The sequence below is a fragment of the Abyssibacter sp. genome, assembly GCF_964229365.1.
Lineage (GTDB): Bacteria > Pseudomonadota > Gammaproteobacteria > Nevskiales > OUC007 > Abyssibacter.
Genome location: NZ_CAXRDQ010000018.1, coordinates 1 through 44,588, shown reverse-complemented (window position 1 = coordinate 44,588; position 44,588 = coordinate 1). Strand labels below are relative to the sequence as shown.

General features: G+C 61.7%; 41 protein-coding genes and 2 tRNA genes. 21 read left to right on the top strand and 22 right to left on the bottom strand.

Annotated features, from left to right (window positions below; genetic code table 11):
• Positions 1 to 201 precede the first annotated feature (201 nt).
• Together ACE1EY_RS02660 and ACE1EY_RS02655 are read left to right on the top strand one after the other, a co-directional pair.
• The gene (locus ACE1EY_RS02660) at positions 202 to 1,050 is read left to right on the top strand and encodes a hypothetical protein (RefSeq protein ID WP_370299400.1); all 849 of its coding nucleotides are present in this window, start codon (positions 202 to 204) and stop codon (positions 1,048 to 1,050) included.
• 69 nt (positions 1,051 to 1,119) lie between these two features.
• Entirely contained in the window at positions 1,120 to 1,287 is a 168-nt protein-coding gene (locus ACE1EY_RS02655) for a hypothetical protein (protein ID WP_370299399.1), read from the top strand.
• A 16-nt stretch (positions 1,288 to 1,303) separates the two neighbouring features.
• Here the strand turns inward: ACE1EY_RS02655 and ACE1EY_RS02650 are convergent, their stop codons facing one another.
• Positions 1,304 to 1,741 (bottom strand): beta-lactamase hydrolase domain-containing protein, encoded by a 438-nt coding sequence (locus ACE1EY_RS02650; RefSeq protein ID WP_370299398.1) that lies wholly within the window; start codon positions 1,739 to 1,741, stop codon positions 1,304 to 1,306.
• A 170-nt stretch (positions 1,742 to 1,911) separates the two neighbouring features.
• On the opposite strand from ACE1EY_RS02650, the gene ACE1EY_RS02645 reads away from it, so the two are divergent.
• Positions 1,912 to 2,730 (top strand): formate/nitrite transporter family protein, encoded by an 819-nt coding sequence (locus ACE1EY_RS02645; protein ID WP_370299397.1) that lies wholly within the window; start codon positions 1,912 to 1,914, stop codon positions 2,728 to 2,730.
• Positions 2,731 to 2,899: 169 nt separating this feature from the next.
• Complete coding sequence (locus tag ACE1EY_RS02640; protein ID WP_370299396.1) at positions 2,900 to 3,298, top strand: ExbD/TolR family protein; 399 nt, start codon at positions 2,900 to 2,902, stop codon at positions 3,296 to 3,298.
• 77 nt (positions 3,299 to 3,375) lie between these two features.
• Here the strand turns inward: ACE1EY_RS02640 and hisI are convergent, their stop codons facing one another.
• Positions 3,376 to 3,840, bottom strand: coding sequence for a phosphoribosyl-AMP cyclohydrolase (gene hisI / locus ACE1EY_RS02635; RefSeq protein WP_291515261.1), 465 nt, complete (start codon positions 3,838 to 3,840; stop codon positions 3,376 to 3,378).
• 8 nt (positions 3,841 to 3,848) lie between these two features.
• On the bottom strand, positions 3,849 to 4,460 hold the full coding sequence (gene folE / locus ACE1EY_RS02630) for a GTP cyclohydrolase I FolE (protein ID WP_370299395.1): 612 nt from the start codon (positions 4,458 to 4,460) through the stop codon (positions 3,849 to 3,851).
• Between the two features lie 182 nt (positions 4,461 to 4,642).
• On the opposite strand from folE, the gene cysS reads away from it, so the two are divergent.
• Entirely contained in the window at positions 4,643 to 6,007 is a 1,365-nt protein-coding gene (gene cysS, locus ACE1EY_RS02625; protein ID WP_291515259.1) for a cysteine--tRNA ligase, read from the top strand.
• A 14-nt stretch (positions 6,008 to 6,021) separates the two neighbouring features.
• Here the strand turns inward: cysS and ACE1EY_RS02620 are convergent, their stop codons facing one another.
• Positions 6,022 to 7,359: a dihydroorotase gene (locus tag ACE1EY_RS02620; RefSeq protein WP_291515258.1), complete on the bottom strand. Its 1,338-nt coding sequence runs from the start codon at positions 7,357 to 7,359 to the stop codon at positions 6,022 to 6,024.
• A 209-nt stretch (positions 7,360 to 7,568) separates the two neighbouring features.
• Here ACE1EY_RS02620 and thrS point away from each other — a divergent pair, with 209 nt between their 5' ends.
• Positions 7,569 to 9,521: a threonine--tRNA ligase gene (thrS, locus tag ACE1EY_RS02615; RefSeq protein ID WP_370299394.1), complete on the top strand. Its 1,953-nt coding sequence runs from the start codon at positions 7,569 to 7,571 to the stop codon at positions 9,519 to 9,521.
• 21 nt (positions 9,522 to 9,542) lie between these two features.
• Here thrS and ACE1EY_RS02610 read toward each other — a convergent pair whose 3' ends face one another.
• The 5 genes from ACE1EY_RS02610 to ACE1EY_RS02590 form a co-directional block, all read right to left on the bottom strand.
• A complete protein-coding gene (locus ACE1EY_RS02610; protein WP_370299393.1) occupies positions 9,543 to 11,327 on the bottom strand; it encodes a permease in 1,785 nt (594 codons plus the stop codon).
• Positions 11,328 to 11,426: 99 nt separating this feature from the next.
• Positions 11,427 to 11,879, bottom strand: coding sequence for a copper chaperone PCu(A)C (locus ACE1EY_RS02605; RefSeq protein ID WP_291513542.1), 453 nt, complete (start codon positions 11,877 to 11,879; stop codon positions 11,427 to 11,429).
• Between the two features lie 138 nt (positions 11,880 to 12,017).
• A complete protein-coding gene (locus ACE1EY_RS02600; protein WP_291513541.1) occupies positions 12,018 to 12,971 on the bottom strand; it encodes an alpha-L-glutamate ligase-like protein in 954 nt (317 codons plus the stop codon).
• A complete protein-coding gene (locus ACE1EY_RS02595) occupies positions 12,971 to 14,506 on the bottom strand; it encodes an inactive transglutaminase family protein (RefSeq protein WP_291513540.1) in 1,536 nt (511 codons plus the stop codon). The genes ACE1EY_RS02600 and ACE1EY_RS02595 overlap by 1 nt, the downstream gene beginning before the upstream one ends.
• A 141-nt stretch (positions 14,507 to 14,647) precedes the next feature.
• A complete protein-coding gene (locus ACE1EY_RS02590; RefSeq protein WP_370299392.1) occupies positions 14,648 to 15,157 on the bottom strand; it encodes an ATP-dependent zinc protease in 510 nt (169 codons plus the stop codon).
• Between the two features lie 125 nt (positions 15,158 to 15,282).
• On the opposite strand from ACE1EY_RS02590, the gene ACE1EY_RS02585 reads away from it, so the two are divergent.
• The 4 genes from ACE1EY_RS02585 to ACE1EY_RS02570 all read left to right on the top strand — a co-directional run bounded on the left by ACE1EY_RS02585 (position 15,283) and on the right by ACE1EY_RS02570 (position 20,223).
• Positions 15,283 to 16,755: a succinylglutamate desuccinylase/aspartoacylase family protein gene (locus ACE1EY_RS02585; protein ID WP_370299391.1), complete on the top strand. Its 1,473-nt coding sequence runs from the start codon at positions 15,283 to 15,285 to the stop codon at positions 16,753 to 16,755.
• Between the two features lie 165 nt (positions 16,756 to 16,920).
• The gene (locus ACE1EY_RS02580) at positions 16,921 to 18,573 is read left to right on the top strand and encodes an acetolactate synthase large subunit (RefSeq protein WP_291513537.1); all 1,653 of its coding nucleotides are present in this window, start codon (positions 16,921 to 16,923) and stop codon (positions 18,571 to 18,573) included.
• Between the two features lie 61 nt (positions 18,574 to 18,634).
• The gene (locus ACE1EY_RS02575; protein ID WP_370299390.1) at positions 18,635 to 20,065 is read left to right on the top strand and encodes an aldehyde dehydrogenase family protein; all 1,431 of its coding nucleotides are present in this window, start codon (positions 18,635 to 18,637) and stop codon (positions 20,063 to 20,065) included.
• An 81-nt stretch (positions 20,066 to 20,146) separates the two neighbouring features.
• Positions 20,147 to 20,223, top strand: a tRNA-Pro gene (locus ACE1EY_RS02570).
• Positions 20,224 to 20,301: 78 nt separating this feature from the next.
• Here ACE1EY_RS02570 and ACE1EY_RS02565 read toward each other — a convergent pair.
• On the bottom strand, positions 20,302 to 21,270 hold the full coding sequence (locus ACE1EY_RS02565; protein WP_291513535.1) for a polyprenyl synthetase family protein: 969 nt from the start codon (positions 21,268 to 21,270) through the stop codon (positions 20,302 to 20,304).
• Between the two features lie 270 nt (positions 21,271 to 21,540).
• Here ACE1EY_RS02565 and rplU point away from each other — a divergent pair, with 270 nt between their 5' ends.
• The 4 genes from rplU (at position 21,541) to proB (ending at position 24,396) form a co-directional block, all read left to right on the top strand.
• Entirely contained in the window at positions 21,541 to 21,852 is a 312-nt protein-coding gene (rplU, locus tag ACE1EY_RS02560; RefSeq protein ID WP_291513534.1) for a 50S ribosomal protein L21, read from the top strand.
• Positions 21,853 to 21,863: 11 nt separating this feature from the next.
• A complete protein-coding gene (gene rpmA / locus ACE1EY_RS02555) occupies positions 21,864 to 22,130 on the top strand; it encodes a 50S ribosomal protein L27 (protein ID WP_291513533.1) in 267 nt (88 codons plus the stop codon).
• Positions 22,131 to 22,240: 110 nt separating this feature from the next.
• On the top strand, positions 22,241 to 23,287 hold the full coding sequence (gene cgtA, locus ACE1EY_RS02550; protein ID WP_291513532.1) for an Obg family GTPase CgtA: 1,047 nt from the start codon (positions 22,241 to 22,243) through the stop codon (positions 23,285 to 23,287).
• A complete protein-coding gene (gene proB / locus ACE1EY_RS02545; protein WP_370299389.1) occupies positions 23,284 to 24,396 on the top strand; it encodes a glutamate 5-kinase in 1,113 nt (370 codons plus the stop codon). Before cgtA ends, proB begins: the two co-directional genes overlap by 4 nt.
• A 61-nt stretch (positions 24,397 to 24,457) precedes the next feature.
• Here proB and rpsT read toward each other — a convergent pair whose 3' ends face one another.
• Positions 24,458 to 24,718, bottom strand: a complete 261-nt coding sequence (gene rpsT, locus ACE1EY_RS02540) for a 30S ribosomal protein S20 (RefSeq protein WP_291513530.1) — start codon at positions 24,716 to 24,718, stop codon at positions 24,458 to 24,460.
• A gap of 139 nt (positions 24,719 to 24,857) precedes the next feature.
• Here rpsT and murJ point away from each other — a divergent pair, with 139 nt between their 5' ends.
• The 4 genes from murJ to ispH are packed head-to-tail and all read left to right on the top strand — an operon-like array spanning position 24,858 to position 28,820.
• On the top strand, positions 24,858 to 26,441 hold the full coding sequence (murJ, locus tag ACE1EY_RS02535; protein ID WP_370299388.1) for a murein biosynthesis integral membrane protein MurJ: 1,584 nt from the start codon (positions 24,858 to 24,860) through the stop codon (positions 26,439 to 26,441).
• On the top strand, positions 26,398 to 27,375 hold the full coding sequence (gene ribF / locus ACE1EY_RS02530; RefSeq protein WP_370299387.1) for a bifunctional riboflavin kinase/FAD synthetase: 978 nt from the start codon (positions 26,398 to 26,400) through the stop codon (positions 27,373 to 27,375). The genes murJ and ribF overlap by 44 nt, the downstream gene beginning before the upstream one ends.
• Before the next feature lie 4 nt (positions 27,376 to 27,379).
• Positions 27,380 to 27,871 carry a signal peptidase II gene (lspA, locus tag ACE1EY_RS02525; RefSeq protein ID WP_291513527.1) on the top strand — a complete coding sequence of 164 codons (492 nt, stop codon included), beginning with the start codon at positions 27,380 to 27,382 and terminating at the stop codon, positions 27,869 to 27,871.
• 10 nt (positions 27,872 to 27,881) lie between these two features.
• The gene (gene ispH / locus ACE1EY_RS02520; RefSeq protein WP_291513526.1) at positions 27,882 to 28,820 is read left to right on the top strand and encodes a 4-hydroxy-3-methylbut-2-enyl diphosphate reductase; all 939 of its coding nucleotides are present in this window, start codon (positions 27,882 to 27,884) and stop codon (positions 28,818 to 28,820) included.
• Here ispH and ACE1EY_RS02515 read toward each other — a convergent pair.
• Positions 28,817 to 29,329, bottom strand: coding sequence for a type IV pilin protein (locus tag ACE1EY_RS02515; RefSeq protein ID WP_370299385.1), 513 nt, complete (start codon positions 29,327 to 29,329; stop codon positions 28,817 to 28,819). The genes ispH and ACE1EY_RS02515 overlap by 4 nt on opposite strands.
• Before the next feature lie 30 nt (positions 29,330 to 29,359).
• On the opposite strand from ACE1EY_RS02515, the gene ACE1EY_RS02510 reads away from it, so the two are divergent.
• The gene (locus tag ACE1EY_RS02510) at positions 29,360 to 30,379 is read left to right on the top strand and encodes an NAD(P)/FAD-dependent oxidoreductase (RefSeq protein WP_370299384.1); all 1,020 of its coding nucleotides are present in this window, start codon (positions 29,360 to 29,362) and stop codon (positions 30,377 to 30,379) included.
• Here the strand turns inward: ACE1EY_RS02510 and ACE1EY_RS02505 are convergent.
• The 6 genes from ACE1EY_RS02505 to ACE1EY_RS02480 all read right to left on the bottom strand — a co-directional run bounded on the left by ACE1EY_RS02505 (position 30,369) and on the right by ACE1EY_RS02480 (position 38,581).
• Positions 30,369 to 30,851, bottom strand: coding sequence for a type IV pilin protein (locus ACE1EY_RS02505; RefSeq protein WP_370299383.1), 483 nt, complete (start codon positions 30,849 to 30,851; stop codon positions 30,369 to 30,371). The genes ACE1EY_RS02510 and ACE1EY_RS02505 overlap by 11 nt on opposite strands.
• Positions 30,842 to 35,725, bottom strand: a complete 4,884-nt coding sequence (locus tag ACE1EY_RS02500; protein WP_370299382.1) for a pilus assembly protein — start codon at positions 35,723 to 35,725, stop codon at positions 30,842 to 30,844. Before ACE1EY_RS02500 ends, ACE1EY_RS02505 begins: the two co-directional genes overlap by 10 nt.
• Positions 35,726 to 35,857: 132 nt before the next feature.
• Complete coding sequence (locus ACE1EY_RS02495; protein WP_370299381.1) at positions 35,858 to 36,523, bottom strand: PilX N-terminal domain-containing pilus assembly protein; 666 nt, start codon at positions 36,521 to 36,523, stop codon at positions 35,858 to 35,860.
• Positions 36,524 to 36,525: 2 nt separating this feature from the next.
• On the bottom strand, positions 36,526 to 37,530 hold the full coding sequence (locus ACE1EY_RS02490) for a PilW family protein (protein ID WP_370299380.1): 1,005 nt from the start codon (positions 37,528 to 37,530) through the stop codon (positions 36,526 to 36,528).
• Positions 37,527 to 38,075, bottom strand: a complete 549-nt coding sequence (pilV, locus tag ACE1EY_RS02485) for a type IV pilus modification protein PilV (protein ID WP_370299379.1) — start codon at positions 38,073 to 38,075, stop codon at positions 37,527 to 37,529. The genes ACE1EY_RS02490 and pilV overlap by 4 nt, the downstream gene beginning before the upstream one ends.
• Positions 38,072 to 38,581 (bottom strand): GspH/FimT family pseudopilin, encoded by a 510-nt coding sequence (locus ACE1EY_RS02480; RefSeq protein WP_370299378.1) that lies wholly within the window; start codon positions 38,579 to 38,581, stop codon positions 38,072 to 38,074. The genes pilV and ACE1EY_RS02480 overlap by 4 nt, the downstream gene beginning before the upstream one ends.
• A gap of 231 nt (positions 38,582 to 38,812) precedes the next feature.
• Here ACE1EY_RS02480 and ACE1EY_RS02475 point away from each other — a divergent pair.
• A tRNA-Thr gene (locus tag ACE1EY_RS02475) sits at positions 38,813 to 38,888 on the top strand.
• Between the two features lie 22 nt (positions 38,889 to 38,910).
• Positions 38,911 to 40,140, top strand: coding sequence for an aspartate aminotransferase family protein (locus ACE1EY_RS02470; protein WP_291513517.1), 1,230 nt, complete (start codon positions 38,911 to 38,913; stop codon positions 40,138 to 40,140).
• 19 nt (positions 40,141 to 40,159) lie between these two features.
• Here ACE1EY_RS02470 and ACE1EY_RS02465 read toward each other — a convergent pair whose 3' ends face one another.
• The 4 genes from ACE1EY_RS02465 to astA are packed head-to-tail and all read right to left on the bottom strand — an operon-like array spanning position 40,160 to position 44,479.
• Positions 40,160 to 40,615, bottom strand: a complete 456-nt coding sequence (locus tag ACE1EY_RS02465; protein ID WP_370299377.1) for a GNAT family N-acetyltransferase — start codon at positions 40,613 to 40,615, stop codon at positions 40,160 to 40,162.
• A complete protein-coding gene (astB, locus tag ACE1EY_RS02460; RefSeq protein ID WP_370299376.1) occupies positions 40,612 to 41,940 on the bottom strand; it encodes an N-succinylarginine dihydrolase in 1,329 nt (442 codons plus the stop codon). The genes ACE1EY_RS02465 and astB overlap by 4 nt, the downstream gene beginning before the upstream one ends.
• A 2-nt stretch (positions 41,941 to 41,942) precedes the next feature.
• A complete protein-coding gene (gene astD / locus ACE1EY_RS02455) occupies positions 41,943 to 43,421 on the bottom strand; it encodes a succinylglutamate-semialdehyde dehydrogenase (protein WP_370299375.1) in 1,479 nt (492 codons plus the stop codon).
• A gap of 32 nt (positions 43,422 to 43,453) precedes the next feature.
• Complete coding sequence (astA, locus tag ACE1EY_RS02450; protein ID WP_291513513.1) at positions 43,454 to 44,479, bottom strand: arginine N-succinyltransferase; 1,026 nt, start codon at positions 44,477 to 44,479, stop codon at positions 43,454 to 43,456.
• Positions 44,480 to 44,588 lie beyond the last annotated feature (109 nt).

The window sequence follows — 44,588 nt, the reverse complement described above, 5'->3', positions numbered from 1 at the left end:
GTAGATTGCATGTTCGGACTCCTTCTGTCGGTGTAGCTCGTGATTCAGAAACACCAGCTTGGCACACAGATGCCGGTAAAACGGCGGGAGGAGTCCATTCCATCACTGCAGGTGACGTTTGACCCGCCACGCACTTTTGCTTTCGCAAAAGCACGCGTCGCCTCAAACGCACCTGAGCTCAGGCGTTATGCCTAAAAAGCAATGATTGATGATATTTCGAAAGCACTGCGCGGCGACTTTGAGGAAAGGTTGTTTGCTGCCGCATTGAGAAACCTTGAAGACAGTTCGAATCCGTTGAGATTGAACAATTTCGCATATGCAATGCGTGAGCTCACCAGGCATTTGTTGCACAGGCTCGCTCCTGATGAATCAGTGAATCGCTGCCCTTGGTACAAGAACGAAACGCGAAAAGAAAACGGCATCACCAGAAAGCAGAGAGCAATCTATGCCACGCAGGGTGGTCTTAGCGATGCTTACGTACGGGATATTCTTCAACTTGAAGTTGAAGATATCCATGCCGATCTGGTGAAGGCAATTAGCGGGTTGAGCAAATTGACACATATCGAGCGAAGTGTTTTCGATCTTCCAGCGCAACAGGTTGATTCATTGGCAGATGAAGCGATCGTGGCAGTGTACGATTTTGTTCGTACCATCTTTGCCTGCCGAAATACGATCATTGATCAACTATGGGAGCAGATCGACTCCGCAGTAATCGATGAAACGTTGCGAGAAACCATCGTTGCTATTGATGAGTTGGCATCACATTCGTACATCGATGCTGTATATACAGAGCGTGTGGATATCGTTGCAATCGATCACGAGTCAATCAATTTCTCAGCACAAGGCACGATTGAATGCGAATTACAATGGGGCTCGAATTCAGATCTTAGGCGCGGCGATGGCGCAGTATTGCCTGAGTCATTTCCCTTCCAATGTGAGCTATTCAGTCCAATAGGGGCGCCGGGGGACGTTGTGCTGAGAGAGGATTCGTTCGGCGTCGATACTGGGTCGTGGTCGGATGTCAGATATGGCCAAGATGAACAAGCATAACAAGACGTATATGGACTCCTCCCGCAACCGAGCGGTTGAAGACGCATAGATCAAGGCAATAGAGGTGCGGTGCCATCTCGCCATGGCAGCGGTCGCACCTGGGTTGATGATTTCGAGATCGCGCCCGCTCAACCCGGCGCCGTGGTCACCGCTGGACCAAGCCCTTACGGCTACTACAACGAGCCGGTTTACGAACAGCCGCCGATGGACCCCGAAAACCTGGATTTCGAGCTGTAGGGCGGCGGCGGCCTATCTACAGGCCGAGCATCTGCCGCACTACGGGTTCCAGCCCCTTCAGGCCCGCAGCCTGACCGTGCGTCAGGGCTGCGGTCGGTGTGGCGCCGTCGACCAGATGGGCTTTCAACGCGAACAAGGCGCCCACGCGGTTGCTGCTGGCGCAATGCACCAAGGTTGGCTTGGGTGATGAGTCCAGCGCGGTGGCCAGGGCCTGGGCGTTGCCGGGGCTAAGGTCCGTGGCCGCACCCACCGGAATGCAGGTGTAGGGCAGGTCGAGATCGGCGACGCGCGCCTGCTCGTCCCATCCACATTCGCCGGCCGGGCACAGGTTGATGATGCTCTTGAGACCGGCCGCCTTGGCCTGTTCCAGCTGTTCTGGGGTCGGCTGTCCGCCGGTCCAGGTGGTCTCGTCAAGCTGGGTGAGGTACGGAATGCCGGTGGATTCGAGGGTCATGGTGGCGTCCTTGAACAAGTGGTTGGCGGCGGAAAATTCACGCTGATGCGCATGGTACGGAATCCGCCGCCGGATGCGAGCCGGCGAACACGATCCCCGAAACTGTTGTCCGAAGGTTTACTGGCGTGGTCATCGGACCGTGCGCCCGATCACCAACCAAGGATGGTTGCATGGCCGAATCGGAACAGCAGCTTGACCAGCATGAGGGGCGTGATGCCCGTCGACGTGTGTCGCCCCGGGCGGCGGTCGTATTCGAGGCGATCCGGAAAGAGGGTGAATCAGAACTTGCGCGAAAGTCGATGGCGCTGTTCTGGTCGGGGCTGGCCGCGGGCTTGTCCATGGGTTTCTCCTTTGTGGCCGAAACGCTGCTCAGCTACCACCTGCCAGCGAATGCCGACTGGACGCAGCTCATCACCAAGCTGGGGTACAGCGTCGGCTTCTTGATTGTGGTGCTGGGCCGCCAGCAGCTGTTCACCGAAAACACGCTCACGCCGATGCTGGAGGTGTTCAACCGGCTGTCGCGCCACGGTCTCACCCAGCTGGCGCGCCTGTGGAGCGTTGTGCTGGGCGCGAATATGCTCGGCGCGCTGCTGTTCGCCATGGCAGTTTGCTACGGCGATGCGTTTTCCGCGGAGCGGTTGGCGCATTTCGAAAAAGTCGCTCTCAAGGGCATCAGTGAGGACTGGTGGACCACCTTCGCCGGCGCCATTTTTGCCGGCTGGCTCATCGCCCTGATGGTCTGGCTGATGCCGTTCGCCGAGACCGGCCGCATCTGGATCATCATCATCGTGACCTACATGGTTGGCCTGGGTGGCTTCGGTCACATCATCGCCGGTTCGGTCGAAACGCTTTATCTCGTCGTCGGCGGCAAACTGGGTGTCGGCGCTTGGCTGGGCAGTTTCTTCGTGCCGGTGCTGCTGGGTAACGTCATTGGCGGCGTGAGCCTGGTGGCGGCGGTGAACTCGGCGCAGGTGAAGGTCGAGGCTTAGGGGTGATGGACGGACCGGTCGCGCAAGCGCTGACCACCTAGTCTGGTCTGCAAGCCCACGCATGCCGTATGGCGTTCGGGCTTTGTGGTCTGAAGCGTATCGGAGGCAGGGGGTTCGTGGTTAAGATGCTCGCCACGGTCTGGGTTAGATAGATACAGGGTGACGCCGGATGATGGAATGGGAACACACGCGCCGCGTTGCGCTGACAGATGATCACCTGCTGCCGTTGATCAACGTGGTGTTCCTGCTGCTGATTTTCTTCATGCTGGTGGGCGCGATCGCCGTGCCGGAGCGGCTGGATGTGTTGCCGCCGTCGTCGGTTTCCGCATTCCGCCCCAATGAGGTCGGGATGGATATCGTGATCGATCAGAACGGCGATGTGCTGCTGGACGATGAGATCGTCACGATGGAGCGGCTGGTTTCAACGCTATCGGGTGAAGAAGCGCCCGATCGGATTCGACTGAAAGCCGATGCCAATCTGGAAGCCAACGGGATTCTTGATGTGCTGGATATCCTGCGGGATGCCGGCGTGGCGCATGTGCAGTTGGTGACGGTCTCCAAGCGCTAACAACCAAGATATGGTTTCTGAACGCAACAGGCCGGCAGATGCCGGCCTGTTGCGTATACCAAAGTCGCTGCTGCGAATCAGAGAATCGTCGGATTCGGCGCGTCGCCGTATACGGCTTTCGGGTCGAAGCTTTTCTCCGACTCCTCGAACTTCAGATCACCGCTGCCCTGACCAATCGGGATGGACCGGTAGAAGCAGGAGCGGTAGCCAACGTGGCAAGAGGCGTCGCCCGGAATCGTGACGCGCAGCCAGACGGCATCCTGATCATCATCAATGCGGATCTCGGTGACGGTCTGGACTAGGCCGCTGGTTGCACCCTTGTGCCACAACACCTGACGCGAACGGCTCCAGTAATGTGCCTCGCCGGTCTCGATGGTCTTGCGCAGTGCTTCAGCGTTCATGTAGCCGAGCATTAGCACCTCGCCGGATTCGTGCGCGGTGGTGATGCAGGGGATCAGTCCATCCGCGTCGAATTTGGGGGCCAGTTCCTGGCCTTCCTCGACCTGTTCGATGGTCTTGCGTTCAGAGAATTCGATGCTCATGCGTCGCTTTACATGTCGTTCGGAGTAGGGCGGATCATCTGCATGAAGCGATCATGCAGGCGCGAGTCTTCCTTGAAGCGGCCGGTGAAGCGCGAGGTGATCGTGAACACGCCTGGCTTACGGATGCCCCGCGTGGTCATGCACTGGTGGGCGGCATCGACCAGCACGGCGACGCCGGCCGGCTTGAGCACCTCTTCCAGCACGTTGGAGATCTGTGCCGTCATCGTCTCTTGCGTCTGCAGGCGGCGGGCGTAGATTTCGATGACGCGGGCCAGCTTGCTAATGCCCACGACCCGGTTCACCGGCAGGTAGGCAATGTGCACACGGCCGATGATCGGCACCATGTGGTGTTCGCAATGCGATTCGAGGCGAATGTCGCGGAGCATGACCATGTCGTCATAGCCGTCGACCTCTTCGAAGGTGCGCGACAGGATTTCGCGCGGGTCTTCCTTGTACCCGGCGTAGAATTCTTCGTAGGCGCGGACCACACGGCCGGGCGTATCGAGCAGCCCCTCACGCGTTGGATCATCGCCGGTCCAGGCAATCAGGGTGCGAACCGCAGCTTCGGCTTCTTCGCGTGTCGGACGCGCAATGGCGTCGTTCTTGGTCTCAACTGCCACGTTGGCAGGAGTAGCACTGGCATCCATCAAGATTCTCCGCAGGGCGGGAAGGGCGGCATCGGCCCCCGCTGATATGCGTAACCAAGTAGTGGGTTACGAACCAATAATTATGTCATAGGACGGGTATTCAAGGCCCAAGTGGTTACAATCGCGAGCCGCAAACCCCGTAATTTCATAAGGTCATGCAGATCCACAATTCGCTCACGCGGCAGAAAGAGCCGTTCGAGCCGCTGAATCCCGAGCACGTCACGATCTATGTCTGCGGGCCCACGGTGTACAGCTACGCGCACATCGGCAACGCGCGTCCAGCCGTGGTGTTCGATGTGCTCGCGCGGCTGTTGCGGGTGCTCTACAAGCGCGTGACCTTTGTCCGCAACATCACTGATATCGACGACAAGATCAACGCTGCCGCCGCCGAGGCCGGTGTCGAGATCGGCGTGATCACATCGCAGTACGAACAGGCGTATCTGGACGACCTCGCCGCGCTGGGTGTCCGGCCCGCCGATCGCACGCCGCGCGTCACCGAACATGTCGATGACATCATTGGCGCGGTCCGGGATCTCATCCGCAGCGGCCATGCCTACGAGGCAGAGGGCCATGTGCTGTTCGATGTGAGCAGCTACCCGGAGTACGGCCGCCTGTCCGGCCGAGATCGCCGCGAAATGATCGCGGGTGCCAGGGTCGAGATTGCGCCCTATAAGCGGGACCCGGCGGATTTCGTGTTGTGGAAGCCGTCCACCGACGAGCAGCCCGGCTGGAATAGTCCCTGGGGCCGTGGCCGCCCCGGCTGGCATATCGAGTGCTCGGCCATGGCGTCCTGCCACCTGGGCGAGACCATCGATATCCACGCCGGCGGCATGGACTTGCAGTTCCCTCATCATGAAAACGAAATCGCACAATCGGTGTGCTGGCATGGCGGCAAGGAATACGCCCGCTACTGGATGCACAACGGTCTGCTGAATCTTGATGGCCAGAAGATGGCGAAGTCGGTTGGCAACGTCGTGCGGATTCGTGACGTGCTGGCTCAGGTGCCGGGCGAGGTCGCCCGTTATGTCTTGCTGTCGGCCCACTATCGTCAGCCGCTGGACTGGACCGACGATGTGCTGGCCCAGGCCCGATCCACGCTGGATCGTGTCTACCGTGCGCTGGCGAGCCTGTCGGACATCGAAGCCACCGACTTCGAACCCACCGTCGAGTTCATGGACGCGCTGGAAGATGATCTGAACACCCCGCGTGCCTTGGCCGAGGTGGCAGAACTGGTTCGTGCGGCGAACAAGGCTGAATCGGACAAGGACAAGGGCGCGATCAAGGGGCAACTACTGGCTTGCGGTGAGCTGCTGGGCCTGTTCCAGACCGATCCGGCAGCCTGGTTTGGCGCCGGCGAAGACGGCGAGGCGGACGAGATCGACGCGCTGGTGGCCGAGCGCCAGGCTGCTCGAGCCCGCAAGGATTACGGCGAGGCAGACCGCATTCGCGATCAGCTCACCGAACGGGGCATCGTGATCGAAGACAGCGCCGATGGCGTGCGCTGGCGGCGCACCGGCTGACCCGGCGCCCGCGATCAGGCAGCGGCGAACCGTAGCCGCTGTCCGCCATCCGGGCGGATCACGGTCTGGCCGTCAAACGCCAGCGCTCCATTCACCCAGGTCGAGTCGATGCGCCCGCGGAATGTCGTGCCCGTGTACGGTGACCAGCCGCAGTGGTACAGGATGGATTCCGGAGTGACGGTCGTCGTCGCATCGGGATTCGCCAGGGTCAGGTCGGCGTAGTAGCCCTCGCGTAGATAGCCACGCTCCTGCACGCCGTAGCAAAGCGCCGGTGCGTGGCAGGCCTTGTGGACCATGGTCGTCAGCGGTAGCCAGCCGGCGTTCACGTGATCCAGCAGCGAGACCAGCGAGGTCTGCACCAGCGGCAACCCCGCAGGCGCCTTGGGGTACGGCTGTGCCTTTTCTTCCCGCGTATGCGGTGCGTGGTCGGTGGCGATCACGTCCAGGCGATCATCCAGCAGGGCTTGGCGCAGCGCGGCGCGGTCGGTGCCGGACTTGATCGCCGGGTTGCACTTGATCAGGTTGCCCAGCGCCGGGTAGTCGGCGTCCGAGAACCACAGATGATGGACGCAGGCTTCGGCGGTGATGCGCTTGGATTCCACCGGCCCGCGATCGAACAGCTCCATCTCGCGCGCGGTGGTCAGGTGCAGCACATGCAGGCGCGCACCGTGTTCCTTGGCGAGCCCGACCGCCATCGAGGATGACAGCCAGCAGGCCTCGGCCGAGCGGATGGCCGGGTGCGCTTCGGCGGTGAGTGCGTCGCCATAGCGTTCGGCGGCCTGCGCCTCGTTGCTGAGAATGGTCGGCGTGTCTTCGCAATGGGTCGCGATCAGGCCCGGCGCGTCGCGGAAGATGGCGGCCAGGGCGTCCTGGTTGTCGACCAGCATGTTGCCGGTGGAAGCGCCCATGAACACCTTCACGCCGCAGGCTTCATCGATCTTCAGTGCGCGGATTTCGTCGATATTGTTGTTGGTGGCGCCGAGGTAGAACGCGTAGTTCGCAGCCACGCGGCCGGCCGCACGGTCGTATTTGTCGGCGACCGCCTGGCGCGTGGTCGTGGTCGGGTTGGTGTTCGGCATGTCCATGAAGCTGGTCGTGCCGCCTGCCACCGCCGCGACGGATTCGCTGGCCATGTTGGCCTTGTGCGGAGCGCCTGGCTCACGGAAATGGACCTGATCATCGATCATCCCCGGCATCAGGATTCGCCCCTGGGCGTCGACGACGGTCATGGACGCGTCCGCGGTGATGGAGGTGGCGATCTTGCTGATCCGCTCACCATCGATGAGTACATCGCCTTCCTGCGTGGTGCCTTCGTTGACCAGCAGCGCGTTGGTAATCAGCGTCTTTGCCATGACTCGGGTTTTCCGGGTGGGGTCGTGGCCGCTATCATACCCGCCGTCCTTTCTGCGACCGACTTTCGTGCTCCTAGCCCTTTTGCGAACGATCGTCCTCACCCGGACGCGAACGTTGGCCCCAGCTGCCTAACGGCGGCTGGCTGCGCCTTCATTTGAACCACTGCTGATCGACCTGATCGTTTTCTATCGTTCCAAAGGACTCATCCATGTCTATTTCCATTCGACTGCCTGACGGCTCCGAGCGCGCGTTTGATGCGCCCCCGACTGGCGCCGATGTTGCGCTGTCGATTGGTGCGGGGCTGGCCAAGGCCGCGCTGGCCGTGAAGGTTGATGGCGAGATGCGTGATCTGGCGCGCACAATCGGCCACGACGCCAACATCGAGATCATCACCGCCAAATCCCCCGAGGCGCTGGAGTTGCTGCGCCACGACGCCGCACATGTGATGGCCGAGGCCGTGCAGGAGCTGTATCCGGATACCCAGGTCACGATCGGGCCGGCCATCGAGAACGGCTTCTACTACGACTTCGCGCGCGACGAGCCCTTCAAGCCGGAAGACCTGGAGAAGATCGAGGCGAAGATGCGCGAGATCGTCCAGCGCGACGAGACGATTACCCGCGAGGTCTGGGACCGGGACGAGGCCATTGCCTGGTTTCGCGAACAGGGCGAGGCGTACAAGGCCGAGATCATCGCCGACCTGCCCCAGGGCGAGCCCATTTCCGTCTACCGGCAGGGCGGGTTCGTCGATCTCTGCCGCGGGCCGCATCTGCCGTCCACCGGCAAGCTGGGCAAGGCCTTCAAGCTGATGAAGCTGGCCGGCGCGTACTGGCGGGGTGATTCCAACAACGCGATGCTCCAGCGCATCTATGGCACGGCCTGGACCCATGAAAAGGAACTCAAGGCCTATCTGACGCAGCTGGAAGAAGCCGAAAAGCGCGACCACCGCCGTCTGGGTAAGCAGCTGGATCTGTTCCACATTCAGGACGAGGCGGTGGGTCAGGTGTTCTGGCACCCCAAGGGCTACACGCTGTTCCGGCAGTTGGAGGCCTATGTGCGCGAGAAGATCGAGGCGCGTGACTACGTGGAGGTCAAGACGCCGCTGCTGATGGATCGCAAGCTGTGGGAGGCGTCCGGCCACTGGGACAAATACCGCGAAAACATGTTCATCGCCGAAGTGGACGAAGGCAGCAACGAGACACGCATGCTGGCGGTCAAGCCGATGAACTGCCCCGGCCATGTGCAGCTCTACGCGAACACGCTGCATAGCTACCGCGACCTGCCGCTGCGCATGGCCGAGTTCGGTGCCTGTCATCGCTACGAGCCGTCTGGCGCGCTGCATGGGTTGATGCGTGTGCGCGGCTTCATCATGGATGACGCTCATATCTTCTGTACCCCGGAGCAGCTGCCCAACGAGGCCGCCGAAGCCGGCAAGCTGATCTTCGAGATGTACGACGAACTCGGCTTCGATGCGGTGGAGGTCAAGCTGGCGACGCGCCCCGAGCAGCGCATCGGGTCCGATGCGATCTGGGACCGTGCTGAGGGCGAGTTGAAACAGGCCTGCGAAATGATGGGCGTGGACTACGTCATCGCCGAAGGCGACGGGGCGTTTTATGGTCCGAAGCTGGAGTTCACCCTGTACGACGCCATCGGCCGCGGCTGGCAGTGCGGGACGGTGCAGGTGGATTTCAATCTGCCCGAGCGCTTCGATATCGAGTATGTGGCGGAGGACGGCAGTCGCAAGCGTCCGGCCATGCTGCACCGGGCGATTCTCGGTTCGCTGGAGCGCTTCATCGGCATTCTGATCGAGCAATATGCCGGCGCGCTGCCATTCTGGCTGGCACCGGTTCAGGTCGCGGTCGCCACCATCGTCTCCGACGCCGACGACTATGCCCGCGAGGTTGCCGCCGCGCTCAAGGCCGCTGGCCTGCGTGTCGAGCTCGACATCCGCAACGAAAAGATCAACCGCAAGATCCGCGAGCACAGCAACAACAAGATCCCCGCAATCTTCGTGCTGGGCCGCAACGAGGCGGAGGAGGGCAAGGTGACGATTCGGCGGCTGGGCCGAAAGCAGCAGCAGACCGTGTCGCTGACCGAGGCGGTGCAGCAATTGCGGGAAGAAGCCCTGGCACGCACAGCCCCGAAGGTCGACGTCGCGGCCTGATTCGGGACCGCGCGGCTGCTGTCAGTGCTGATGCGGCTGTGGGGCGTGCTCGCCTCGCAGTCCATCGGCGAAAAAGCGCCGAGCCCCTTGCTGTAGCACGGCGGCTCCCACCAGCAGCCCGAGTAGCGCGAGACATCCCCACTGCAGCCAATTGCCGTCCAGGTGATGCAGGGCTTCGGCGTCGAACTGGCCGCCGTCACCGAGCACGGCATTGGTGATCAGGCCCAGCAGCACCGCGCCCGCAACCATGGCACCGGCAAAGCGAAGTGCGGTCGCGCGCCCGTGAAGATTGCGGAGCAGGCCGAAGCTCGCGACATTCGTCGCCGGCCCGGATAGCAGGAAAGCCAGCCCGGCACCGGGTGACAGCCCGCCGGCCAGCAGAATGGCGACGATGGGCGTGGCGCCGCTCGCGCAGACGTAGACGGGAATGCCCAGCACGGCGAAGAACAGCACCTGGACGAGACCCGGCCAGGCCATGAATGGCGCCTGATCAAGCAGGGGCTCGGCAATCGCCGCCAGCACCAGTCCGATGATCAGCCAAGGCCCGGTGGCCCGAACCATCTCGTCCAGCTGCGTGAAGAAATCGCGCCATGATGGGCTTGCGGGGGCTTGTTCCGGTGTGGCGCTCGGCTCGCAGCAGCCAGCTGTGTGCACCGGCGCGGCCGCTTCGCCTGCAGGTAGTCTCGATCCAACCCACCAGCCCACCGCCAGCGCGAGCACCGCGGCGGCGATCACTCGCGCCAGGGTCATGGATTCGCCGAGCAGGGGCAGCGACAGCAGTAGCGCATCCAGGCCCAGTTCCGGCGTGGCGACGAGAAATGCGATGCCCGCGCAGCCCGGCACACCGCGCTGTACCAGCGAGCGGTAGACCGGCAGCACGCCGCAGCTACAAACCGGCAAGGGCAGGCCGAACAGCATGCCGCGCCAGGCTTGGCGCAGTGCCGGGCCACGCTGCAACCAGCGCACTGGAGATTCGGGCAGCCAAAGGCCGAGAGCGGCTGCCAGCCCGAAGCCGAGCAGCAGTGCAGGCGCGCTGATCAGCGTGAGATCCAACAGGCGCGCCCAGGGTAGTTCGATGGGGTTGGAGTGGCTCGAGTGCGCTTCGCCGTGCAGCAACGCGACAGCCACGACCACGCCCAGGCCCAGCACATTGCCGATGCCTTCGTACCGGGGCGATACATGGTCGTGAGAGTCGACGGCGTATCGATCGCCCAGATGCGGCTTGTTGAACACCACATGCAGAATTGAGCCGGCGATGAAGGCCTGGAAGATGGCGAGTGCCGGCGTGGTGCCGTGGGCCGCGATCTCGCCGCCCATCGAGAAACCGGCGGCGGTCCCCACGAGCATGAGCACCAGCGTCAACCAGGCAGTGCGCAGGCCGAAGGTCGGGCGCAGTAACCACCAGATGGCCAGCCCGACCGGAATGCGGTGTAACACCACTGCCAGTGCCAGGCCCGGCCCGGCGTGTGCGGGTTCGGACAAGGCTGCGCCATCGACAGTCGCATGCAGGATCAGGCCGAAACCGCCCAGCAGCAACGTGAGTAGATGCGTCTCCCGGGCGGCATGGTGCAGTAACGAGTCCGCCAGGGTCGGACCGAACATGCCAATCGCCAGCGCCAACCATGCCAGCACGCCGCCGTGTGCGACGGCTTCGGGCAGGGCTTCGAGCAGGACAATGCCGGCGATGCTGACGAACACAAAGCCATCGAGCACGGCGCTTAGCCGTCGCTGACGATTCAGCCAGGCATAGGCGAACGGCCCGAATAGCAGTGCAACCAGGCTGGCAACAAGAGTGACGAGATGCATCAGCCCATTTTACGCGTGCCGCAGACGCCAGCGCGGGAGAATTTCCGCGCTAGTGGCTGGCAGGATGCTGCGGTCGGGTCAGACTGCGGGGGCTGACATTCAGTTCGGCGCTGACTGTCGCAGCTCGAACGCTGATTCTATCGAAACCAGTTCGCCGGCCGCATCGCGAAAGGCGAGAGAGACCGGGATGGTTCCGCTAGTGGCTTCCAGATCACGAGGGAACCGCATCATCAGATGATTGCCACCGGCTTTCAGTTCCAGCGATTCACCGGGAGCGACCTTGTAGCCGTCGACCATGCGCATGCGCTGCACGCCGTCCTCGAGATAGGTGCTGTGCATTTCGATCCGGCCGAAATTCGGGCTGGAGACGCCGAGCATTCGCAGTTCGCCGTCGCCGTTGTTGGTGACGGTGACATAACCGGCCGTCATCTTGGCGCCAGGGGGCAGGGCGCGGACCCAGCCATTTTCAACTTGGATCGGGTCGCCCTGTGAGCCGCAGCCCGTCAGGATGATGGTCACGGCGATCAGCACGCCAGTCAGGCTGTGTTTCATGATCTTCCTCGGAGTTCGCACGGAGTTTTTTATTGATATGTCGCGTCGACGTGGCAGCCAGAATCGCCAGCGCCTGAGCGCATCGTCCCGCGATGATGTTCGATGAACGGACCGTCGCCGATTCGCATCGTTGCTGCATTATGACGTTGCAGAGCCTGCAAGCAAGTCCAGCCCCAGCGCGACGCGTTCGTCGGCGGCGGTCGGGATTGATTCCATCCCTTCGATGGCTTTGAGCGCCGGCAACAACCCGCGGCGATTCGCCAGTTGGATCGACAGCCCGGGGCGTGCGTTGAGCTCCAGCACCAGTGGGCCGAACTCTCGATCCAGCACCACATCGACGCCCAGATAGCCTAGTGCGGCGAGGTCGTAGCAGCGTGCGGCCAACAGCAACAAGGTCTCCCAGCCAGGGATGCCGATGCCTGCGAGTGCGGCCCCGGTATCCGGGTGCGTGGACACGCGGGCGTTCTGACAAACACCGGACTGGGTCTGGCCGCTGGCCATGTCGATGCCGGCGCCGACGGCACCCTGGTGCAGATTCGCCTTGCCATCGGATGCCCGTGTCGGCAGCCGGACCATAGAGGCGACGGGCACGCCACGGAACACGATGGTGCGGATATCCGGCACGCCCTGAAACGCGACATCTTCAAAAATCGGATCGAACTGCACGCAGTATTCGATCATGGCCTGGTCAGGCATGCCGCCGAGGCTGAACATGCCCGACAGGATGTTGGAGATGTGGTGGCCCAGCTCATCCCGCGAAATCATCGAGCCACTGGCTTTCACGAAACGACCCTGACGGCGATCGGTGATGACCAGGATGCCGTTGCCTCCGCTGCCGTGAGCCGGCTTGACGACGAAGGACTTGTGCTCGCCCAGCAGCGCATCCAGCTCGTTGATCGCGTGCTCGGTGCGAATCACCCCATACAGCGCGGGCACCGCGATGCCTGCGCGTTTGGCCAGTTCCTTGGTTTTCAGTTTGTCGTCAACCAGCGGATAAAGGCGGCGTGCGTTGTTGAGCATGATGAAATCAGCGTTACGCTGATTCATCGACAAAATGCCGGCCTCGCGCAAGATGGTGCCAGGCCAGCGCATTACGGGTCTTTGCCGGTTAGCACGGCGCGGAAGCGCCAGAACTCCGACAGCCGATAGCCGGTATAACGCCCCAGAATCAGGCAGCCGCCGAGCAGCACGAGCAGTAATTCCGGGAAGACGAACACGAGATGCGTGAGCGTTTGGTTGCTCATGATCAGGAAGCCCGCGGCTGCGACGAGCAGGCTGCCACCGCCCTGGAGAATGGCCTCCCAGGCACCGTGTTCCTCCCACACCAGCGACATGCGCTCGATGGTCATCGCGAGAATCACCATCGGGAACAGCGCAATCGACAGGCCGCGGTTCATGCCCAGGTGATGGCTCACCAGGCTGACGAACAACATCAGCAGAATCACGATGATCAGGACCGATGCCAGGCGCGGAACCAGCAGCAGCTTTAACCGCTCCAGCGCAAACCGTAGTCCAAGGCCAAGGGCCACGATCAGAGAAAACAGCACGATCCCCCACAGCAGCTTGGTCTCACGGAACGCCAGCGCGATCAGGATCGGCATGAAGGTACCGAAGGTCTTGACGCCGACCACGTTGCGCAGCAGCACGACCAGAAAGGCCCCCAACGGCACGGTGAGCAACACCCGATAGACGTTCTGTGTCTGAACGGGGAGCGAAAACAGCGAGTAGTCCAGCATCAGCGAGCCGTGCAGTTTCGCCCGGTCACGCGCGATGGACACGATCTGACGCTGGCTACGTGTCACCGAGAAGCGGACATCGGGCTGCGCCCCGCCATCCACCGCCAGCAGCGGGTCGTTGCCGATGCGCCAGACCAGAAAGTCGTCCGGCAGGCCGACCACTCCCGTCTCCGGCGACATGGGGATCCAGCGCTGTTCGTTATGCACTTCGATGTACGGCACCAGGGTTGCATCACGCGTGCCATCGACCAGCGGAAGACCCCAGATGACACGGGCCGGGATGCGCGCTCCGGCCAGTACATCGACCAGCCATTGCGCCCACGCGCCGGGGCTGTCGCCGCCGGTGCGCAGACTGTCGACCGACGGATTGGCTCCCTCACGGTTCATCCGCGCGATCAGGGCGCGTGCGAAGGTCGCGATGTCGGCGGACTCCGAACGCACTTCGTTGAGCAAGGCGTTCACAGCGGCCTGGGTGGACTCGCCATAGTCCGGCACACGGGGATAGCCCGGAAAGGGGTCGTTATGCGTGGTGTTGCCGGTTTGGGTTTCAAAGACCGTCAGGCGGTAGTAGACCGCTTGGATTCCGCTAGCCCGGCGCACCGCCCACAGTGCTGCCCGGTTCTGGCCGCTGACTTCCTGAGAGACTCCAAACCCGTTCGAAATGTAGTTCTCATCCAGGCGTTCAAAACCAGGCGGTTCGCGCGGAATGAGCAGCGTTGCCTTGACGGGGCCGCCTCGTGCGCGAAACGCGGCACGGGCTTCGACGGTCCAGACTGCGGCGTCGGTGCTCGGCAGCAACGGGAGTCCGAGTACATTGACCTTGTAGGCGCACAGCAGGCCGCCGGCGACCATGAGCAGCGCGGCGATGATCCAGACCGGCAGATTTCTCAATGGAGTGTCCCGCTGAATGCGGCCATGGATCCCATGGCTTCAATTAGTGCGTGCAGTGTCACGTCAGTCATCCCCATCTCCCCTGGGACCGATGGTCAACAATTAGCCCCGACCGCCGCGTGCAGGTCCGGGAGCCAACGCTCATTCACAGCGCGCCTGGGTCAAAAACGTGCTTTCCGGATCAACGACGGCGACATCCTCCATGAAGCGGCGGCCCAACAACACGGGGTAGATGAAGTCGCCGCGATCTGCGAGCGAGAACTGTGTCCGGTGCCTGCGGCCATCGAAGCACAGTTCCAGTTCCACGACCGCGCGGCGCGCGCTGGGGTCGTCATGGTCCTTGATTCGGACGTTTCTGGCGAGCGCTTGTTCGGTTTCGATGCGATGGACCTTATCGTTCTCGTCTTCCAGAACCAGCGTGAACCTCACCCAGCGTTCGTCGTCTTTCTCGAAACGCTCAATATCTTCGGCGTGGATAGACGACGTGAGAGCGCCGGTATCCAGCTTGGCTGAAACAATCACGTTCCACGGCTGGAGGCTCACTTTTTCTACCCAACCGGCAATGACCTTGCCGGGCGTGCGGCTGTCAGCCGTGGCGTTGAAGGGACTGGCCAAACTGGCTGCGATCACAGCCGAAAGGAACCATCGCATGAAGTCTTGCGTCTGTTGAATGCCCGAGTATCAGTCTAGGGAATCGCCACGCCGGTCGCACGAATCCAGCATGAACAGCGTCCGTTTTTCCAGAAAGGAAGGGATCTTTGCTAGTTTGCAACACCATGATCAATCGCATCATCATCGCCTTGTCTGCCGCAGCGCTGTCTGGGCCCGCCGCCATCGCGCAAGCCCCGGTCACCAACAGCGCGCCAGAGCCGGCGCTGGAAGAGGCGGGTGTTTCGAGCGCGTCAACCAGGGCCGCCTCGCAGGGCGAGACGGCGACAGCGGCTCCGTCCGCAGCCGATGTGGCAGCAGGCGCAGAGCCGGTGGCCACTCCGCCCGATCCGGAGGTCGACCCAGACGGGGTCCAGCCGTTCCAGTTGCTGGGGCAATCGGTTGAACCCGGTACCTGGCGGCAGTTGGCCTGGACCGCGAGTTACCATTTCGGTCAACTCGGCGGGGCGACGCCCGTTCTGATTTCGCATGGCGCGCAGGAAGGACCGGTGCTGTGCCTGACCGGCGCCGTGCATGGTGATGAGCTCAACGGCATCGAGATCATCCGCCGCGTCGTGCATTCGCTGGACCCGAACGCGTTGTCCGGCACCGTGATCGGCGTGCCCATCGTCAACCTGGCTGGTTTTCAGCGCAATTCGAGATATCTGCCCGACCGGCGTGATCTCAATCGCTATTTTCCCGGCTCGCCGACCGGCAGCCTGGCCTCCCGCGTGGCGTATTCCTTCTTCACCGAAGTCATTGAGCACTGCGACCGGCTGGCCGATCTGCATACCGGGTCGTTCCACCGGACCAACCTGCCGCAGCTTCGAGCAGATCTCACCCAGCCCGCGGTGGTGGAACTGAGCCGCGGATTCGGGGGTATCGCCGTGCTCCACACCGAGGGCGCGAAGGGCACGTTGCGGCGGGCGGCGGTCGATTCGGGTATTCCGGCCGTGACGTTGGAGGCCGGCGAGCCGCTACGTCTTCAGCCACAACAAGTCGACCAGGGCGTGCGCGGTATCGAGACGCTGATGCATCAGCTAGGCATGATTGATCGAGAACGTCGCTGGTCAACGCCACAGCCGGTGTTCTACGAGTCGTATTGGGTGCGCTCGGACCACGGCGGAATTCTGCTGACCCTGGTGCGTGTTGGTGATGTGGTCACCGAAGGCACGGTACTGGGCACGATCACCGACCCGATCACCAACGTTCGCCATGAGGTGAGATCGCCCTACCGGGGACGGATCCTAGGCATGGCGTTGAACCAGGTGGTGATGCCAGGCTTCGCGGCCTTCCGGGTCGGTATCCAGACCACCGAGGAGGCCGTGCAGGAAGAGGCCGCCGCCCAGCCGGCTGATGAGCCCAGCGTGGAAGACACCGACGAGGCCACCGAAACGGAGCGTCCGCCGCCCGAACGCGCCGAGGAAACAGCCCCCCGGACGGACGGCGAGGATGCGCCGGAAGAAGAGGCGGAGGAGAGCGACGGCAAGGTGCCGCAGGCGCCGGTCAACACAGACGCTGCGCCCGCCCAATCTTCGGAGCCGGCCGATTCATCGCCCGCTCTGTCGGAGCCAGAAGAACCGGTTGCGCCTGATCCGTAAATTCATGTCTGCGGATTTGGCGTCCTGGGCGGGATGAGGCGTGCGTGATCCCTGAATGTGCCGTGAGTCACTCCCTGGTCTGCATCGGAACTGGAGCGGTCATAGCAGTGGTGTACCGTTGCGCAGGGGAACCTGGGGTCTGGTCTGACACATGGAGTGCGACGGGTGAAAACTTCTGACTTGATGGTGCGGTGCCTGGAACTTGAAGGCATTGAGTACATCTTCGGCGTGCCGGGTGAAGAGAACGCCGATTTCATGCTTTCGCTGGAGAACTCCAGCATCGAATTCATTCTCACGCGACACGAACAAGGCGCCGCGTTCATGGCGGAGGTCTATGGGCGTCTAACGGGCAACCCTGCAGGCTGTCTGGGCACGCTCGGACCTGGCGCGACGAATCTGTTGACCGGCGTTGCTGACGCCAACATGGATCGCGCTCCGCTGCTGTGCATCACGGGGCAGGGCGCCACGGCGCGTCAGCACAAGGAAAGCCACCAGATCATGGATGTGGTCGGCATGTACGAACCGGTGACCAAGTGGGCGCAGACCATCAACGAACCTGACGCCGTTCCTGAGATCGTGCGCAAGGCTGTTCGCATTGCACGCCGGGAAAAACCCGGCGCCGTGCTGCTTGAGCTGCCGGAAAACATCGCCAAGCGCGATGCGACCACCGAGCCGGTCGAACCGCGCCGCTTCCGCCGACCGGTGCCCGACGACAAGATCGTTGACCGCGCCTACGAACTGCTGCGCAACGCCAGATCACCGGTGATCATCGCCGGCAATGGTGCGATCCGCCGCCGCGCGTCCCGACAGCTACGCAAACTTTGTGAGCGCACCGGCATCGGTGTCATGAGCACGTTCATGGGCAAGGGCGCGGTGGACATGGACGCGCCGTATTCGCTGTTCACCATTGGGCTCGGGCAGCGCGATTATGTTGTCGATGCGGTCGAGACAGCCGATGTCGTGATTACTCTGGGCTACGACATGGTCGAGTACCCGCCCAGCCGCTGGAATCTGGGAGGTGATCGCTGTGCCGTGATTCATATCGACTTCGAGCCCGCCGAGATCGACCGCGACTATCACCCCGCCGTCGAGGTCGTGGGTGATCTGGCGCACTGCCTGTGGATGCTCAACGAGCGCTTCGAGCGTGACGGTGTTCCGGATTACGATTTCGCCGTGCAGGCCGATGTGCGCGAACGCATGCTCAGTGAATTTAGTGAGCACGCCGAGGATGACGAAGACGGCCCGATCAAGCCACAGAAGGCCATTTGGGATGTGCGGCAGGCGCTGGGACCCAACGACATCCTCCTGTCCGGTGTCGGCGCGCACAAGATGTGGACGGCCCGTTACTACCACTGCCACGAACCGAATACCTGCCTCATTCCTAACGGCTTTTGCTCCATGGGTTTGCCGTTGCCGGGCGTGATTGCAGCACACCTGGTCCACCCGGACCGCAAGGTGCTTGGCATCGCCGGGGATGGCGATTTCATGATGAATGTGCAGGAAATGGAGACGGCCTCGCGCCTGAATGCGAACGTGACAATGCTGGTCTGGGAAGATGGCGGCTACGGGCTGATCGCGTGGAAGCAGCAGGACGAGTTCAAGCGTCACACCAATCTGTCCTTCGGCAATCCGGACTGGCTCAAGCTGGCCGAGAGTTTCGGCTGGCAGGGTGAATACGTGCACCGGGCGTCTGAACTCAGGCCTGCGCTGGACCGAGCCCTGGCCCATGAGGGGCCGGCGCTGGTGGTCATGCCGGTCGATTACCGAGAAAACGCCAAGCTCACCGAACGACTGGGGCGGATCAAAGTCAACAATTAGAGCCAAGTCGCGGGCCTGGCCCGACCATCGACTTGCATCATGGATTGCACTAGGAGACACGATGCTCAAGGACCAGTATCCCTACTATCTGGCGAACAAAGCCGTCCAGGCGAACACCGATCTGGATGTGACCGACAAGTACAACGGCGGTGTCGCCACACGCGTTGCCCTTGCGGATGAAACCACGCTGGACCAGGCGATCGCGGCGGCGGAAGCCGCCACGCCGGCAATGGCCGCATTGAAGCCCTATCAGCGGCGTGAGGTGCTGGAGCACTGCGTGTCACGCTTTCGTGATCGCTTCGACGAACTGGCGGAAAGTCTTTGCATCGAGGCCGGCAAGCCGATCAATGACGCCGAGGGCGAGGTCACACGGCTGATCGAAACGTTTCGCGTCGCCGCGGCCGAAACCGAACATGACATCGGTGCCGTCATCCCCCTGGCAAATGCGGCCCGCGCCGCCGCCTACCAGGGCATGTACAAACGCGTCCCGATTGGTCCCTGCGCATTCATTTCGCCGTTCAACTTCCCGCTGAATCTTGCCGCGCACAAGGTGGCGCCGGCGATTGCGGCTGGCTGTCCGTTCGTCTTGAAACCGGCATCACGTACACCGGTCGGTGCCCTGATCATCGGAGAGACGCTGGCCGAGACCGACCTGCCCGAGGGCGCATTTTCGATTCTGCCGATGACGCGCGATGCCGCCGACGCACTGGTTGAGGATCATCGGCTTAAACTGCTGTCGTTCACCGGCTCCGACACCGTCGGCTGGGCACTCAAGGCCCGCGCAGGAAAGAAGAAGGTCGTGATGGAACTGGGCGGCAACGCCGCCTGCATCGTCGACGAGACCTGGGATGATCTGGAGGATGCCGTGCAGCGCATGCTGATCGGCGCGTTCTACCAGTCTGGTCAGAGCTGTATCGGTGTCCAGCGAATCCTGATTCACAGCAGCGTCTATGAGTCGTTTCGAGACCGCTTTGTCGAGGCGACCAAATCCCTCAAGGTGGGTGACCCCAAGGACCGCGACACCTTCATTGGCCCGATGATCTCCGAAGGGGAAGCCAAACGGTTACATGACTGGATTCAAGAAGCCCAGGCTGCCGGCGGCACGCTGCTCTGTGGTGGCGATCGCGACGGGGCCATGCTCCAGGCGACGTTGATGGAAAACGTCGGCGGAGACCAGAAGCTGGTGACCGAGGAGGCGTTCGGGCCAGCCGCCGTGCTGTCCAGCTTCGAGGACTTCGACGAGGCCCTGGCCTCCGTGAACAACAGCCGTTTCGGTCTTCAGGCCGGGATCTTCACCCGCGATCTCTACCGCATGCAGCAGGCCTGGGACACACTGGAGGTCGGCGGCGTGATCATTGGCGATGTACCGTCGTGGCGCACCGATCAGATGCCCTACGGTGGCGTCAAGGATAGCGGGCTCGGCCGTGAAGGCCTGCGCTTCGCCATCGAGGACATGTCGGAGATCCGCCTACTGGCCATTCGCACCCCCTGATACGGCCGTGAATCCGTTGCGTCAGCGGGGGGCTTTGCGTATAGTCCGCCGCCGGTTGGGGCGCTGTCCTGACCACTGGTTCGGGGTGTAGCTCAGCCTGGTAGAGCACTGCCTTCGGGAGGCAGGGGTCGTAGGTTCAAATCCTGTCACCCCGACCAAATCATTCCGGTCCGGCCCGAACGCTGGACCGAAAAAAGGCGACCGCTCAGGTCGCCTTTTTTTATGGCCGCTCTGGGTCAGCTAATACGCTCGACCGAAAAACGCGCAAGCGCGGCGAGGGTGTCGCGCTCCGAAGAGGCTGGCAGGGCGTCCAGCGCCTGGACTGCCTGCGATGCGTAGTCATCGGCCAGTTGTGTGGTTTGTTCGATCGCGCCGACAGCGCGGATGTCGTCGATGATCGCCGGCAGTTCGTCCGCCGTGGCCTCGGTAATCGCGCGGCGAACACGGCGGCGGGCACTATCGTTGCCTTGCTGCAGTACCCGTAGCAGCGGCAGCGTGGGCTTGCCCTCGGCCAGATCGTCTCCGACATGCTTGCCGAGGTCCGATTCGCTGCCCTGATAGTCCAGGGCATCGTCGACAAGCTGAAACGCCATGCCCAACGCCTGACCATACGCCGCTGTCGCCTGTGCCTGGGCCTCAGGCGCTTCGCTGAGCAGCGCCGGGAGCAGCGTCGCCGCCCGGAACAGCCGCGCGGTTTTGCGATCGATGACGTCAAGGTATTGCGCTTCGGAGATGTCCGGGTTGCCGATATTCATCAGCTGCAGGACCTCGCCCTCGGCGATGGCGTTGGTCGTGCGCGCCAGAAGATCCATGATCGGCATGCACTGCAACCGGACCATTAGCTCGAATGCGCGCGAATAGAGGAAATCGCCGGTGAGGACGCTGGCTGCATTGCCGAAGCTGGCGTTGGCGGTTTCTCGACCGCGACGGAGCGTGGACTCATCGACCACATCGTCGTGTAGCAAGGTCGCGGTGTGAATGAACTCGATGATTGCCGCAGCCACCGGAACACGCGAGTCATCGAAGGCGAGCGCCTGTGCGGAGAACGCGACCAGGGCAGGGCGCATGCGCTTGCCGCCGCCGGCAATGATGTGGTGGCCGATCTGGTTGATCAGTATGACGTCGGACTGCAGTTCATCCCGGATCAGTTGATCGATTGCGGCCATGTCGGAGGCAATCGGAGACAGCAGTTCGGCAAGTTTCATTCGAAAGGTTCGGCGGGCGAATGCGCGGATGCTAGCGACAGCGTGAGCCGAGAACAACCAGGGGGCTATCTAAGCGTTTGATTTTAAGTCAAACTTGGTGCCGTAACTGCAAAGCGGACAAAACTGTTTGTCCGCCGCCGCTTTCAGAGCGGGCAGAAGTACGGGATAGCAGACTTTTCGTTGACCGAAAACCCGTCTCGACGTAGAATTCGCGCCCTTGAATTTTGGCTGCGGCGTCTTGTGCCGTAGTTTCGTTCCGGAGAATTTCAGATGTACGCGGTCATTAAGACAGGTGGCAAGCAGTATCGTGTGGCCGAGGGCGACGTCATTCGCGTCGAAACCCTGGCAGCCGAGGCTGGCGACACGATTACGTTCGACGAAGTGCTGATGGTCGGTGAGGGTGAATCCGTCAAGATCGGCACGCCGTTCGTTGATGGTTCATCGGTGACGGCCGAGGTGGCTGGCGAAGGCCGCGGCAATAAGATCCGCGTCATCAAGTTCAAGCGCCGCCAGGGTTACAAGCGAACCCAGGGCCACCGCCAGAACTACACCGAACTCAAGATCACCGGCATCGCCGGCTAAGGAGCACACTCATGGCACATAAAAAGGCAGGCGGTAGTACTCGCAACGGCCGCGATTCCGAGTCCAAACGACTGGGCGTCAAGGCCTTCGGTGGGGAAGTGGTTTCCGCGGGCAGCATCATCGTGCGCCAGCGTGGCACCCGTTTCCGTGCCGGCGACAACGCAGGCGTTGGCAAGGATCACACCGTGTTCGCGAAGGTGGACGGCCGTGTGGTGTTTGAAGTCAAGGGCGCCGAGAAGCGCAAGTTCGTGCGCATCGAGCCGGTCGAGTTGGCATAGCCGCCGACGCGACTTGAAAAAGGCCTCGTCGGCATGCCGGCGGGGCCTTTTTCGTATCTGCGCGCAGGCGGGTCATCCCGACGCGCCATTTCACGGTAGCGGAGTCATCCATGAAGTTTGTTGATGAGGCAGCCATCACCGTCGAAGCCGGCGATGGCGGCAACGGTTGTGTGGGATTCCGCCGTGAGAAATACGTGCCCTTCGGCGGGCCGGACGGCGGGGATGGTGGCGATGGTGGCCATGTCTACGCCGTGGGTAACGAGGAGATCAACACGCTGGCCGACTTCCGGTTCACCCGGCGGTTTGCGGCCAAGCGCGGCGAGAATGGTCGCGGTGCCAATTGCACCGGCGCGCGGGGCGATGACTGCGTTATCCAGATGCCGCTCGGCACGGTGATCCAGGATATGGAAACCGGCGAGACCATTGGTGAACTCACCAACCACGGCCAGAAGGTGATGGTGGCCCATGGCGGCTGGCATGGCATTGGCAACGCACGCTACAAGAGCAGTACCAATCGCGCGCCACGCCAGTTCACGCCTGGCAAGCCGGGCGATCGGCGAAAGCTGCGCCTGGAACTCAAGCTGCTCGCGGACGTCGGCCTTGCTGGCATGCCGAACGCCGGCAAATCAAGCCTGATCAGTGCTGTCTCGGCGGCCAAGCCCAAGGTCGCGGATTATCCGTTCACCACCTTGCATCCCAACCTGGGGGTCGTGCGCGTCGGCCCCGCCGAGAGCTTCGTCATGGTGGATGTCCCCGGCTTGATCGAAGGGGCCGCGGACGGGGTTGGGCTGGGGCATCAGTTCCTGCGGCATTTGCAGCGCACGCGTCTGATTCTGCACCTGGTCGAACCCGAGAACGCGATTGGCGAGTCCGCCGCGGAACGCGTGCGCAAGATCGATGCGGAACTGGAGCAGTACGGGGAGGCCGTTGCGGCCATTCCTCGATGGCTGGTGCTGACGAAGACCGACATTCTCGGCGAAGAACTGGCGGCCGAAGAGCTGTCGGAACTCGTTGAATCCCTTACATGGACCGGGCCGGTCTATGCGGTCTCCAGTCATTCCGGCGATGGCACCAAGACACTGATGCGTGACATCTACGAGCACCTGAAGACGATGGACGCAGACGAGATCGAGGGCGACGACGAGGCCGTCGGATGAACGAGTCCCGGCGTCTGGTCGTCAAGATCGGGAGCTCGTTGATCACACGGGGGGGGCGCGGCCTCGATCACGCGGCCATCGCACGCTGGTCAGAGCAGGTCGCGAGCGCCGTTGGCGCAGGCACGCCAATCGTGATCGTGTCTTCCGGCGCCGTGGCCGAAGGCATGGCGCGTATGGGGTGGTCCGAGCGACCCGATTCGCTGGACCGTCTGCAGGCCGCTGCCGCCATCGGGCAGATGGGGCTGACCGAGGCCTGGGGTGACGCATTCAGCAAGCATGGCCTGCACACCGCGCAGGTGCTGCTGACGCATGACGACGTCGCCGACCGCCGTCGGTACCTCAACGCGCGATCGACCCTGCTGTCGCTGATCGACCTGGGGGTTGTTCCTGTCGTCAACGAGAACGACACCGTGGCGACGGACGAGATCCGCTTCGGCGACAACGATCGTCTGGGGGCGGTGGTCGCGCAGCTCGTCGACGCCGATGGCTTGATCATCCTCACCGACCAACCGGGCTTGATGACCGCCGATCCGACCACACACGCGGATGCGGAGCTGGTGGAAGCCGGTGCGGCGGGTGATCCCGCGCTCCGTGCCTATGCCGGGGCCAGCTCGGGCCGGCTGGGTCGCGGCGGCATGGTCACTAAACTCGACGCGGCGGCGCTGGCGGCCAAGAGCGGTGCCTGGACCTTGCTGCTCGATGGTTCTGGTGACGACGCGCTGGCCTGCGCGATCGACGGAACCGCCCGGGGCACACGGCTGACGCCCAGCGGCGCTGCACTCAAAGGTCGCAAACGCTGGATTGCCGGACGGCTGCGGATTGCAGGCACGATTGCAGTCGATGCCGGAGCTGCGCGGGCGCTGTGCAAGCGGGGCAGCAGTCTGTTGCCCGTGGGCGTCGTCCGGGTGAGCGGCCAGTTCCGGCGTGGTGATCTGGTGGAGATAGTCGCCTCGGACGGCGCGCAGCGTCTCGCCACCGGCATCACCAACTACGCCAGTGAGGATGCGATCCGGATTCTCGGCTGCGCCAGCAGTGAACTGGTCGACCGGCTGGGTTACGTGGGCGACGCCGAGCTGATCCACCGGGACAACATGGCCTTGAACGACTGAGGCGCACAAAAAAGCCGGCTTTTAAGCCGGCTTTTTGCCAAATCCGCTTGATGAAGCCGGATTAAAGCGCTTGGATGCGCTTGCTCAGGCGGCTCTTGTGACGAGCAGCCTTGTTGGCATGCAGCAATCCTTTGCGCGCCATTCGGTCGATGACCGGAACGGCAGCTGTGTAGGCGGCCTGTGCGGCGTCCTTGTCACCGCTTTCGATCGCGTTGACCACCTTCTTGATGGATGTACGCGTCATGGAACGCTGGCTCATGTTGCGTTCGCGAGCCACCTTGGCCTGCTTGGCGCGCTTGCGTGCTTGTGCGGAATTCGCCACGTAGATCCTCTTCGAAAACGGGGTTGGCGGATGATTGAAGGCCGCGTATTTTATGGTGTTCCCGCGTAAAGTCAATCACCAACGCCAATGCTCGGTGATTCGGCTAACCTAGCGCGCTTTCCGCCCTCCGGGTCGCAGTTTGAGCACGATAGTTCGATCCACCTCGATTGTTGGCGGCATGACACTGGTGTCCCGCGTTCTGGGCCTGGCGAGAGAGGTTCTGTTCGCGACGCTGTTCGGGCCTGGTGTGGGCATGGACGCGTTTCTCGTCGCGTTCAAGATTCCGAATTTCTTACGGCGGTTGTTTGCCGAAGGGGCCTTCGCGCAGGCCTTTGTGCCGGTGCTGTCCGCAACGCGTTCAGCGGACGGCGATCTGGAGGTGAAGCGGCTGATCGCGGTTTCAGCCGGCACCCTGGGCGTCGTGCTCGTCGTGCTGACCGCATTGGGCGTCGCTTTCGCGCCGGCGGTCATTGCCGTATTCGCGGTCGGCTTTGTTGATGATCCGGTCAAGTTCGAGGCAGCCTCGGACATGCTGCGGTGGACGTTTCCGTATCTGCTGCTGATTTCGTTATCCGCGCTTTTCGCCGGTGTGTTGAACACCTACAACCGTTTTGCGATCCCAGCCTTCTCACCCGTCTGGCTTAACGTTTGTCTGATCACCGCGGCGGTGGTCTTTGCGCCCTCGACCCACGCGCTCGCCGTCGCGGTGCTGGTCGCGGGTGTCGTCCAATTGGGTTTTCATCTGCCGAGTGTCAGTCGGCTGGGCGTCTTGACCTGGCCCCGCGTGAACTTTTCCGACCCCCAGGTGCGGCGAATTCTGCGGATGATGGGGCCGATTTTGTTCGGGTCGTCGGTGGCGCAGATCAATCTGCTGCTCGATACGATTCTGGCGTCGTTGTTGGTCACCGGCAGTATCAGTTGGTTGTATTTCTCCGATCGATTGATGGAGTTTCCGCTGGGCGTGTTTTCGATCGCGCTCGCGACCGTCATTCTGCCGCGCCTGTCGGGTCAGCATGCCGGCGGTCGCAAACAGGAGTTCGCCGCGACCGTCGACTGGGCGCTGCGCTTCCTGTTCCTGCTGGGGATGCCGGCCGCTGTGGGCTTGCTCGTTCTGGCTGGGCCGCTTGTGACCACACTGTTCCAGTACAACGCGTTTTCGGCTGTCGATGTCGAGATGACACGACGCAGCCTGATGGCCTACGCGCTGGGGTTCTTCGGCTTCAGCCTCGTCAAGATTCTCACGCCGGCCTTTTACTCACGGGAGGACGCACGCACGCCTGTCCGCTGTGGCGTGATCGCGCTCAGTCTGACCATGGTGCTCAACATCGCGCTTGTCGGTGCCTTCACCCTGCTCGGCATCGAAGGCGTCCACGCAGGTCTGGCGCTGGGTACATCGTTGGGTGCGTTCATTAACGCGGCATTGCTGTACCGCGCGCTGAAACGCGGCATCGGCCTCACGGTCTCTCGTGGACTGGTTCGAATCATCGTGTCGACCTGCGTGGCGGCGGCGACGATGGGCGCCGTGCTGATTCTTGCAGGTGGTCCGGTGGACGAGTGGATCGCGGCCGACCTATGGACCCGCGTCACCTGGCTGCTGGCAGCAGTGGGTGGGGGCGGCCTGATCTACGCACTGGTCATCTTGGTGCTGGGTCTTCGCCCCCGCGACTTCCGGCTTGCGGATGTCGTCGACACCGTCGGCGAAACCGGGCCCGGCTCGGTATAATTCGTCACAAATGCAGCTGATCCGAGGACTCCACAACTTGCGGCCTGCCCATCGGCCCTCCGTCGTCGCGATTGGCAACTTTGACGGCCTCCACCGCGGGCATCGTGCGATTCTGCAGCAGCTGAGCGATTGCGCGGGAAGCGCCAAGACCACGCTGGTGACATTCGAGCCCACCCCGCGGGAATATTTCGACGCTGCCTCGGCGCCACCACGCCTGAACCGATTGTCCGAAACAGTGGCTATGTTGAGCGAAGGCCAGCTTGTCGATCAGTTGCTGTGCCTTCGCTTCGACGCAGCGCTGGCATCGACGTCTCCAGATGATTTTGTGCGCCGAGTGGTTGTGGACGGGCTCGGCTGCCGAACAGTCATTGTCGGCGAGGATTTTCGGTACGGAGCAGAACGGGCGGGCGATGTGCGGTCCCTGAAGCAGGCGGGGGAGCGAGGCGGTTTTGATGTCGACGTCGCCCGCACCGTGGTCGATGACGGTGAACGCGTTAGCAGCACCCGTGTGCGCGAGTCGCTGGCCGCCGGCGAGTTACGACAGGCGAATCGCTTGCTAGGGCAACGCTATCGCGTTACGGGCCGGGTCCAGGCCGGGCAGCAGGCGGGACGGACGATCGGGTTCCCAACAGCGAATCTGCGCTTGCGTCGCAAGGCTGCGTTGCGCCACGGTGTCTACGCGGTGCGCGTTACGACAGGCAATGCCGTCGCAGTTCCCGGCGTCGCGAACTACGGGACACGACCAACCGTTAGCGGGCAGGGCGCCTTGCTGGAAGTCCATTGCTTGGAAGGAGTGCATGATTTGTATGGCGACCGACTTTGGGTCGAGTTCGTCGATTTCATCCGGCCGGAGCGGCGTTTCGACGGCTTGCCGGCTCTCAAACAACAAATTGAACGTGACGTTGCCGATGCGTGGCAGCGTCTGGAGAATTGATTCGATGGCGTTTCGCGCGACAAATGTTCACTGGCTGTGGTTGTCTGCCGCCATCATCCTGTTAGACCAGGTCACCAAACAGCTGGTCTTCCGCTCCTTGCTGAAATATGAGCGGATCGAGCTGCTGCCCATTCTCAACCTGACGCATCTGCATAACACCGGCGCAGCGTTTTCGATGTTTGCCGAGTTTCCGCCGTGGGTGTTCATCGTGCTCGGCGTGGCGGTATCGGTCTGGATTCTCTGGTGGCTGCGCAATCACCCTCGGGACGAGCATCTGCTGGCGGTTGCGCTATGTCTGGTCCTGGGTGGGGCCTTGGGCAACGTCATTGATCGCGCGGCACGCGGTTACGTCGTCGACTTCATTGATTTCCACTGGCAGACATGGCACTACCCGGCCTTCAATGTTGCGGACATCGCCATTACCCTGGGCGCCTTGATGCTCGTGCTGGACATGTTGTTATCCAGTCGTCGGGCGTCGTCGTCCCCTAACGCCTGACAGGCATTCCATGGATATTTTGCTCGCCAACCCCCGTGGCTTTTGCGCCGGTGTTGATCGCGCCATCGAAATCGTGGAACGCGCGCTACAGCAGCTTGGCGCACCGATTTATGTGCGACATGAAGTCGTCCACAACCGCTTCGTGGTGGACCGCCTTCGTGACGAGGGCGCGATCTTCGTCGACGAAGTCGACGAAATCCCCTCCGGCGCCACCTGCATATTCTCGGCGCATGGCGTGTCGCAACAGGTCCGGAAGGACGCTGACAGCCGTGGCCTGACCGTGTTCGACGCCACCTGTCCGCTGGTGACCAAGGTACATATCGAGGTCACCCGCTACTCCCGGCAGGGGCTGGACGTCGTGCTGATCGGTCACGCCGGCCATCCGGAGGTCGAAGGCACCATGGGGCAGTTCGATGCCGCTGGTGGCGGGCGCATTCACCTGGTTGAAACACCGGAAGATGTCGACGCGCTCACGCCGCGAGACCCGCAACGCCTGGCCTACGTCACGCAGACCACGCTGTCGGTGGACGACACCGCACGCGTCATCGACGCGTTGAGAGCGAGGTTTCCGGCTGTACAGGGACCGCGCAAGGACGACATCTGCTATGCCACGCAGAACCGTCAGGATGCGGTGCGAGACCTAGCGCGTCGCGCCGACGTGGTGCTGGTGGTCGGATCCATCAACAGCTCCAATTCCAACCGTCTGCGTGAACTCGCCGAACAATGTGGGACGCAGGCATGGTTGATCGACGGACCTGACGACATTCAGGCCGCGTGGCTGGAGAACTGTCGCAGCGTTGGCGTGACGGCGGGTGCCTCCGCACCGGAAGTGCTCGTTCGCCGCGTGATCGACCGCTTGAAGGAGCATGGCGGTGTGGCAGCGGAGGAGCTCAAGGGGCGGGAGGAGACGATTACGTTTTCTCTTCCGTCCGCGCTGCGTGTCGGCTAGCTAGTCCAACAGCCTTTGTCTTCCGCTGCGAGTGCGTCGCTAAAATCCTTGTTGTTCGCCCACGTGCGGCCGTCAGACGCCAAGAGATAAATGGAGCAATCCGAATCTTTCGACTGCCTGCCGACCGGCTCCGCGACCAATGTGAAGCCGGTTGTCGAGGCGTCCACCATCGAGATCTTGAACAAGGATTGGTCTTGGAGCGTGCTGGACACCTGGCCCGCGGAATCGATGAAAAAGGGAGACGCCGCGCCGGTGAGCGTCTTGACCGATGTCGCATATTGACCACGATGAGTCAGCGCGTAGGCTTCCTGCTGGCCTTGTAACTGCTGCAGGTAAGCACGCACGACGGAGCGGTTCGACTTGAGGACGTAGCCTTGATATGCAGGCAGCGCAACCGCCGCCAGAATCGCGGCAATCACGACTGTGTATATTAATTCGAAGAGAGTAAAACCGCGTTCTCGAGGCGGTGAGGTCTGTAAGCGTATGCCGCCGGAATCTTCGTGTCTCATTTGTCCTGCGCGCATCCCTGACCAATCATCATGATAGCGCTGTCCCGGAGTTCGAGCGACAAAGCGCCGAGGGTCGCCATTGTTGGCGGCGGCCTCGTTGGCTTGTGGAGCGCCATCGAATTGCGTCGCAAGGGCGCTGGTGTTGACGTATACGATGCCGGGCATATGGCTGGCAGGGCATCATGGGCAGGCGGCGGCATACTTTGTCCGCTGTGGCCCTGGGACTATTCCGACCGAATCACGACGTTGTCGTTGCGCGGCGCCCAGCTTTGGCGTGATGAATTGAGCGATGCTGGGTGCGAAGGGCAGGCAGGGTTGCTCAAGTCCGGCATGAGAGTGCTGGACCAGCATGCGCCAGCGGAGCAGTGGGGGCATCGCAGCGGAGTGGATGTGCGGGCTCAGGCAGATGGATCGGTGTTGCTGCCAGATGTATGGCAGGTCAGAACGCCAAGGGCGGCTCGAGCCGTTGCGGATATCGCGGTCTCGAAAGGGGTGCACATCTATCCCGAACATGCAGCGCAGGTCGAGCTGCGGGGCGATCATGCGACCCTGCAAATATCGGAAGGTAGGCTCCCGGAGTACGACCATGTCGTGGTCTGCGCTGGGGCCTGGGCGGCTGCAGTGCTGGGTGACCTGGCTGACATCATCGATGTCGAGCCCGTGCGGGGGCAGATGATTGCTTTCGCGGCGCCTCCCGGCGAGTTTCACGAGATTACGCTCGGCGGCGGCGCTTATGTCATCCCACGTAGCGACGGGCTGGTGCTATGCGGCAGCACGATGGAGTACGTCGGATTTGATTCGAGTACAACGGAGGCGGGGCGGGTGGCCCTGCAGCAGTTGGCTGTGCGTATCCAGCCGACTCTCACGAATTATCCAGTCGTCGAACATTGGGCCGGGCTGCGTCCGGGGTCGTCCACGGGAGAGCCACGGATCGGGCAGTTGAGCGACAACCTCTGGATCAACGCAGGACACCATCGAAATGGTGTTGCGATGGCGCCCGCAGCGGCCGCCGAGTTGGCTCAGGCGATGAGCGGCGTGCTCACCAGCTAGTCTTGTCGCTGCCCTGGGTGCGGAACCGCTGCACATCCGGACGGCCGTCCGGCGTCGCAGTCGTGCGTTTTACGACCAGCGACAACGCTCCGTCTGCGGCCTGAGATCCGGTCGGCGATGCTATTAACTCGTAGCAGATTGCATTGGTACACCCAGTACTGCTGGGTGTGCTGATCGCCATCGAATAGCTCCGGCCGGTAGGGCTACCGTCAGAAATGTCGGAACATTGCAGTTGATCCTTCTCATCCACGTCATAGCCCAGCGCTCCGATGGTTGTCGCGTAACGATGGTTGCGGACAAAGAACTTCTCCATCCGCTGCTGGACCTCGACGAGGCAGTGCTTGCCCTGTGCCCGAGCGCTTTTGGCTAGATAGGACTGATAGCTGGGGATCGCGATCGCAGCAAGTATTCCGACAATGACCGCGACGATCACCATCTCAATCAAAGTGAATCCTCGCTGCGTTACTCGCACAGGTACGTTTCCTGCCAACTGATCTCGCCGCTTCGAGCCGCCTGGGTAATGGCCCCTTCCCGGCGCTCAATGGCACCGGTGGATGTCTGCGTAAAGACCGTCAGACCACGATTATCGCGAGCAGCTGCAGCATGCAGGCTGGGAGCCGACGCCAGGCCAACGCCCAGGTCGACGCTGCGAATCGCTTCCTCGACGGTCTCCCCTGCGATCGTGGCCGGTGTGGTCGAGAACGTCGGAATATCTGGACTTGGGGCGCCGGTCTTGAAAAACAGGCCATACAACTCGCTACTGCCTTGCCCACCGCACAAATTCGAGCTGGGCGTAAAGGCTGATGCGAACAAGATGTCACCCAGCAGGGATGTCGATGTCACATTGCGTTCTGCCGGGGCGGTGGACAGCTGCAGCTTCCAGCCGTAGGCCTGTGCAGTCGTGTCTACCAGGGTTAGCTGGTCGGTGATGTCGTTGCCACCGTAGGACACACCGTCAATGACTCCGGAGGTTGCGACCCGAGCGTTCGTCACGTCCACCAGACCCGAATAGCTGCGGATCGGATTGCTGGCAGCCGCCGTATCGGCCGTATCAATAACGCCAAACAATGCCTGCTGGTCGGAGCTGGATTTGTCCGCGTCGCTGTAGAAGCGTCCGGTCCCCGCAAAAACCCAGCGATTGCCAAATTCATCGAAAGTGACTGACGGCGTTGACGTCACAGGATTGCCCGTATCGAGCAGGACCACCGGGCCCAGCCAGTTGCTGGCGGAAGCCTCTTCCTTGACGTCGAGCTTGAACAGCTTGCCATCCGGAGCATCGGAAGAACCGCCGACCGTACCGAAAAACACGGCGTCGGCTTTGAAATCGAGGTCCCAGTCCACCGTGACTGGATCGCCGACGAAGCTGTCCTTCGCGCCTTTCGAGGCATTCGTCCCCAGGTCGATCGGCGATGTTCCCGAGACGAACTCCCGCGCCTCCAGGTCGTAAAGAAATAGCTTGCCAGACTGGCTGCTTTCGGCATCAATCAGGTTGGTGGTGATGCTATCGAGATTGTCTGGGCCGTTGCCGAACGCGAGATACCAACGGTCGTCGACACATCCTCCAACCTTGCAGGCTCGCTCACGCATCGCGACAACAGTCGGGAACGACGTGGAGAAACCCATATCATCATGCGAAATCTCCGCAAGCACTTTGGGTGGTTTTTCCGGATTGGTGATATCGAGGACGACGTATGCCGCACCGAGCTTTAAGTTTCGTTTCCCGCGCGAACTGGGGAGCGAGTTCACCGAAAAATCGCTAAAGCCATTGCTATAGCTTGAGGCGGGTAGCGTGATATCGCCGCCACCAAACTGGAAACCTACCACCAGCACCGTTCCCCAGCCATCAGGATGGTCAGTGTCGGCGCCGAAGATTCGGGCATCGAACACCCGTGGTTTTCCGTCCACATACCACACGTGTGTGTACTCGGTATTGGTGGTCCACGTCAGGTGTGGCAGCAGGTGATACGGCGCGTATGCCCATAATTCGGAGCCGAGCGGATGCCCGACGGAACATCCGCCCCCTGTCTTGGTGAACCGGGGCCCCGACGGATCGAAACAACCACCGTTGAAGGCGTGCAACATGCCGTCGTTCGCGCCCACGTAGACGACATTTCTGCGTTGAGCATACTTCTGCCGAAAAGCAGCGTAGCTGGCATCGTCATACAGCAAATCGAACGCCTCCGCGGGCGCGGCGACCACGGTCGGCGTTGATTGCACGATATCGCCTAGACGCATCGTTTCGGATGTGCCATCGCCATCGTAGTCGAGCGTTCGCGGCCTGAGCAGCGGAGAGCTGAAATCTTTTCCTCGCACGTATTCGACGAGGATCGCTGCTGTGTCTTTGTCGGGAGCATTCAGAATGCCAAACCGGCCATCACCAAAGGTTGAAGCGACGAAGTCAACAACCTCGCCGTTGTCGACCTTGCCGTCGAAATCGAAATCGAGGTGAGTCAGGATGTAGCGGCCGTTGTCGGCCGTCGAACTGTATGTCCGTTGCGAATCCGTGCCGACGATGCCGGCGAGTTGCTCGCGGGCATTCCATAAGGTGTTCAGTTTGTCTAGGTCGAACACCTGCGGAGTGCTTGTGAGCGGGTCGCCTGGATATCGGCGCACTTTGGTTCGCTGTTGTGCCGGGTCGGGATTGGACTCGTCAAAAAAGAGCTCCACGGCAGGATCACTGGCGTAGTCCTCCAATACGGCGTCGCCATCATCTTCGCGGAGATATCCGTTGGAATCGACCCAGAGCGCATGCAGTGTCCCGATCCAGCGAACTTCGTTGCCCAGGCTGTCTGAGCGTGTGGGCTCGAACAGGGCTTGGTAGACCGCGCCTTCACCCTCCCGAGCGTTCGCGACAACGGCGGCAGCGGTGCCCGACGCTACCTGGCCAATAATTTCGTCAAACACCCGTCGAAGCTGCTCTTCCAGTTGGCGTGGTTCAACGGCAAAGAAATAGGTATCTGGGATGCCATCTGCCCCTGGATTTCCTTGCTCATCCACAGCGTCCCATTCCGCGACCTGGTTCGGCGTCCCATCGCCGTCAATGTCATTGAATCCGCCCCATTTCGCGGCGTAGAAAAGAGGGTCTTGCAGGAAGCTGGCGGTGGACGATCCCAAGGCATACGTGTAGCTGGTCGGTCCGTCACTTGTATTGCAACCAGTGGGACAATCGGTCGCGGCCGTCGGGTCATGGTAAACAAAGCCCGCGCCGTCCCCGGACCCGGAGTGGAAATGCGCACCGTCTTCTGTGGTGCCCGAGATAACGTAACCGAAGCCCATTCGTGCGCCACCGCCACTGTAGGCGATGACGTCGGTCGTGATCTCAATTTTGGAGTCTGAGATCGTGTACGAAAGTACGCCCCACATGTCCTGGTCATAGTCCCCGCCTTGCTCGCCGTTCTCCCAGTTTACGTAGTACTTGCCGGTACCGATCCCGTTCGTTTCGGCATGTGGTTCTACAATTTTGAAGTCGACGATGGAGCATGCGCCCGACAGCCCGGAAATGGTCGAGCCGTTGGCTTTCTTCAGGTCAATGTTCTGGCAGGCAGGGAGAACTCGCACCGATTTGGCCGGTGAGTTGGGAACAGGGATGTCAATTTGCGGCGTCGCGGATGCCAGATTGACTGCATAGGTCTTGACTGTTTGAAGGCCGGCGACCTTGTCGTTGATATCGTTTGTATGTGCGTAATGCGCCAGCCCGGCGATCTTGAAGGTGCCTTCCAAGCGTGGTGCAGTCGGGCATAGTCCACGCACATCCCCCAGGCTACTTACGGTTTTCGCTGTGCAAACCTGGTATCCGGCGTCGCCCTGGCTTGTGGCTCCGTTCTCTCCAACAAAATACGTTTTTCCGTGAATTCCTTCACCCACCCCGACCACGTTTGTTAGCTCGTCTGAGCTCAAGGTCGACCCGATGGAGCCAACGCCATCAGAATTGTCATCCAGTTGGTCGCCATCGTAGGAAATCGTGCTGTTGTTGAACGACACGACGTTCAACGACGCGCAGGCATTGTTGTCTTCGAGCGAGAATTTATACGACTGCGGGGGATTCAGGCCCTTGATTTCATTTGAATCGTTTGAGCGAAAATCTCCGGAAGGGGGTTCGTTTGCGTAGTACCGCAGCACGGAGTGGAACCCTTCACCAAACGGATTTCCCCAGTTCTGACATGTGCCATCTCCGAACTCGGCTAGTCGGAATGTGCAGTTATTAGAATTGTTTCCGTTGGTGCCGTAGGTTCCATCAGAATGCTTGTACTTGATGATTCGGTAGAGCGAGAGCGCGTTGGAAATTCCGTTAGAGCGGGAGGATTGGTTGCCATTGACGTTCCCGGTTTCGTCCTTGAGCCCCGCGACCCTGATGAGTCGCCCATCATTATTGACGTTGACCTCGTCAGTGAATGGTCCGACGTTCTTCATGATGTCGGCGCCCCCCTTGTTCTTGGAGTACGTTCCCGCCACCATACCGAACCACATGCGTTCGGTATCTCCGTACTCTTGCAATAATCCAATCGGCTTCAGAGTGCCTGAGGGGTATTGCTTGCAGCGATCACCATCCTCCAACCCGGGAACGCACACTTGAACTCGTGCGACATAGTCACCTTGGCCAAGACGGTCAGAGTTGTAGTTCGGGTTTGAACTGTGGGCTGGAATCCCAGATTTGGAAACATCGTTGGCGTTGGACGCCGATTTCTCTCCGGACCAGAGGCACTGCCAACGCTCGTTCGATGCCCATAGCGAATAATTACCCTCCGCGATGCGTATCAATGGCGGATCCGAGACATCTTCGGACACGTCGTTGAAGCCTGGATCTACCGTTGTGTTGCAGATCGTGAGCCCGCGATCTTCGATAGATCCGCTCGATGTCGGTGGGTTGAAGGGCGTCAGCTTGTTGATGTCCGCGCCGTTGTAATACTTCGCCCAGGAGTGAGCATCATTTGGCAAGTAGGTTCGCTCGAGCACTGTCAGATCGCTACCCGTGGTGTTGACGGATTCGTCTACCGACCGTCTCCCTCCAAAGAGAATCTTACGGACTACATCGATTCGGCCCATGGATGCCCAGTTCAGGAAATTTCCGGACCATGTACTGCCGTCGCAATAACGTGAGCCATCTGCGAATGCGCTTGGCTCGAAGCGGCGATCGCTGGAGTCGTAGCGATAGCATTTTCCGTCGTCGAAGTACCCGTAGTAACGAAAACTGTGCCGGTAGCCTGACTCGACGGTGCCGTCGCCATCCAGATCGGTGTAGTCGTTGTATGCCTTGAGGAACAGCTGATGATCCTTCGCGAGTTGGATCATCGCTTGCGGCTGGGCCGAATCGACGCTGGTGACCGGCAGGCTCGTGTACTTGAGCATATTGTCGGTGCCAGATATGTAAGGCAGTGCTCCTGCCCAAGCGATCGTGGATAAACAACTCGCGAAGGCCAGGAACGTGGAGACCTGGATGCGTCGAATTCGATATATATACTTTTTCACGGTGGCGGGCCCTTAGTTCCTCACGACCGATCGATATTCACAGGCCGTGCAGGCCTGCGCCGTGGCGGCCGACCACTGACCCGTCGAGTCATCCCAGCTGGCGTCGGGGTTCACCCCTCGGCTAAACACACGGTAGTAAATGCTGCTGCCGGCTGCAGCGGATGCACGCCCAACGCCCTCGTAACCCGAAACCATCGCGGACCCAGCTCCGGGGGACAGCGCGGCGCGCATTTTGTATACGGCGACGTCGGATTGAACCTGAATGGGTGTTTGCCCACTGGGCGTAATCGAGTTTGCGTAGTGGACGTCAGGCAACAGGCCGGTTGGCGAAAACGACGTTTCGTCGTTGCCGAGGTAGAGATCATCCGGTGCGTCGTTCCCATCTTTGTCGCGGACCGTCAGTCCGGCCGGGATCGCGTAGTCAAAAATGTTGTTCTCGACTGGCCCGCCTGCGATTTTTGGCCAGCCACGGTTGAAGGTATGCACGTCGAGTAGGTCGGCCGTGAGGACACGAGGCGCTTCCGAGGAGTCAAATGCCTCCATGCGAATGGTCTCGTTGTGACTCATTCGCAACTCTAGCGACGTTGATTTCATCGCGGTGACCGCAACCAGTGTCAGTACAACCAGAAACACCGCCGCAGTGATCAAAACAAAACCGTCTTGTTGACGAAATTTCATGCCTACTCCCGAACCCGATTTCGGACCTGAATGTCGCGAACGATAAGTCGACGCTGGAATCTGGCCACATCGATCGCCGGAGTGTATGCGAATCCACCGGGCATCTGATACGTGGCGGTATCGACGAAATCGTCCAATGCGCGGCCGCGGACAATCAAGCCGGCTCGGACAATGATGACGTCGTCCCACTCGTTGGCCGTGACTGCTGTCGCGTTCTTCCAGATGTCGACGACCTGATCGGCATCCATGTCGACGCCGTAGGCGAGTTGCATCTGCTCGATGCCTTCCACGAGTTGATACGGGCGCAACGTTGCCTGCCCACTCACAGTATCCAGATCGAGCATGGAAAGTGTGGGGGAATCGGTACCGCCGATATCGAAGTCGGCCAGGTAGAGAATGGCGATCTCAAAACGATGGTTAAGAATGCCTTGATCATCATCGCCGGGAACCGCTGCGGCCGCCGCCGCCAAATCGTCCCGCTGGAAGATGATGCCGCTGGCGCCGACTAGCGTTCGAAGATAAAGCCCGCCATTGTCGCTTAGCGCGTCGATTGAGCTGTCTGCCAGCGCAGCCGTGGACGCATAGTCCTCCGGGTCTGCCGTTCTGATCACCACCACGTCGGAATTGGGCACATATCCCGTTGGGATGCAGTCCGTAGGGCCAGGCGGCGTCGAATCGCCGTCGTAGCCAAAGACGCCTCGCGCCAGGTCCATAGCCCAGGCAAAGTCGCAGTTGCCTCGCGCTGCGTATGCCGTATCGAGATCGGGGTGCAGACGAATCGCCTCGGCTTCCACGCCGCCCCAATAGTCTGCGAGGTTAATGTAGTGACTGAGGTCCCTCATCGCGAACCTGGCGTTCTCCTGCAGTAAGGACGTGCTTTCCTGAATTCTGTAACCCTGCTTCGCACTGATGAAAATCTGGATCATGCCAGCGAGGAGCAAAATGCTGATGGTCATGGCGACCATCAGTTCAATAAGCGACAAACCTCGAGATTTCGTCTGGTTCATGGCTGGTGGACGACCCTGAAGCATCGCAATGATTCGTCGTCATCCGGATTGCAGTCGGTCTTGGTGACGTCCGGGTCACGAGATGGATTCCAGTACACGGTTACGACATGCGCCGATGTCGGTGTGCACGTTGCATCGGCACAGGCGACGGAGAAATCCGCACCGGGCAACGTAGCTCCGGGCGAGGAGGGAACATTTGTCCCACTTGCGGAATCCGACAGCGCGGTGGACCAGTCAGCGAGGTCCCATGTCGCCAGTTCTACCGGGCTACATTCGTCTGTGGCGCAGTTAGTCGCCGGTGAGGCCGGCGAGTCTCCTGTCGCAATGCTGTAACTCCCGCTTCGGACTCCAATCGGGTTGGCCAGCATGCGTTCGGACAACGCCCGCGCCAAGTTCGCGGCCTGTGAATACTGATATGCCAGATAGTTTTGCCGAACTGCAGAAGTTTGCATGCCGGCCATCCAGAGTAAGCCAACGCCAAGTACAACCACGGTTATCAGCACCTCGATCAGCGTGACTCCCGTTTGAGATTGCTGCGAGTTCATGATTTGCGAATGTAAGGTCTGCCCGACGGGCTGATCACCAACTCCCTGGCGTTCGAGCTGTCATTCGGGTCGATAGTGATCGTGCCGTTCTGTGTGCCGCGGCCGCTGGCGGTATACGTCATGTAGTGCTTGACCTGGCCATTGCCGGACATGTCGCTGACAATCGCGAGAGGAACCCGGACCTGGATAACAGCTTCCCCAGAGTCCAACGTTCGGTTCGCTGTCACGTTGTCTACGAATACGATGACGCCGTCGCCCCAGTGAACCGTTGAATCTTGGCTGCAGCTGGCTCCGTCGGACGACTTGCATGCAACCACAGTCGTGTTTCGCTTGATCGCTTCACTGCGGGCGAGAATCAGCACTGACAGCAAGGCATTGGCGTCACTTGCACTTCGGTTACTGGCGATCAGGCCACGAAACGACGGCACGGCCACAGCCAGCAGAATGCTGGCCACGGCGATCGCGACCAGCAACTCGATCAGTGTGAATCCCCGTCCCCTACTCATGTGTGTAGCTTACGATGGAACGGGTCGTTAATCACCGTCTCGCGGCCAGCGCTTGTTTACGTCAGATGAACGGAGGTGTGGCGGGCGCGGGCGAGGATGCGATGGTTCCGCTTCGGGCTCGAACGTTGCTATACTTCGCCGCCGCTTTTCGAGACCGCCCTCGATGGAACGCGTCGAGGCGCATCGCGCGTTCGACAGCGCTTCGAGAGGCGGGATCGAGAGCACTAACACGCCGGCATAGCTCAGTTGGTAGAGCGGCGCATTCGTAATGCGTAGGTCGGGGGTTCAACTCCCTCTGCCGGCACCATCTCCTTCGCAGTGGTGCTCAGATGACCCAGATGCCAACAGTGACCCGCCAGGATTTCGATTCCGTCATGGTGCCGAATTACAACCCGGCCGCCGTGATTCCGGTTCGTGGGCAGGGTTCGCGCGTGTGGGATCAGGACAATCGCGAGTATGTGGATCTGGCGGGTGGTATCGCTGTCAGCGTGCTGGGGCATTGCCATCCCGCGATGGTGCAGGCGCTGCAGGCGCAGAGCGAGCGGCTGTGGCATCTGTCGAATGTGATGACCAACGAGCCCGCCATTCGTCTCGCGCAGAAGCTCGTGGCCGCGACGTTTGCAGATCGCGTGTACTTCTGCAATTCGGGTGCTGAAGCGAATGAGGCCGCATTCAAGCTTGCACGCCGTTATGCCTCCGACCATTTCGGGCCGGACAAGCACGAGATCATCTCGTTCCAGCAGGCCTTTCACGGTCGCACGCTGTTCACGGTCTCGGTGGGCGGGCAGCCCAAGTACACCGAGGGTTTCGGTCCTGTCCCTCAGGGCTTGCATCACATCCCGTACAACGACCTGGATGCGTTGAAAGCGGTGATTGGCGAGCGAACCTGCGCCGTGGTCATGGAACCGATGCAGGGCGAGGGCGGGATCGTGCCGGCGAACGAAGCGTTCATTCAGGGCGTGCGTGCGCTGTGTGACGAACACAATGCGCTGCTGATCTTCGATGAGGTCCAGACGGGCATGGGCCGCACGGGGCATCTCTACGCCTATCAGGCCTACGACGTAGTGCCGGATATTCTCAGCTCGGCCAAGGGGCTGGGTGGCGGCTTCCCGGTCGGCGCCATGCTCACATCGGAGAAGGTTGCGGCCAGTTTTGTCGTCGGCACGCACGGCAGCACGTACGGGGGCAACCCGCTGGCCTGTTCCGTGGCCGAGGCGGTTCTGGACCAGGTCAACACGCCGACTTTGCTGGATGGGGTTCGCGAGCGTAGCGAATGGTTGCGCAGCCGCCTGGAGGCCATCGCAGCAGACACCGGTGCGTTCAAGGAGATCCGCGGCATGGGTCTGCTCATCGGCGCCGAAGTGGCGGAACCGTTTGCGGGCCAGGCCCGTGACTTCCTGAATGCGGCGCTCGAAGCTGGCGTCATGGTGCTGGTGGCCGGACCCAATGTGGTGCGCTTCGCGCCGGCATTGAACATTCCACAGGCCGATCTGGAGCTGGGGCTTCAGCGCTTCGCCGAAGGCGTCAAGAAAGTCGTGGGGCAGGCAGCCGCCGCCTAGGCTGAATCGCCGGGTCGAGTCAGGCCGCGCAACACATGTCGATGTGCGGGATGCCGTCTTCGTCGTAGGGTGCACCCAGGGTTCGAAAGCCGAGCGACTGGTAGAACGGTTCCAGATGCGCTTGTGCGCCCACCGACATCCCCGCTGCGGGCCACAGGCGCCGGCATTCCTGCATGCCCGCTTGCATGAGTCGGCGCCCTAGTCCTGCCCCGCGATATTCCGGGCTCACCACCACGCGGCCGATGCTGGGCGTGGCGAAGCGAACGCCGGGGGTGAGCAGCCTTAGGTAGGCGCAGAGCTTCTCGTCAGGGGTGTGCACGAACAGGTGCCGGGCATCGAAGTCCAGACCATCAGCGTCGGGATACGGACAGGTCTGTTCGACCACGAATACCGAAGCCCGCAGGGCGAGCATCGAATACACCTCGGCACCGCTTAGCTCGGCGAAGCTTTTCCACTGCCATGCCAGCGTGTTCACGCCGTCTGCTGAAACGGGTAGATCGATCCGAGGCCGAGCACGACCGTAAGGCGGTCCAGGGCTTCGCGCACTTCGGTCACGAAGGCGGGATCAGCGAGATCGGCGAGCTGGAGGCGATCACGATAATGAGCATCCACCCAGGCTTTCAGCGCCTTGTGCAGTTCGGGCGTGAACCAGCTGTCGGGATTAACCGCCGCACGTTCATCGCCATTGAGTGGCACGCGCAGCCGCAAACAGGCCGGGCCGCCCCCATTGCGCATGCTCTGCCGAACATCAAACACCGTGACGGCGTCAATCGGCCCATCGTCTTCGATCATGGCGTTGATCCGCGCCCAGACGGCCGGGTTTTCCTCGCAGTCCTTGGCGACGATGAGCTGCGTTCGACCGTCCGGCAAGGTGACGATCTGTGAGTTGAACAGATAACTCTGGATGGCAGCGTCAAGACTGACTTCGGCCTGCGTGATGCGGACCGTGCGCAAGGGCTCGCCAAGCGCGTGCGCCAGGCTATCCACGACCGTTGCTTCTTGGGCAAACGCCATCTCGTGATAGAGCAGCATGTTGCGATGGCCTACTGCGATCACGTCGTTATGAAAGACACCGGCCGAAATCGCCTCGGGATGCTGGGCCGCGAACAGGGTGCGATCGCCGCGCAAGCGGTGCTGACGGGCGACCGCTTCGCTGGCCAGCCGGGTCTGGCGGGCCGGAAAGCGACCGGCGCCATCCGCCTTCAGATCCGCACCGTAAACAAACAGATTCACGCCACAGGTGTGATCGTCCACCGAAAAGCGGGTGTGATTTGCGGCGCCTTCGTCGGCGAGCTGGCTGCTGGCCGGTAGCGCCGGATGATGGGCAAAGTACCGTTCCGATCGAAACGTTGCCTTCAATGCGGCGGCCGTTGTCGCAGTTTCCAGCGAACGATGGGTCTGCGAGACCAGGTTGGCGGGCGTGATATGCACGCGGCTGTCCCAAGTGTCCGGCGAGGCAGACACCGTTGCCGCATTTGCGGACCACATGGACGCGGCGGAGCCCGCTGCGGACAGCAGGCCAGGCGCGTCACGCAGCGCCTGCGCCAGCACCTTGGCGTCGGTGCCGCTAAAGCCGACCCGGCGTAGAAAGTCCAGATCTGGCCGAGCCTGCGGCGGTAGCACGCCCTGGTGAAGGCCAAGCGCGGCGAGTCCGGCCATCTTGTCCAGGCCCTGCAGCGCCGCCTCACGGGGGTTGGAGCTCTGTGCCTTGTTGGCCTGAGAGGCGAGGTTGCCGACCCCCAACCCGCCAAAATGGTGCGACGGGCCGACGAGGCCATCGAAGTTCGCTTCGACCAGCATGCTTACAGACTCATTCCGGCAGGCAGCGTAGCGGGTAGGGCGACGGCATCTCGCTCCATGCTCGCGACCGGGTAGGCGCAGTAGTCTGCAGCATAGTAGGCGCTCGGCCGTAGGTTGCCGCTATCGCCGGGGCCTCCGAACGGGGCGGCGCTGCTGGCGCCGGTGATGGCGCGATTCCGGTTGATGATGCCGGCCCGTACGGTCTGCAGAAAGGTCTCCCAACTCGCATCCGAATCCGAGATAAGCCCCGCCGACAAACCGAACCGCGTGTTGTTCGCCAGGGTCAGGGCGTCAGCAAAATCGGTGTAGCGGTAGACCGATAGCAATGGCCCGAAGACTTCTTCGTCCGGCACGTCGCTCGCCCCGGTTAAATCGATGATGCCGGGTGCGAGGAAGGCCTCCGAGAGCCCGCCAATGCGCTCGCCACGCTTGAGTACGATGCCGCCCCGGCTTTCGAGCATGTCCTGTGCGTCGAGCACGCGCTGGGCGGCCGCGGCGGAAATCAGCGGACCCATAAAGGGTGCCGGGTCTTCATCAGGCAGGCCGATACGCAGGCCTGCCGTGACGCTGATCAGTCGCTCCAGAAAGCGCTCGCCCCAGTCGCCAGCGGGGACCATGAGCCGTCGCGCGCAGGTGCAGCGCTGCCCCGCGGTGATAAAGGCGGATTGCACCGTCTCGAAGACGGCAGCATCCAGGTTCTCGACGGCTTCGACCACCAGCGGGTTGTTGCCGCCCATCTCCAGTGCCAGCATCTTGCCGGGCTGCTCGGCAAATTGTCGGTGCAACAGTTTGCCGGTGCGCTCGCTGCCGGTGAAGAAGAGCGCGTCAATGCCGGCGTGGCCGGCCAGCGACGCGCCCGTTTCCACACCGCCGCAGACCAGATTCAACACGCCTTCGGCCAGTCCCGCCTGCATCCATAATTCGGCGACTTGCATCGCAATCAATGGTGTCTGGTCACTGGGCTTGAACACGACGGTATTACCAGCCAGCAGCGCCGGCACGATATGACCGTTCGGCAGGTGGCCCGGAAAGTTGTACGGCCCGAACACGGCGGTGACGCCGTGCGGCCGGTGGCGCAGAACCGCGGTGCCGCCGGCCACGTCTTCGCTGCGCTCGCCGGCACGCTCTGCCTGGGCACGAACCGAGATGGCGATCTTGCCGGCCATCGCCGCGATTTCGGTCTTGGCCTCCCAGAGTGGCTTGCCGGTTTCCAGCGCGATGGTGCGCGTCAGCTGTTCGGTGTCGGTTCTGAGCAGTTCGGCAAAGCGCTCGCAGATCGCGATCCGATCGGTCAGTGGGCTGCGCTGCCATCGAAGCGCGGCATGGCGCGCCGCCCCCACGGCCGCGTCGACATTGGCGGGGCTGGCGCTACGGCCACCCCACAGGGTTTCACCGGTGGCCGGACCGGTGACGGTGATGGCTGCACCGTCTGCGGTCTGCCATTGGTTGTTGATCCACAGGCCAGTGTGGTCTTGATTCATACGTAGTCTCGGCGCGTTGGTCTTGGGGGAGCTTAGCTAAGCGTCAGGTATCGCAGGCGATCACCCGTTGAGACGCCTAGCGCGTCTGCGATATCCGGTGGCACCGTGATCTGCTCGCCGGCCTCGTCGATCGTAGCCATCGTCAGGGTGCAGCGAAATTGTGCCAGTTCGCGGTTGCTGACAAGCACCCGGGTCTGGTCCGTCGGCGTGCCGACTGTCAGTTCGGCCACTCGGCTGCGCTTGATGGCCTTGATGTCTTCGAACAGCACATCAACTGCTGCGCCGCCGTCGAAGATATCGACATAACCCTGATAGCGGAACCCTTCGGCCTTAAGCATGCGTAGCGCCGGTTCGGTGTTCGGATGGACCCGCCCGATGGCACGCTGAGCGTCCTCGGGGAGCAGGGTGGTGTACACCGGATACCGCGGCATCAATTCGGCGATGAACGCCTTGGTGCTGACCGCGGTGAGGTGGTCAGCCCGCGCGTAGTCCATGTCGAAAAACTTGCGGCCCAGCGCGTCCCAGAACGGGGATTGCCCATTGTCATCGGACCAGCCTCGCATCTCGGCGATTACCCGATCATTGAATCGGTGGGCATGCTCCGCCATGAACAGGAATCGGGCCTTGGACAGCAGCGTCCCATTGCCTCCACCGCGGAAGTCCGGATTCAGAAACAGCGTGCATAGCTCGCTGCATCCGGTGTAATCGTTGGAGAGATAAAGGGTCGGTGTCTTGCGGTACACACCCAGCTCACGGGAAGCATGGACGATCGTGCCCACGCGGTAGTTGTAGAACGGCTCGCGCATGCCCACGGCCGACTCCAGACCGCAGCAGCCGCCCACGGCGCCGGTTTCCGCGTCTTCCAGCGAGAACAGATAAAGCTCGTCCAGCGGAGCGTCCAGGGTTTGTGTAAACGCTTCTTCAGACCGCCGAATCTTGTTGTGAAGCAGGTCGCGATCGGTGGTGAGCGAGGTGAATCCCGGGCCAGAGAGTTCGGCAATCTGGCAAAGGGCGTCAAAGTCATGCGCGTCGTCGCGCATCGCACGCAGCACCATCATCCGAGCGTCTCCTTCACCGGCCACGGCGTATCGTCACTGGCCAGGCGCATCAACAGTAGCGCGGACAGCTGCGCCCTGGGCACAAAGCTCGGGATATTCATGTATTCCT

Bases quoted from the DNA above. Each gene is read 5' to 3' on its own strand.
- ACE1EY_RS02660 (WP_370299400.1), top strand. From the start codon at position 202: ATGATTGATGATATTTCGAAAGCACTGCGCGGCGACTTTGAGGAAAGG.
- ACE1EY_RS02650 (WP_370299398.1), bottom strand. From the start codon at position 1,741: ATGACCCTCGAATCCACCGGCATTCCGTACCTCACCCAGCTTGACGAG.
- ACE1EY_RS02645 (WP_370299397.1), top strand. From the start codon at position 1,912: ATGGCCGAATCGGAACAGCAGCTTGACCAGCATGAGGGGCGTGATGCC.
- ACE1EY_RS02640 (WP_370299396.1), top strand. From the start codon at position 2,900: ATGATGGAATGGGAACACACGCGCCGCGTTGCGCTGACAGATGATCAC.
- hisI (WP_291515261.1), bottom strand. From the start codon at position 3,840: ATGAGCATCGAATTCTCTGAACGCAAGACCATCGAACAGGTCGAGGAA.
- cysS (WP_291515259.1), top strand. From the start codon at position 4,643: ATGCAGATCCACAATTCGCTCACGCGGCAGAAAGAGCCGTTCGAGCCG.
- ACE1EY_RS02620 (WP_291515258.1), bottom strand. From the start codon at position 7,359: ATGGCAAAGACGCTGATTACCAACGCGCTGCTGGTCAACGAAGGCACC.
- thrS (WP_370299394.1), top strand. From the start codon at position 7,569: ATGTCTATTTCCATTCGACTGCCTGACGGCTCCGAGCGCGCGTTTGAT.
- ACE1EY_RS02610 (WP_370299393.1), bottom strand. From the start codon at position 11,327: ATGCATCTCGTCACTCTTGTTGCCAGCCTGGTTGCACTGCTATTCGGG.
- ACE1EY_RS02605 (WP_291513542.1), bottom strand. From the start codon at position 11,879: ATGAAACACAGCCTGACTGGCGTGCTGATCGCCGTGACCATCATCCTG.
- ACE1EY_RS02600 (WP_291513541.1), bottom strand. From the start codon at position 12,971: ATGCGCTGGCCTGGCACCATCTTGCGCGAGGCCGGCATTTTGTCGATG.
- ACE1EY_RS02590 (WP_370299392.1), bottom strand. From the start codon at position 15,157: ATGCGATGGTTCCTTTCGGCTGTGATCGCAGCCAGTTTGGCCAGTCCC.
- ACE1EY_RS02585 (WP_370299391.1), top strand. From the start codon at position 15,283: ATGATCAATCGCATCATCATCGCCTTGTCTGCCGCAGCGCTGTCTGGG.
- ACE1EY_RS02575 (WP_370299390.1), top strand. From the start codon at position 18,635: ATGCTCAAGGACCAGTATCCCTACTATCTGGCGAACAAAGCCGTCCAG.
- ACE1EY_RS02565 (WP_291513535.1), bottom strand. From the start codon at position 21,270: ATGAAACTTGCCGAACTGCTGTCTCCGATTGCCTCCGACATGGCCGCA.
- rplU (WP_291513534.1), top strand. From the start codon at position 21,541: ATGTACGCGGTCATTAAGACAGGTGGCAAGCAGTATCGTGTGGCCGAG.
- rpmA (WP_291513533.1), top strand. From the start codon at position 21,864: ATGGCACATAAAAAGGCAGGCGGTAGTACTCGCAACGGCCGCGATTCC.
- cgtA (WP_291513532.1), top strand. From the start codon at position 22,241: ATGAAGTTTGTTGATGAGGCAGCCATCACCGTCGAAGCCGGCGATGGC.
- proB (WP_370299389.1), top strand. From the start codon at position 23,284: ATGAACGAGTCCCGGCGTCTGGTCGTCAAGATCGGGAGCTCGTTGATC.
- ribF (WP_370299387.1), top strand. From the start codon at position 26,398: ATGTCGTCGACACCGTCGGCGAAACCGGGCCCGGCTCGGTATAATTCG.
- lspA (WP_291513527.1), top strand. From the start codon at position 27,380: ATGGCGTTTCGCGCGACAAATGTTCACTGGCTGTGGTTGTCTGCCGCC.
- ispH (WP_291513526.1), top strand. From the start codon at position 27,882: ATGGATATTTTGCTCGCCAACCCCCGTGGCTTTTGCGCCGGTGTTGAT.
- ACE1EY_RS02515 (WP_370299385.1), bottom strand. From the start codon at position 29,329: ATGAGACACGAAGATTCCGGCGGCATACGCTTACAGACCTCACCGCCT.
- ACE1EY_RS02510 (WP_370299384.1), top strand. From the start codon at position 29,360: ATGATAGCGCTGTCCCGGAGTTCGAGCGACAAAGCGCCGAGGGTCGCC.
- ACE1EY_RS02500 (WP_370299382.1), bottom strand. From the start codon at position 35,725: ATGCTCAAGTACACGAGCCTGCCGGTCACCAGCGTCGATTCGGCCCAG.
- ACE1EY_RS02495 (WP_370299381.1), bottom strand. From the start codon at position 36,523: ATGAAATTTCGTCAACAAGACGGTTTTGTTTTGATCACTGCGGCGGTG.
- ACE1EY_RS02490 (WP_370299380.1), bottom strand. From the start codon at position 37,530: ATGAACCAGACGAAATCTCGAGGTTTGTCGCTTATTGAACTGATGGTC.
- pilV (WP_370299379.1), bottom strand. From the start codon at position 38,075: ATGAACTCGCAGCAATCTCAAACGGGAGTCACGCTGATCGAGGTGCTG.
- ACE1EY_RS02480 (WP_370299378.1), bottom strand. From the start codon at position 38,581: ATGAGTAGGGGACGGGGATTCACACTGATCGAGTTGCTGGTCGCGATC.
- ACE1EY_RS02470 (WP_291513517.1), top strand. From the start codon at position 38,911: ATGACCCAGATGCCAACAGTGACCCGCCAGGATTTCGATTCCGTCATG.
- astB (WP_370299376.1), bottom strand. From the start codon at position 41,940: ATGCTGGTCGAAGCGAACTTCGATGGCCTCGTCGGCCCGTCGCACCAT.
- astD (WP_370299375.1), bottom strand. From the start codon at position 43,421: ATGAATCAAGACCACACTGGCCTGTGGATCAACAACCAATGGCAGACC.
- astA (WP_291513513.1), bottom strand. From the start codon at position 44,479: ATGATGGTGCTGCGTGCGATGCGCGACGACGCGCATGACTTTGACGCC.